Source organism: Halosimplex salinum (assembly GCF_003730195.1).
Taxonomy (GTDB): Archaea; Halobacteriota; Halobacteria; order Halobacteriales; family Haloarculaceae; genus Halosimplex; species Halosimplex salinum.
This window is the reverse complement of the sequence record NZ_QWGG01000001.1, coordinates 667,818-721,600: the sequence shown is the minus strand read 5'-3', so window position 1 is coordinate 721,600 and position 53,783 is coordinate 667,818. Positions and strand designations below refer to the sequence as shown.

The 53,783-nt window shown below is 68.7% G+C and carries 61 protein-coding genes (2 of these 61 cut by a window edge); 27 read left to right on the top strand and 34 right to left on the bottom strand.

The genetic code is table 11. The annotated features are described in order from the left end of the window. Nucleotides 1-392, bottom strand: partial view of an MSCRAMM family adhesin SdrC gene (locus D1409_RS03600; protein ID WP_235853488.1) — the 5' portion only. The gene continues 382 nt to the left of window position 1, outside the view; only the first 392 of its 774 coding nucleotides appear in the window; its start codon is at nucleotides 390-392; its stop codon lies beyond the left edge, outside the window. A 57-nt stretch (nucleotides 393-449) separates the two neighbouring features. Continuing rightward, a complete protein-coding gene (locus D1409_RS03595; RefSeq protein WP_123534100.1) occupies nucleotides 450-1,547 on the bottom strand; it encodes a Gfo/Idh/MocA family protein in 1,098 nt (365 codons plus the stop codon). Between the two features lie 141 nt (nucleotides 1,548-1,688). Here D1409_RS03595 and D1409_RS03590 point away from each other — a divergent pair, with 141 nt between their 5' ends. Then, entirely contained in the window at nucleotides 1,689-1,871 is a 183-nt protein-coding gene (locus tag D1409_RS03590; protein WP_123534098.1) for a DUF7331 family protein, read from the top strand. A gap of 12 nt (nucleotides 1,872-1,883) precedes the next feature. On the opposite strand, the gene dpsA is transcribed toward D1409_RS03590, so the two are convergent. Further along, entirely contained in the window at nucleotides 1,884-2,432 is a 549-nt protein-coding gene (gene dpsA / locus D1409_RS03585) for a DNA starvation/stationary phase protection protein DpsA (RefSeq protein ID WP_123534096.1), read from the bottom strand. Between the two features lie 169 nt (nucleotides 2,433-2,601). Next, the gene (locus D1409_RS03580; RefSeq protein WP_123534094.1) at nucleotides 2,602-2,988 is read right to left on the bottom strand and encodes a hypothetical protein; all 387 of its coding nucleotides are present in this window, start codon (nucleotides 2,986-2,988) and stop codon (nucleotides 2,602-2,604) included. A gap of 54 nt (nucleotides 2,989-3,042) precedes the next feature. Here D1409_RS03580 and D1409_RS03575 point away from each other — a divergent pair, with 54 nt between their 5' ends. From D1409_RS03575 to D1409_RS03565, 3 genes are all read left to right on the top strand, one after another. After that, nucleotides 3,043-3,516, top strand: a complete 474-nt coding sequence (locus D1409_RS03575; protein WP_123534093.1) for a YbaK/EbsC family protein — start codon at nucleotides 3,043-3,045, stop codon at nucleotides 3,514-3,516. Between the two features lie 114 nt (nucleotides 3,517-3,630). Then, nucleotides 3,631-5,733: an acetate--CoA ligase family protein gene (locus D1409_RS03570; protein WP_123534091.1), complete on the top strand. Its 2,103-nt coding sequence runs from the start codon at nucleotides 3,631-3,633 to the stop codon at nucleotides 5,731-5,733. Next, entirely contained in the window at nucleotides 5,730-6,794 is a 1,065-nt protein-coding gene (locus tag D1409_RS03565) for a phosphotransacetylase family protein (protein WP_123534089.1), read from the top strand. Before D1409_RS03570 ends, D1409_RS03565 begins: the two co-directional genes overlap by 4 nt. Before the next feature lie 247 nt (nucleotides 6,795-7,041). Here the strand turns inward: D1409_RS03565 and bioD are convergent, their stop codons facing one another. The 9 genes from bioD to D1409_RS03520 form a co-directional block, all read right to left on the bottom strand. Next, the gene (bioD, locus tag D1409_RS03560) at nucleotides 7,042-7,737 is read right to left on the bottom strand and encodes a dethiobiotin synthase (protein WP_123534088.1); all 696 of its coding nucleotides are present in this window, start codon (nucleotides 7,735-7,737) and stop codon (nucleotides 7,042-7,044) included. Then, a complete protein-coding gene (locus D1409_RS03555; RefSeq protein WP_123534086.1) occupies nucleotides 7,734-8,951 on the bottom strand; it encodes an aminotransferase class I/II-fold pyridoxal phosphate-dependent enzyme in 1,218 nt (405 codons plus the stop codon). Before D1409_RS03555 ends, bioD begins: the two co-directional genes overlap by 4 nt. Before the next feature lie 76 nt (nucleotides 8,952-9,027). Continuing rightward, the gene (locus tag D1409_RS03550; protein WP_123534084.1) at nucleotides 9,028-9,627 is read right to left on the bottom strand and encodes a hypothetical protein; all 600 of its coding nucleotides are present in this window, start codon (nucleotides 9,625-9,627) and stop codon (nucleotides 9,028-9,030) included. Between the two features lie 87 nt (nucleotides 9,628-9,714). Next, a complete protein-coding gene (locus D1409_RS03545) occupies nucleotides 9,715-10,830 on the bottom strand; it encodes a saccharopine dehydrogenase family protein (RefSeq protein WP_123534082.1) in 1,116 nt (371 codons plus the stop codon). A 30-nt stretch (nucleotides 10,831-10,860) separates the two neighbouring features. Beyond that, on the bottom strand, nucleotides 10,861-12,027 hold the full coding sequence (gene bioB, locus D1409_RS03540; RefSeq protein WP_123534080.1) for a biotin synthase BioB: 1,167 nt from the start codon (nucleotides 12,025-12,027) through the stop codon (nucleotides 10,861-10,863). A 72-nt stretch (nucleotides 12,028-12,099) separates the two neighbouring features. After that, nucleotides 12,100-12,345 (bottom strand): hypothetical protein, encoded by a 246-nt coding sequence (locus tag D1409_RS03535; protein ID WP_123534078.1) that lies wholly within the window; start codon nucleotides 12,343-12,345, stop codon nucleotides 12,100-12,102. 103 nt (nucleotides 12,346-12,448) lie between these two features. After that, entirely contained in the window at nucleotides 12,449-13,153 is a 705-nt protein-coding gene (locus D1409_RS03530) for a protein sorting system archaetidylserine synthase (protein WP_164471555.1), read from the bottom strand. 98 nt (nucleotides 13,154-13,251) lie between these two features. Then, complete coding sequence (locus tag D1409_RS03525; protein ID WP_449404900.1) at nucleotides 13,252-13,587, bottom strand: DUF7344 domain-containing protein; 336 nt, start codon at nucleotides 13,585-13,587, stop codon at nucleotides 13,252-13,254. A gap of 78 nt (nucleotides 13,588-13,665) precedes the next feature. Further along, nucleotides 13,666-14,331: a helix-turn-helix domain-containing protein gene (locus tag D1409_RS03520; protein WP_123534072.1), complete on the bottom strand. Its 666-nt coding sequence runs from the start codon at nucleotides 14,329-14,331 to the stop codon at nucleotides 13,666-13,668. Nucleotides 14,332-14,456: 125 nt separating this feature from the next. Here D1409_RS03520 and thrC point away from each other — a divergent pair, with 125 nt between their 5' ends. Beyond that, nucleotides 14,457-15,692 (top strand): threonine synthase, encoded by a 1,236-nt coding sequence (thrC, locus tag D1409_RS03515; protein WP_123534069.1) that lies wholly within the window; start codon nucleotides 14,457-14,459, stop codon nucleotides 15,690-15,692. Nucleotides 15,693-15,731: 39 nt separating this feature from the next. Here thrC and D1409_RS03510 read toward each other — a convergent pair whose 3' ends face one another. Then, nucleotides 15,732-16,406 carry a metal-dependent hydrolase gene (locus D1409_RS03510; RefSeq protein WP_123534067.1) on the bottom strand — a complete coding sequence of 225 codons (675 nt, stop codon included), beginning with the start codon at nucleotides 16,404-16,406 and terminating at the stop codon, nucleotides 15,732-15,734. Nucleotides 16,407-16,553: 147 nt separating this feature from the next. Between D1409_RS03510 and D1409_RS03505 the strand changes: the two genes are divergently transcribed. Further along, the gene (locus D1409_RS03505; protein ID WP_123534065.1) at nucleotides 16,554-17,633 is read left to right on the top strand and encodes a hemolysin family protein; all 1,080 of its coding nucleotides are present in this window, start codon (nucleotides 16,554-16,556) and stop codon (nucleotides 17,631-17,633) included. A 15-nt stretch (nucleotides 17,634-17,648) separates the two neighbouring features. Here D1409_RS03505 and trxA read toward each other — a convergent pair whose 3' ends face one another. Next, the gene (trxA, locus tag D1409_RS03500) at nucleotides 17,649-18,080 is read right to left on the bottom strand and encodes a thioredoxin (protein WP_123534063.1); all 432 of its coding nucleotides are present in this window, start codon (nucleotides 18,078-18,080) and stop codon (nucleotides 17,649-17,651) included. A 134-nt stretch (nucleotides 18,081-18,214) separates the two neighbouring features. Between trxA and D1409_RS03495 the strand changes: the two genes are divergently transcribed. Then, on the top strand, nucleotides 18,215-18,514 hold the full coding sequence (locus tag D1409_RS03495; protein WP_123534061.1) for a PRC-barrel domain-containing protein: 300 nt from the start codon (nucleotides 18,215-18,217) through the stop codon (nucleotides 18,512-18,514). Between the two features lie 144 nt (nucleotides 18,515-18,658). Here the strand turns inward: D1409_RS03495 and D1409_RS03490 are convergent, their stop codons facing one another. Then, entirely contained in the window at nucleotides 18,659-19,057 is a 399-nt protein-coding gene (locus D1409_RS03490) for an OsmC family protein (protein WP_123534059.1), read from the bottom strand. 132 nt (nucleotides 19,058-19,189) lie between these two features. On the opposite strand from D1409_RS03490, the gene D1409_RS03485 reads away from it, so the two are divergent. After that, nucleotides 19,190-20,686: a sensor histidine kinase gene (locus D1409_RS03485; RefSeq protein WP_123534057.1), complete on the top strand. Its 1,497-nt coding sequence runs from the start codon at nucleotides 19,190-19,192 to the stop codon at nucleotides 20,684-20,686. Here the strand turns inward: D1409_RS03485 and D1409_RS03480 are convergent. The 3 genes from D1409_RS03480 to D1409_RS03470 form a co-directional block, all read right to left on the bottom strand. Continuing rightward, nucleotides 20,680-21,405 (bottom strand): metal-dependent hydrolase, encoded by a 726-nt coding sequence (locus tag D1409_RS03480; RefSeq protein ID WP_123534055.1) that lies wholly within the window; start codon nucleotides 21,403-21,405, stop codon nucleotides 20,680-20,682. The genes D1409_RS03485 and D1409_RS03480 overlap by 7 nt on opposite strands. A 219-nt stretch (nucleotides 21,406-21,624) precedes the next feature. Further along, nucleotides 21,625-21,969 carry a hypothetical protein gene (locus D1409_RS03475; protein WP_123534053.1) on the bottom strand — a complete coding sequence of 115 codons (345 nt, stop codon included), beginning with the start codon at nucleotides 21,967-21,969 and terminating at the stop codon, nucleotides 21,625-21,627. A gap of 70 nt (nucleotides 21,970-22,039) precedes the next feature. Then, complete coding sequence (locus D1409_RS03470) at nucleotides 22,040-23,971, bottom strand: ABC transporter ATP-binding protein (RefSeq protein ID WP_123534051.1); 1,932 nt, start codon at nucleotides 23,969-23,971, stop codon at nucleotides 22,040-22,042. Between the two features lie 139 nt (nucleotides 23,972-24,110). On the opposite strand from D1409_RS03470, the gene D1409_RS03465 reads away from it, so the two are divergent. Beyond that, entirely contained in the window at nucleotides 24,111-25,259 is a 1,149-nt protein-coding gene (locus D1409_RS03465) for a S1C family serine protease (protein WP_123534049.1), read from the top strand. Nucleotides 25,260-25,309: 50 nt separating this feature from the next. Here the strand turns inward: D1409_RS03465 and D1409_RS03460 are convergent, their stop codons facing one another. Together D1409_RS03460 and priS are read right to left on the bottom strand one after the other, a co-directional pair. Continuing rightward, nucleotides 25,310-26,269, bottom strand: a complete 960-nt coding sequence (locus D1409_RS03460; RefSeq protein WP_123534822.1) for a DNA replication complex subunit Gins51 — start codon at nucleotides 26,267-26,269, stop codon at nucleotides 25,310-25,312. Further along, complete coding sequence (priS, locus tag D1409_RS03455; protein WP_123534047.1) at nucleotides 26,269-27,429, bottom strand: DNA primase small subunit PriS; 1,161 nt, start codon at nucleotides 27,427-27,429, stop codon at nucleotides 26,269-26,271. Before priS ends, D1409_RS03460 begins: the two co-directional genes overlap by 1 nt. Nucleotides 27,430-27,532: 103 nt before the next feature. Here priS and D1409_RS03450 point away from each other — a divergent pair, with 103 nt between their 5' ends. Continuing rightward, entirely contained in the window at nucleotides 27,533-28,222 is a 690-nt protein-coding gene (locus tag D1409_RS03450) for a ZIP family metal transporter (RefSeq protein ID WP_123534045.1), read from the top strand. A gap of 53 nt (nucleotides 28,223-28,275) precedes the next feature. Here the strand turns inward: D1409_RS03450 and D1409_RS03445 are convergent, their stop codons facing one another. After that, nucleotides 28,276-28,761: a GNAT family N-acetyltransferase gene (locus D1409_RS03445; RefSeq protein ID WP_123534043.1), complete on the bottom strand. Its 486-nt coding sequence runs from the start codon at nucleotides 28,759-28,761 to the stop codon at nucleotides 28,276-28,278. Nucleotides 28,762-28,869: 108 nt separating this feature from the next. Between D1409_RS03445 and D1409_RS03440 the strand changes: the two genes are divergently transcribed. From D1409_RS03440 to D1409_RS03425, 4 genes are all read left to right on the top strand, one after another. Continuing rightward, nucleotides 28,870-29,913, top strand: coding sequence for a DUF502 domain-containing protein (locus D1409_RS03440; protein ID WP_123534041.1), 1,044 nt, complete (start codon nucleotides 28,870-28,872; stop codon nucleotides 29,911-29,913). Next, on the top strand, nucleotides 29,910-30,323 hold the full coding sequence (locus tag D1409_RS03435; protein ID WP_123534039.1) for an archease: 414 nt from the start codon (nucleotides 29,910-29,912) through the stop codon (nucleotides 30,321-30,323). Before D1409_RS03440 ends, D1409_RS03435 begins: the two co-directional genes overlap by 4 nt. Nucleotides 30,324-30,396: 73 nt before the next feature. Then, a complete protein-coding gene (locus tag D1409_RS03430; RefSeq protein ID WP_123534037.1) occupies nucleotides 30,397-31,491 on the top strand; it encodes a DoxX family protein in 1,095 nt (364 codons plus the stop codon). Between the two features lie 48 nt (nucleotides 31,492-31,539). Beyond that, nucleotides 31,540-34,434, top strand: a complete 2,895-nt coding sequence (locus D1409_RS03425) for an RtcB family protein (RefSeq protein ID WP_123534035.1) — start codon at nucleotides 31,540-31,542, stop codon at nucleotides 34,432-34,434. A 21-nt stretch (nucleotides 34,435-34,455) separates the two neighbouring features. On the opposite strand, the gene D1409_RS03420 is transcribed toward D1409_RS03425, so the two are convergent. After that, a complete protein-coding gene (locus D1409_RS03420; RefSeq protein WP_123534032.1) occupies nucleotides 34,456-35,022 on the bottom strand; it encodes a type IV pilin in 567 nt (188 codons plus the stop codon). A gap of 137 nt (nucleotides 35,023-35,159) precedes the next feature. Between D1409_RS03420 and D1409_RS03415 the strand changes: the two genes are divergently transcribed. Next, nucleotides 35,160-36,011 carry a translation initiation factor eIF-2B gene (locus D1409_RS03415; RefSeq protein ID WP_123534030.1) on the top strand — a complete coding sequence of 284 codons (852 nt, stop codon included), beginning with the start codon at nucleotides 35,160-35,162 and terminating at the stop codon, nucleotides 36,009-36,011. Between the two features lie 27 nt (nucleotides 36,012-36,038). Here the strand turns inward: D1409_RS03415 and D1409_RS03410 are convergent, their stop codons facing one another. Further along, complete coding sequence (locus tag D1409_RS03410) at nucleotides 36,039-36,785, bottom strand: proteasome assembly chaperone family protein (protein WP_123534028.1); 747 nt, start codon at nucleotides 36,783-36,785, stop codon at nucleotides 36,039-36,041. Nucleotides 36,786-36,903: 118 nt separating this feature from the next. Between D1409_RS03410 and D1409_RS03405 the strand changes: the two genes are divergently transcribed. Next, the gene (locus D1409_RS03405; RefSeq protein WP_123534026.1) at nucleotides 36,904-38,055 is read left to right on the top strand and encodes a mechanosensitive ion channel family protein; all 1,152 of its coding nucleotides are present in this window, start codon (nucleotides 36,904-36,906) and stop codon (nucleotides 38,053-38,055) included. Here the strand turns inward: D1409_RS03405 and D1409_RS03400 are convergent, their stop codons facing one another. After that, nucleotides 38,056-38,457: a universal stress protein gene (locus tag D1409_RS03400; RefSeq protein ID WP_123534024.1), complete on the bottom strand. Its 402-nt coding sequence runs from the start codon at nucleotides 38,455-38,457 to the stop codon at nucleotides 38,056-38,058. 62 nt (nucleotides 38,458-38,519) lie between these two features. Next, nucleotides 38,520-39,875: a bifunctional metallophosphatase/5'-nucleotidase gene (locus tag D1409_RS03395; protein ID WP_123534022.1), complete on the bottom strand. Its 1,356-nt coding sequence runs from the start codon at nucleotides 39,873-39,875 to the stop codon at nucleotides 38,520-38,522. A gap of 115 nt (nucleotides 39,876-39,990) precedes the next feature. Between D1409_RS03395 and D1409_RS03390 the strand changes: the two genes are divergently transcribed. The 5 genes from D1409_RS03390 (at nucleotide 39,991) to D1409_RS03365 (ending at nucleotide 42,434) form a co-directional block, all read left to right on the top strand. Next, nucleotides 39,991-40,230 (top strand): DUF5816 domain-containing protein, encoded by a 240-nt coding sequence (locus D1409_RS03390; RefSeq protein ID WP_123534020.1) that lies wholly within the window; start codon nucleotides 39,991-39,993, stop codon nucleotides 40,228-40,230. Nucleotides 40,231-40,486: 256 nt separating this feature from the next. After that, a complete protein-coding gene (locus tag D1409_RS03380) occupies nucleotides 40,487-40,795 on the top strand; it encodes a DUF7116 family protein (protein ID WP_123534018.1) in 309 nt (102 codons plus the stop codon). Nucleotides 40,796-40,883: 88 nt separating this feature from the next. Further along, complete coding sequence (locus D1409_RS03375; RefSeq protein WP_123534016.1) at nucleotides 40,884-41,513, top strand: hypothetical protein; 630 nt, start codon at nucleotides 40,884-40,886, stop codon at nucleotides 41,511-41,513. Then, nucleotides 41,510-42,166 (top strand): hypothetical protein, encoded by a 657-nt coding sequence (locus D1409_RS03370; protein WP_123534014.1) that lies wholly within the window; start codon nucleotides 41,510-41,512, stop codon nucleotides 42,164-42,166. The genes D1409_RS03375 and D1409_RS03370 overlap by 4 nt, the downstream gene beginning before the upstream one ends. 67 nt (nucleotides 42,167-42,233) lie before the next feature. Further along, complete coding sequence (locus D1409_RS03365; protein WP_123534012.1) at nucleotides 42,234-42,434, top strand: dodecin; 201 nt, start codon at nucleotides 42,234-42,236, stop codon at nucleotides 42,432-42,434. On the opposite strand, the gene D1409_RS03360 is transcribed toward D1409_RS03365, so the two are convergent. From D1409_RS03360 to D1409_RS24295, 6 genes are all read right to left on the bottom strand, one after another. After that, complete coding sequence (locus D1409_RS03360; RefSeq protein WP_123534010.1) at nucleotides 42,431-42,802, bottom strand: HesB/IscA family protein; 372 nt, start codon at nucleotides 42,800-42,802, stop codon at nucleotides 42,431-42,433. The two genes, D1409_RS03365 and D1409_RS03360, sit on opposite strands and share 4 nt — an antisense overlap. A 73-nt stretch (nucleotides 42,803-42,875) precedes the next feature. Further along, the gene (locus tag D1409_RS03355) at nucleotides 42,876-43,379 is read right to left on the bottom strand and encodes a GNAT family N-acetyltransferase (protein ID WP_123534008.1); all 504 of its coding nucleotides are present in this window, start codon (nucleotides 43,377-43,379) and stop codon (nucleotides 42,876-42,878) included. A 78-nt stretch (nucleotides 43,380-43,457) separates the two neighbouring features. Continuing rightward, nucleotides 43,458-44,753 (bottom strand): histidinol dehydrogenase, encoded by a 1,296-nt coding sequence (hisD, locus tag D1409_RS03350; protein ID WP_123534006.1) that lies wholly within the window; start codon nucleotides 44,751-44,753, stop codon nucleotides 43,458-43,460. Nucleotides 44,754-44,810: 57 nt separating this feature from the next. Then, nucleotides 44,811-45,989 carry an ArsR/SmtB family transcription factor gene (locus D1409_RS03345; protein WP_123534004.1) on the bottom strand — a complete coding sequence of 393 codons (1,179 nt, stop codon included), beginning with the start codon at nucleotides 45,987-45,989 and terminating at the stop codon, nucleotides 44,811-44,813. 93 nt (nucleotides 45,990-46,082) lie between these two features. Then, complete coding sequence (locus D1409_RS25145) at nucleotides 46,083-47,135, bottom strand: J domain-containing protein (protein WP_206424960.1); 1,053 nt, start codon at nucleotides 47,133-47,135, stop codon at nucleotides 46,083-46,085. Between the two features lie 126 nt (nucleotides 47,136-47,261). Beyond that, nucleotides 47,262-47,453: a hypothetical protein gene (locus tag D1409_RS24295; protein WP_164471554.1), complete on the bottom strand. Its 192-nt coding sequence runs from the start codon at nucleotides 47,451-47,453 to the stop codon at nucleotides 47,262-47,264. Between the two features lie 180 nt (nucleotides 47,454-47,633). On the opposite strand from D1409_RS24295, the gene D1409_RS24290 reads away from it, so the two are divergent. Next, nucleotides 47,634-47,789: a TIGR00366 family protein gene (locus D1409_RS24290; RefSeq protein WP_164471512.1), complete on the top strand. Its 156-nt coding sequence runs from the start codon at nucleotides 47,634-47,636 to the stop codon at nucleotides 47,787-47,789. Between the two features lie 74 nt (nucleotides 47,790-47,863). Continuing rightward, complete coding sequence (locus D1409_RS03335) at nucleotides 47,864-48,703, top strand: CPBP family intramembrane glutamic endopeptidase (protein ID WP_123534002.1); 840 nt, start codon at nucleotides 47,864-47,866, stop codon at nucleotides 48,701-48,703. Between the two features lie 10 nt (nucleotides 48,704-48,713). Here D1409_RS03335 and D1409_RS03330 read toward each other — a convergent pair whose 3' ends face one another. Continuing rightward, nucleotides 48,714-49,109, bottom strand: coding sequence for a hypothetical protein (locus D1409_RS03330; protein WP_123534000.1), 396 nt, complete (start codon nucleotides 49,107-49,109; stop codon nucleotides 48,714-48,716). Nucleotides 49,110-49,762: 653 nt separating this feature from the next. Between D1409_RS03330 and D1409_RS03325 the strand changes: the two genes are divergently transcribed. After that, nucleotides 49,763-51,379 carry a GMC family oxidoreductase gene (locus tag D1409_RS03325; protein WP_123533998.1) on the top strand — a complete coding sequence of 539 codons (1,617 nt, stop codon included), beginning with the start codon at nucleotides 49,763-49,765 and terminating at the stop codon, nucleotides 51,377-51,379. A 24-nt stretch (nucleotides 51,380-51,403) separates the two neighbouring features. Here the strand turns inward: D1409_RS03325 and D1409_RS03320 are convergent, their stop codons facing one another. Next, nucleotides 51,404-51,859: a transporter gene (locus tag D1409_RS03320; RefSeq protein WP_123533996.1), complete on the bottom strand. Its 456-nt coding sequence runs from the start codon at nucleotides 51,857-51,859 to the stop codon at nucleotides 51,404-51,406. A gap of 153 nt (nucleotides 51,860-52,012) precedes the next feature. On the opposite strand from D1409_RS03320, the gene hisC reads away from it, so the two are divergent. The 3 genes in view from hisC to D1409_RS03305 are tightly spaced (at most 13 nt apart) and all read left to right on the top strand, a layout consistent with a single transcriptional unit that may run on beyond the window. Then, nucleotides 52,013-53,095 carry a histidinol-phosphate transaminase gene (gene hisC, locus D1409_RS03315; RefSeq protein ID WP_123533994.1) on the top strand — a complete coding sequence of 361 codons (1,083 nt, stop codon included), beginning with the start codon at nucleotides 52,013-52,015 and terminating at the stop codon, nucleotides 53,093-53,095. Then, nucleotides 53,095-53,631 (top strand): adenylate kinase family protein, encoded by a 537-nt coding sequence (locus D1409_RS03310; protein WP_123533992.1) that lies wholly within the window; start codon nucleotides 53,095-53,097, stop codon nucleotides 53,629-53,631. The genes hisC and D1409_RS03310 overlap by 1 nt, the downstream gene beginning before the upstream one ends. A 13-nt stretch (nucleotides 53,632-53,644) precedes the next feature. Then, nucleotides 53,645-53,783, top strand: the start of a protein-coding gene (locus D1409_RS03305) for a CDP-alcohol phosphatidyltransferase family protein (protein WP_123533990.1). It continues 470 nt past the right edge of the window; only the first 139 of its 609 coding nucleotides appear in the window; its start codon is at nucleotides 53,645-53,647; its stop codon lies off the right edge, out of view.

The window sequence follows — 53,783 nt, the reverse complement described above, 5'->3', positions numbered from 1 at the left end:
TCGAGCAGGTCCGCGGCCTCGTCGTCGTTCGGACGGCCCTCGACGGCGTCCTGGAGTCCGACGAGCGCCTCGTCAAGCCGGGAAAGCGTCGACTCGCTCGCCGAGCGGGCGCGGTCGCGGAGTTCCTCGGTCCCCTCGCGGGCCTCGTCGGCGCCTTCCGCGAGCCTGAGCGCCCGCTGGAGGAGACGGAGCGCGCGGATGTTCGTCTCCAGGACGAGGATGAATCCGGGGATCGCCACCTCGCTGGTGAAGCGGCGGAGGTCTCGGGGCGTCGGGAGTCGCGGACCGTCCTCGGGGGCCCGGGGCTCCAGTTCGGACTCGAGCTCTCGGAGCGTCCTGACGAGGTCGGCCACCAGTCGGGAGATGTCCTCGTCGGAGCGGTCGTCGGCCATGTCTCGTCCTTCGCGCGCGGACGGAAAAACGTTCACTACTGACAGGAGGTCGGCCGGTCAGTCCTCGATGTCGGGGAACGACTGCGGGAGCGGCGCGGGCCGACCGGGGTCCGAGTCGATCGTCGCGAACGCGCTCTCTTCCGAGGAGGTGCGCACCGCGTCCATCACTTCGAGGACGTGGCCGGCGAGCGCGCCGCTCGTCCGGTGTTCCCAGTCGCCGCGGACCGCGTAGGCCAGGTCGGCGAGACCCGCGCCGCGCCCGTCGGTGTACTCGTGGGTCAGCGGGATCGTCTCCCAGGACTCGTCGTCGTGGCTCCGCACGCGGACGGGGCCCTCGAAGTGGTTCGGGTCCGGCAGGCTGAGCGTCCCCTCGGTGCCGTAGATCTCGAACGCCGGGGTCGGGAGCGTCGACGCCTCGACGTCGAAGCTCATCAGCAGGTTCGCCGTCGCGCCGTTCGCGAAGTCGACGATACCGGCCTCGTGGGTCGGCACCTGCACGTCGATCTCCTCGCCCTTCCGGGGGTCGCTCTCGATCGTTCGGGTGTCGTGCGGCCGGGAGACGGAACCGGCCACCCGCTCGGCGCTCCCGAGGAGGAAGACGAGCGCGGTGACGTAGTACGGCCCCATATCGAACAGCGGACCGCCGCCCTCCTGGTAGTAGATGTCCGGGTTCGGATGCCAGAGCTCGTGACCGGGCGACGTCCAGTGGGCCGTCGCGCCCACCGGGTCGCCGATCCGACCGGAGTCGATCACCTCGCGCGCGGTCTGGAGCCCCGCCCCGAGGAACGTGTCCGGGGCCGAGCCGACGAGCAGGCCCGCATCGTCGGCCGCGGCGCGGATCGCGTCGGCCTCGGCGACGGTCGTGGCGAACGGTTTCTCGGTGTAGACGTGGTTGCCCGCTTCGAGCGCGTCCGTGATGACCGCCGCGTGGACGCTGGGCGGCGTCAGGTTGACCACCGCGTCGACGGACTCGTCGGCGAGCAGTTCGTCGACTTCCATCGCCTCGATACCGTGTTCCTCGGCCGTCGCCCGCGCACGCTCCATGTCCAGGTCCGCACACGCGACCAGATCGAAGGCGTCGAAGACGGCGTCGGCGTCGAGGTAGCGATCACTGATGTTGCCGCACCCGACGATACCGACAGACAGCGAGTTCATGCTGTGGTCTACGCGAGTTGCCTCTTCAATCCCCGGGACTCGGATAGACGTGCCGCGAGACGGACCGACGTGTTCGACCGCGCTGGCGAACGCCGGGAACGACCGCAACCCTTATTCCTTTAGGTTCGCCTAAACCCGGGTATGGAAGCAACGGACGAGTCGGGAACCCGCGCGGAAGCGCAGGACGGGGCGGACGCGGCCCCGGACGCAGCGTGTCCGAACATCTCGGCGTACTCGACGACGGAGACCCGAACGGTGTTCACCGAATCGGACAACGGCGACGGGTGGATCGCGACCGATCTGACGGTCGAGATCAGAGAATAGGCGTTCTTCGCGTTAGTTCTGCATCGCGGCGTCGGTGACCAGCGTGTCGTCCTCGAGGTAGTGTTCGATGTGGTGGGCGTCCTCTTCGGTCTGGACGAGGATCTCGCGGAGGAGCTCCGCCGTCGCGTGGTCGCCCAGGTCGGTCGCGAGTTCGACGTGCTCGCGGAGGCTCTCGATGATCTCGCCGTACATCTCGAGGTCGTTCTCCAGCGACGTGCGGATGTCGTACACGTCGTCGCCCTCGAACTCGACGGTCGCCATCTCGGCCTGGTTTACCGGGTTCGACACGGGCGTCCCGCCGAGCGCCTGCAGGCGCTCCGCGATGATGTCGGTCGCCTCTTCGGCCTCCATGGCGGCGTCGCCGAGGAACAGGTGGAGGTCGCGGAACTCCGCGCCCTCGACGTTCCAGTGATGCTTCTTGAGCTGGTGGTACAGCATGTACGTCGACGCCAGGTCCGTGTTCAGCGCGTCGACGATCTGTTCGGCCTTCCCCTTTTCGAGGCGGAGGGCGTTCTCGTCGACTGTACCGGCTTCCTGAAGGACGCGCTTCTGGGTGCTCATTACACGCTACACTTCGTCCGCTCGACCCTTAAAGATTCCTACTCGAAAAGAATATTTTTGGATAGCCAAAAATTGATTTTCTAATACGCCATTCGTTTCGCGCTGGTGACGGATAGACGCCTGGCCGAACGAGTTCGGTGGCTGGAGCGCGGTCGGGACGAAACACGGCCTACGGGCGGGACAAAACGAGGGCAGCGTCGGCGTCGAGACGGGCGACCTCGACGCCCGCGTCGGTGTCCGCCGCGCGGGCCTGCCGGTCGTGCACCGCGAGCAGCGCCGCGCGTTCGGTCTCGTCGATGCCCATGTCCTCGACGAACTCGTCCCACACGTGCTCGGGGAGCGCGAGGTAGTACACGGCCTCGGTCCGGCCGACCAGCGGGTCCTGATGGAAGTAGTTGCGCCACTCGTAGACGATGTCCTCGACGCCCGGGAGGGCGCGCACGTTCGACTGGTGGGTCCGCACGAGGTCGGTGAGTCGCTCCACGGACAGGTCGTGATCCGCTGCCACGGTGTCGACGACCGCGTCGTCGAACGCCGCGAGTTCGTCCCTCGTCATTCGTCCGAACGGACGGGGCCAGCGCATTTATAATCCGGCACCGTACCGGAGTCCATGCATCCGCGGGCCGCGGAGTTCACCGAGCTGGCGAGCGAGCGCGGGGTCGACGTGGACGTCCACGAGTTCCCCGAAGGGACGAAGACGGCCGCCGACGCCGCCGAGGCTATCGGCTGCGACGTGGCACAGATCGCGAGTTCGATCGCGATGGTCGCCGACGAACTCGTGGTCGTCGTCACCAGCGGCGCGAACAGAGTGAGCGAGTCCAGACTCGCCGCCCTGCGCGGTGTCTCGGCCGACGAGGTCGGGATGGCCGACGCCGACGAGATCAAGGCGACCCTCGGCTGGGCTATCGGGGGCGTCCCGCCCTTTTGCCACGAGACGAGCGTGCCGGTCTACCTCGACGAACGGCTCCGGGAGTTCGAGACGGTGTGGGCCGCCGCGGGCACGCCGGAAGCGGTGTTCCCCGTCGCTCCCGACCGCATCGAGGAACTCGCCGACGCGACCCCTGCGGTCGTGGCCGAGGACTGAGACGTCCGCCGCAGGGAGTCACCCGAACCGACACCGCGGTCGACCCCGCCGCGTTCCTGCGGTTTGAGAAGCCGGGCCAGCTTATAAAGCCGGTCGGGGCGAACGGACGAGTAGATGGGCCAGTTAGCAACACTCTTCAGCCCCGATCGGATCGCCGTCGTGGGCGCGACGGATCGCGAGGGATCTGTCGGCCGGGCGATCACGGCGAACCTCCTCGACGGCTTCGAGGGGGACGTCGTCGCCGTCAACCCCACGAAAGACGAGGTGCTGGGTCTGGAGTCACACGACAGCGTCGGGGCGGTCCCCGACGTGGACGCGGCGGTCGTCGTCGTCCCGCCGTCCATCGTCATCGACGCCATCCGGGAGGCCGCCGAGGCCGGCGTCCAGAACGTCGTGGTCATCACGGCGGGCTTCGGCGAGTCCGGGAGCGAGGGCGCCTCTCGCGAGCGGGAACTCCGCGAGATCGCCGCCGAGCACGACCTCAACCTCGTCGGTCCCAACAGCCTCGGTATCGTGAACACCGGCGTCGGCATGAACGCGACGTTCGGCCCCGAGAGCCCGCAGGAGGGGTCGATCTCCTTCATGAGCCAGTCGGGCGCGTTCGTCACCGCCGTCGTCGACTGGGCCAACGACCGCAACCTCGGCTTCCACAACGTCGTCTCGCTGGGCAACAAGGCCGTCCTCGACGAGAGCGACTTCGTCGCCGAGTGGGGCGAGGACCCCGACACCGACGTCATCCTGGGCTACCTCGAGGACGTCGTCGACGGCCGAGCGTTCGTCGAGGCCGCCCGCGAGGTCAGCCGGGAGACGCCCATCGTGGTCGTCAAGTCCGGCCGAACGGAGGCGGGGGCGTCGGCCGCGGCCTCGCACACGGGCGCCATCGCGGGTTCCGAGCGGGCCTACGAGGCGGCGCTCGACCAGGCCGGCGTCCTCCGCGTCGAGTCCGTCCAGGACCTCTTCGACTTCGGGAGCATCCTCGCCGGACAGCCGCTCCCCGAGCAGGACGGCGTCGCCATCGTCACCAACGCCGGCGGCCCGGGCGTGATGACGACGGACGCCGTCGGCGACTCGGACCTCTCGCTGGCCTCGTTCACCGACGAGACGGTCGAGGCGTTCCGGGCGGCGCTCCCCGACGAGGCGAACGTCTACAACCCGGTGGACATTATCGGGGACGCGCCCGTCGAGCGCTTCGAGGACGCGCTGGACGTCGCGCTCGCGGACCCGAACGTCGGCGCCGCCGTCGTCGTCGCCTGCCCGACGGCGACGCTCTCGTACGACGCGCTCGCCGAGGCGGTCGTCGACCTGCAGGCCGAGTACGAGATGCCCGTCGCCGCGACGCTGATGGGCGGGTCCTCCGCCCGCAGCGCGAACGACACGCTCTCGACCGCCGGCATCCCGACGTTCTTCGACCCCGCGCGAGCGGTCCGAAGCCTCGACGCGCTCCGCGAGTACCGCGAGATCAGTCGCCGCGAGTACACCGAACCGGAGACGTTCGACGTGGACCGCGACGCCGCCCGCGGGATCCTCGAAGCCGCGGACCGCCGGAACTCGAACCGCCTCGGCGTCGAGGCGATGGGCCTGCTCGACGCCTACGGTATCCCGACGCCGGACGCCGAGATCGTCGACAGTCGCGCCGACGCGGTGGAGGCGGCGGACCGGATCGCAGGTGACGGCGAGGTTGTCATGAAGATCGTCAGCCCGGACATCCTCCACAAGTCCGACATCGGCGGGGTCGCGGTCGGCGTGTCGCCGGAGGACGTCGCCGACACCTACGAGGACCTCGTGACCCGGGCGCGCAACTACCAGCCCGACGCGACGGTCCTCGGCGTGCAGGTCCAGGAGATGCTCGACATGGACAGCGCCGTCGAGACCATCGCCGGGATGAACCGCGACCCCGGCTTCGGCCCGCTCGTCCTCTTCGGCCTCGGCGGCATCTTCGTCGAGGTGCTGGAGGACACGACCGTCCGCGTCGCGCCGGTCAGCGAACCGTCGGCCCGTGAGATGCTCACCGAGATCGACGCCGCGCCGCTGTTGCGGGGCGCTCGCGGCCGCGACCCCGTCGACGAAGACGGCGTCGTGGAGACGATCCAGCGACTCTCACAGCTCGTCACCGACTTCCCGGCTATCGTCGAGTTAGACATCAACCCGCTCGTCGCGACGCCCGACGGCGTCCAGGCCGTCGACGTCCGACTCACCATCGACCAGGAGGAACTATGAAACCCATATTCGTCACGTCCACCGGAGAAGGCACCGGCAAGACAGCCATCGCGATCGCCGTCGCGAAACTCGCGCAGGAGAACGACCTCGACGTCGGCTACTTCAAACCGAAGGGGACCCGACTGCAGAGCCCCGTCGGCAAGACCCGCGACGAGGACCCGCTCCTGGCGAAGGAGATCCTCGGCATCGACGACGATCTGTCGGAACTCGAGCCGGTGGTGTACTCGCCTGCGTTCGTCGAGGAGGCCATCCGCGGCGACCGCGGTGCGGAGGTCCAGCAGCGGGTTCGCGAGCACTTCGAGGCGCTGGCCGAGCGGTACGACCTCGTCGTCGTCGAGGGCGGCGGTCGCCTGACGACCGGGGGCATCGTCGACCTGACCGACCCGGACGTTGCGGAACTGCTCGACGCGCGGACGGTCCTCGTCGCCGGCTACTCGAACCCCGCCGACGTGGACGAGGTGCTCGCCGCCGCCCGGCAGTTCGACGGCCACCTCGCGGGCGTGGTGTTCAACGCCGTCGCCGACGGGAACTTCGACTCGCTGAACACCGACGTGGTCCCGTTCCTGGAGTCGCGTGACATCCCCGTCCTGGGCGTGGTCCCGCGGGTGCAGGAACTCGCGGGCATCACGGTCGGCGACCTGGCCGACGCGCTGGGCGCCGACGTGCTGAACCCCGAGTCGGACACCGACGGCTTCGTCGAGCGCTTCGCCGTCGGCGCGATGGGGAGCGACGCGGCGCTCCGGCACTTCCGCAGGCTCCGCAACGCCGCCATGGTCACCGGCGGCGACCGCTCGGAGATCCAGGCGGCCGCCCTCGAGGCGCCCGGGATCGAGTGTATCGTCCTCACCGGCGGACTCAGGCCGTCCGGCGCCATCCTCGGGAACGCGGCACAGGCCGGCGTGCCGGTCCTCCTCGTCCAGTCGGACACGAAAGTCACCGTCGACCGGATCGAGGACATACTGAGCACCGGACGCACCCGCGACGCCGCGACCGTCGACCGGATGGTCGAACTCCTCTCCGACCACGCAGACGTCGAGGCGCTCCTCGCGGACTCCGAGTGAATCGCGGACGCGAAACGGTGCTTCCGCGATTCTGGACGGACAGAGCCACGATTTCGGACGACGTTAACGCCGCCCTACGGCCAATATTTACGACTGATACCGCTCGAACGATAGCTCACACTTAATACTACCGGAACCTTCGTTTCCGATGGAGCCAGCCGGCTCCGTAGTGTCACACACTGGGGCATCCCGCCCCACCGTTCCCCTTCGCACGGCGTGAGTCGCCGGAACCCCTCCACAGCGCCCGTTAGTCGCCCGGGAACACGCGCGCCGGAAGTTTTTCACGGACGCCGTCGACGGCCTCGACCGGTTCGGCGAGCGACAGCGTCGGGAGCGTCCATACGGGGAGGTCCGTCATCGCCGCGAGCGTCTCCGGGTTCGTCCGCTCCGCGGTCGAGGCCCCCTCGTACTGGTTCAGGAGGACGCCGTGGACGCGACAGCCCCGCCGTTCGAGCGCCTCGACCGTCAACGCGGAGTGGTTGAGCGTGCCTAATCCCGAGCGAGCGACGACGAGCGCGGGAACGTCCAGATCCGCGACGAGGTCGACGACCTCGGTATCGTCGGTCAACGGCACGCGGAGGCCACCGATCCCCTCGACGACGCCGACGGCAGCGTCCGCGAGTTCGCGCTTACAGCCCGCGAGGATATCGTCGTACGAGAGGTCGACGCCCTCGCGGTCGGCGGCGACAGCGGGTGCGAGCGGCGGTTCGAGGCGTTCGAGACAGGTCGCGGCGTCCCCGGTCCCGCAGGCGTCGGCGACGAAGCCGGCGTCGTCGTCCGGCGGATAGCCGGTCTGGGCGGGTTTGACGGCGCGAGCGTCGACGCCCGCCGCGCGGAGCCAGCCGACCAGTCCGGCGGTCACGACGGTCTTGCCGACGCCCGTGTCCGTTCCGACGACGGCGAAGTCGACGACCGATTCCCCATCGACGCTCGCGTCGCTCACAGCAGACCGACCTCCCGGCCAGCGGTCTCGAAGGCGTCGAGACACCGGTCCACCTCGGTCTCCGTGTGAGTCGCCATCGGTGCGACGCGGATACGGGCGGTCCCCTCGGGGACGGTCGGCGGCCGGATCGCCGGGGCGACGACACCCAGGTCGGCGAGTCGGTCGCCCAGTTCGAGCGCGTCGTCGCGGTCGCCGACCATCACCGGGAGGACCTGCGTCTCGCCGCGAACGTCGTAGCCCATCGCCTCGAGGCCCGCACGGAGGTCCTCGACGGTGTCCCAGAGGCGGTCGGCTCGTGATGTCTCGCGGGCGATCCGGAGCGATTCGCGCGCCGCGCCGACCGCGGGCGGCGCGAGCCCCGTCGAGAAGACGAACGAGCGGGCGGCGTTGAGGAGGTACTCGACGAGCGCCTCGTCGCCGGCGACGTAGCCGCCCTGGCTGGCGAGGGCCTTCGAGAGCGTCCCGAGTTGCACGTCGACGCGGTCGGCGAGGCCCTCGCGCTGGACGACCCCACCGCCGTCGCCGAACAGACCCGTCGCGTGGGCCTCGTCGACCATCACCCACGCGCCGAACTCCTCTGCGGCGTCGCAGATCCCGTCCAGCGGTGCGACGTCGCCGTCCATCGAGAACACGGTGTCGGTGACGACGAGCCAGTCCTCGTCGGTTTCGCTCCCGTCCCCCCTCGCGTCCGCGGCACGGGCGGCCATCCGCTCGCGGAGGTCCGCGGGGTCGGCGTGGTCGTAGATGACCGTCTCCTCGGCGCCGACCCGACAGCCGTCGACGATGCTCGCGTGGTTCAGTTCGTCGGAGAACACGACGTCGGGCGAGAGCGCTTCGATCGTCCCGACGTTCGCGGCGTAGCCCGACGAGAAGACGAGCGCGCGTTCGGTCCCCTTGCAGTCCGCCAGGTCGCGTTCGAGCGCGCGGTGGAGGCCCGTGTCGCCGGTCACGAGGCGAGAGGCGCCGGCGCCCGTCCCGACCGAGCGAGCGGCGAGTTCGGCCGCGCGCTGGACCCGACGGTCGTCGGCCAGGCCGAGATAGCTGTTCGAGGCGAACACCAGTCGCCCCTCGCCGTAGTCGGGCGCGCCGCCACGGGGGTCGTCGGCGAACCGGGTGCGGGCCGCGACGGACTCGGCGGGTCGGAGGTGGCGCCGCAAGCCGGCCCGCTCGCGCTCGGCGAGTCGCGCGTCGAGGTCGAAGCCGCGGTCTGTCATACCCGCAACCGGGAGCGGCCGGTCCCTCGTCCTTTCGGTCCGTCGGCGTCGCCTCGCCCCGTTCTGCCCCCGTCGGTCACTCGCCGACGTAGGAGACGAAGACCATCCCGTCGGTCTTCAGTTCGTACTCGATCTCGGTCTCCAGGTGGTTGTAGTCGAACGGGTCGGTGACGAGGTGGTACCCGCTGGGCGTCTCCCGGACGAGCGAGACGGTCGTGTGTTCCTGTAACTCCTCGCGCAGCGCGTCCATCTCGCCCGCTCCGGCGTCGTCGAGGTCGAAGACGAAGTTCGTCTCGTCGCGACAGGTGTCCGACTGGAGCGTCGACTCGAACTCGCTGTCGACCCGCCTGAACTTCGCGCGGACGCCCTCGTCGCCGTGGATGCGGGCTTCCAGCCAGTCGTCCATCGACCGGCGGAGCTCGAAGGTGGCTTTCAGCGCGTCCCGGGCGTTCGCCGTCAGGTAGAGCCGGAACCGCTCGTCGAAGCGGCGCGTCGCGTGGGCCAGTTCCGCCGCTTTGCGGTCCAGCTGGTCGTCGTCTTCGACGACCTTCCGGATCGCGGGCGCGGAGTTGCTCGACGTGCCCTCGTTCTCCTTGGCCCGCGCCAGCGCGACGAGAAGGTACACCCGGTCCCCGCCGAACTCGCAGTACTCGTGGAACGGCGCCAGTTCGTCCATGACACTCTTCGGTCGGGTCCCGACAAAAGCGTAGTCGAACCGTGCGAACGGGCCGCAGACGCGAGCCACCACGGAGCCGTCGCGGCGTCAGAAGGTCGGCATGATCTCGGCGGGGCCGTAGACGCCGTAGTCGCCCGCGCGGTTGCGCAGGACCGCGGCCTTCAGGTAGCCCAGCGCCGGGCCGTTGACGTTGGCCTCCATGCTCGTCGCGTCGTCCAACTGGAACGTGTTCGTGCCACGCTCGCCGTCGAAGGTGCGACCGGTGACGCGGACCGTCGTCGTCGTCGGCTTCTCGTCGGAGCGCACGTCGAGGACGCCGCCGACGGACACGTCCTCGGCGTCGCAGATCCCTGCTCGCTCCAGCAGCACGTCGTCGGCGTGCTCCATGTCGTGGAACTCGAGTTCGCCGTCGTGTTCCTCGATGAGTTCCTCGATCGCTTCCTCGCTCATCTCGCGAGCGGTCTCGATGTCGTAGCCGTCGAGGTGGGCGATGTCCTCGCGGACCGTGCCGCGGTTGTCCTCGTAGCCCGACTTGAGGCCGACGCCCCACCAGATCTCGACCTCCTCGACCTCGACGAACGACTGGGCGGCGAGCGCGGCCGCCCCCGTCAGGAAGCCGGGTGTCGCGCCCGCGCCGCAGACGAAGGTGATGCCGCTCTCTTCGAGGGTCTCCGAGCGGTCGTCGAGCATACCGATGACACGCGAACGCTTGAGCACGTCCACGAGGACGCCCTCGTAGTCCGCGGCGGCGAAGCGCTCGGCGACCCGCGGGACGAAGTCGTGTTCGAGGTTCGGGAGCGCGATCAGCACGGCGTCGATCCCGTCGCTCTCGGCGATCACGTCGTCGATTGGCGTTTCGGTGGGTCGGCCCTGTTCGCTGGCAACGATGCCGGCGTCCTCGCCGGCCTGTTTCACGCTGTCGGTCGTGGCTCCGCCTTCGACTGCCGTCGCTCCACCGTCGGAGGCGTAGTCGCTGGTCGGCGTCGCGGGCGTGTCGCCGTCCGCCGACTCGTCCGGGCCCGAGGCGATGTTCCCCTCGGTCGCGTCGAGGAGTTCGTCGACGTCGAGGCCGTCGTGGTCGACGGCGACGCCGTTGCGGTCACAGGCCGCGACCGGCGTGAGGCCGTCCTTGTGCCGCGCGACGTCGAGCGTTCGTCTGCCGATGCCTCCAGTGCCGAGTACCGCGAATGTCGTGTCGTCCATGCGTGTGTGGTGAGATTCGAAGCTGCGTCCTCAGTCGGAAACGTTGCTGGTCGCGCTGCCCGCGGCGGTCTCCGTTTCGCCGTCAGCGTCGGTCGCGCGGCTCACGGCTTCGCCGTTCGCTCCGTCCGAGGCCTCCCTTCGGTCGGCCTCGCGCGCTTTCACTGCCGCCGGGTCGAACTCGTTGGCCGCCGTGTTGGGCTCCAGTCCCGCCCGCTCGACGGTCTCGATGTCGTCGGCGGGGGACTGCCCCTCCGTCGTGAGGTAGTCGCCGGTGAGCATGCCGTCGGCGCCCGCTTCGAAGGGCAGGTGTTGCTCGTCTTCGGCCAGGTTCGCCTCGCGCCCGCCGGTGAGACGGACGCGCGCCTCGGGGTGGAGCAACCGGTAGACGGCGATGGTCTCGACGATCTCGTCGGTCGTGATCCGGGCGCCGTCGTCGAAGCGCTCGCCCAGCGGCGTCCCCGCGACGGGGTTGAGGATGTTCACCGGGAGCGAGGAGACGCCGATATCCTGCAGTGCGATGGCGGCGTCGACGCGGTCGGTCGGGCTCTCTCCCATGCCGAGGATGACGCCGGCACAGAGGTCCATCCCGGCCTCCTTGGCGACTTCGAGCGTCGCGACCCGGTCCTCGAAGGAGTGGCTGTCGACGATCTCCGGGAAGAAGTTCGGCGAGGTCTCGATGTTGTGATTGTAGTGGTTGAGCCCCTCGTCGGCGAGGATCGCGGCCTCCTCCTCGGTGAGGATGCCGAGCGAAGCGTCGACCTCCACGTCGGTCTCGTCGCGGACCAGTCTGATGGCCCGGAGGACCTCCTCCCACTCGTCGGGGCGGCGTTCCTTCGAGACGCCTTTCTCGGCGACGACGATGCCGAAGCGCTGGGCGCCGTCGCGCTCGGCGCGTCTGGCCGATTCGAGGATCGACTCCGGGTCGAGGAAGTCGTAGTTGTCGATGCCCGTGTCGAAGTGGACCGACTGGGCGCAGAAGCCGCAGTCCTCGGCGCAGTTGCCCGCCTTCGCGTTGACGATCGAGCAGGCGTCGACCGTGCCGTCGCCGAAGTGCGCGCGGACGGCGTCGGCCGCCGCGGCCAGTTCGTCGACCGGCTGTGCGATCAGCGCCAGCCCGTCGCGGCGGGTGAGCCGCTCGCCCGCCAGCACGCGCTCGACGGCGTCGTCTATCGTACGATTGCCGGTCTCGTAAACCACGATTGAACGCTCGGTTGACTGGTGCAAAAAAGTTCTGGGGAGCGCGCCGAGAGGCGTGCGGGGCCGCGTCGCTCACTCGCCCCTGTCGGCGTCGATACGACTGAAGACGGCGCCGAGCGTCGTCCCGAGGGCGACGAAGCCGAGATAGCCGACGAGCGGGTGGACCGAGAACAGCGCGTCCGCGAGGCCGGTCGCGAAGTCGAACCCCCCGCTCGTCAGCGCCGCGCCGGTCGCGTCGTACCAAGCGGCGCTCGCTGCGCCGCCCAGCGCTCCGACGAGTGGAGCCGACCGGTGCCAGATTCCGCGTGGTGCGGCCACACCGCATCGCTCACGCTGTCTCCAGGTAAGGGTGTCGACGGTTCGAAACGGCCACTCGGACGCCGGGTACGGCTGTCACCCCAGCGTACCGACGTGACGACCGCTACTCTCCCCAGTAGTACCGCGGTGCGAGGAACATGTACGCGAGCGCGGCGACCAGCAGGAACCGGGGGAGCGCCCGGGAGAGCGCCAGCGGCGCGACGACGGCGGCCGCCTGAACGACGCCGAGGACGCCGGCGTCACGCGCCCTGAGATTCGGATAGGGCACCGGTGCGACCATCGCGACCGAGAGCACGACGACGACGGCGAGGAGCCCAGGGACCCACGTCAGCCCGGACAGGTACGCGGCCGCGAGGATGGTCGCGCCGAGCGTGTTCTGGATGCCCGGGCGGTTCTCTCCCTCGCCCACGAACTGGCTGTAGAGGGCGGTTCTGAGTATCGAGAACACGACGAACAGCGAGCCGGCGGCGAGCGCCGCGGCGGCCTGGGCGGACGGGGCGCTGGTGAGGCCGTCGCCCAGCCATCCCCACTCGGCGGCGGCGATGCCGTAGACGAGGAGCGCGGGCGTCGCGCCGAAGGAGACGACGTCGGTCACGGAGTCGAGGAGGGGTCCGACCTCGGTGCCGCCGAACTGTCGGGCGACGATGCCGTCGAGCGCGTCGGCGATAGCGGCCAGCAGGACGAGTCGTGCGGCAAGTTGCGGGTTCGACAGCGCGACGACGCCGGCGACGAATCCGACGACCGCGTTGGCCAGCGTGACCACGTCGGCGGCGCCGATCCGCTCGCGCACCCGCAACCCCTCGTTCATACCACCGCTGTCGGCGACGGGGTACATCAATCACGGGGAACCGCGGTCGGGCGGACGACCCGTCCCGTAGCGCCGCGCTACCGCCCGCAAAGTGGCACCTACTCGACGGCGTCGAGTAGCTCCACGAGCGTCTCGATCCGGTCGCGCGGCGCGACTACGTCCGACTGCTGGTCGTAGAGGACCGCGCCTCCGTCGCCCAGTTTCGGCACGTGGGTGTGGTACAGCGCCATGTACACCTTCGAGACGTCCTCCGACGGGATGTCGCTCACCGGGGCGTCGTACTCCCGGCGGGCTACCTCGTCGGCCAGGTCCGCGAGCGGTAGCTCGTAGCGGTGGTCGGCGAACGTCCTGACCACGTACCGGCGGTACCGATGCCCTAGCAGCCGAAAAGCGTTCTCTACCTGCCCGTCTACCTCGGCCGGGTCCGTTGCCATGCTCTGAACGTGTCGCCCCGCCCGGGTCTGGCTTCGTACTGCCTGCGTCAGGGGTTTTTAAGGGAGGTGTCTGTGCCGCTACGCTTTCTCCGCTGAGACGGGCGTGACGCGGATCGTGTTGGCTATCAGCGCGTGGTGGCCACGGCGGAGTCGCTGGGAGACCGACTGTCGGGTGATCCCCAGTTCGGACGCCACCTCGTCGAGCGTCGCCTCCCGCGGTTCCTCGAAGTAGCCGAGTTCCCAGGCGGTGCTCAGCGCGGCCTGCTGTTTCTCCGTCAGTCCGTACTGGCCGCCGGTTCTGGGCTGGGATGTCTCGTACAGTTTCTTCAGTTCGAAGGAGATGTCGTAGCGTTCGGTGTATCGCTGGAACTGTTCGAGCGTGTCGGCCCCGTCGAACCGGATGCGGATGTCCCAGCGGCCGTGCTCGCCCTTCGCTTCGAGGATCGTCGCCCCCACCTGCGTGTAGGCGTAGACGATCGAGTCGACGTTCGCCGTCCACGTCGCGCGGTAGAGCGAGGCGGATTCGAAGTCGTCCAGTCGCTGCAGGTCTTCGACCGACGAGTCCTCGGCCGCGACGGACTCGAACTCGTCGAGGTCGACGCCCGACACCCAGAAGTACGGGGTCAACACCTCTTCGGAGGCGGCGACGCGGTCGATCTCGACGACGAGTTCGGGGAGCCGTTCGAGCGTCGGGTGGAGCGCGAAGTCCGCCGACGGGAAGTGGAACTCTGCGAAGAGACTCATGCCCGCGTCTGCGGGCTTTCGAGGGATAACCTCGTTTGCGCGGTGCTGGCGAGTTGCCTGCGTTTCCGCGCCGGAAACCCAGAAGGCATTTGTGACGGTCGGCCGGATCACGGAGCAAGCAGTTTATGACTCCCGTCGAGGCCCTGGCCTGCGAACGGTGCGGTCGGCGCTACGCCCCCGGCGACGTCGAGTACACCTGCCCGGCACACGACGGCGTCGCCGGCATCCTCGACGTGCGCTACGACTACGACGCCGTCCGCGACCGCCTCTCGGCCGCGCTCGACGGCCCGACGGACGACCTCTGGACCTACGAACCCCTGCTCCCGGTCGACGGCGACCCCGTCAGACTCGGCGCTGGCGGGACCGACCTCCTCGACGCGCCGGCGCTGGGCGACGCGCTCGGCGTCGAGGCGCGCGTCAAGAACGAGACGACCAACCCGACGGGCTCGAACAAGGACCGCGGGAGCGCCGTCGTCGTCTCCCGCGCCCGCCAGCAGGGCCACGACGTGGTCGCCTGCGCGTCGACCGGCAACGCTGCCGCATCGCTGGCGGGCTACGCCGCCCGCGCGGACCTCGCGTGTCGCATCTTCGTCCCCGCGGACCTGCCCGAGGCAAAGGCCGTCCAGCCGCGACTCTACGGCGCGACGGTGCTGGGCGTCGACGGCAACTACGCCGACGCCTACGAGCTCTGCCGGTCGGTGTCGGCCGAGCGCGGCTGGTACAACCGCAACGCCGCGATGAACCCCTACGCCGTCGAGGGCAAGCGAACGCTCGGGTTCGAACTCGCGGAACAGGCCCCCGACGCCGACTGGGTCGTCATGCCGATGGGCAACGGCTGTTCGCTCGCCGGAGCCTGGAAGGGGCTCAGCGAGTTCGAACGCCTCGGAGTGATAGACGACACGCCGCGCATGCTCGGCGTCCAGGCCGCGGGCGCGACCGCCATCTACGACCGGTTCGTCACCGAAGGCGGCGGCGACTCCGTCGAGGGAGAGGCCGCGGTTCGACCCGACTCGGGCGACACGACCGCAGACAGCATCGACGTGAGCGTCCCGCACAACGCGGGCAAGGCCTGCCGCGCCCTCGAAGCGAGCGGCGGCGACGCCGTCGTGGTCTCCGACGAGGAGATCCGGGCGGGCCAGCGCCTGCTCGGGGAGAGCGAGGGCGTGTTCGCCGAACCCGCGAGCGCCGCCGCCGTCGCCGGCGTCCGGGCCGCCCGCGAGCGCGGAACGATCGATTCCGGCGAGCGCGTGGTCGTCGTCGCGACCGGCACTGGTCTCAAGGACACGGCCAGCGCTCGCGACGCCGTGGACGACGTGGTGGCCGTCGACGCCGCGGGCGACGGACTGCCCGACGACCTCTGAGGGACAGTCCGCGGGCCGCGTCCCCGTTCGCTCGCTCGATTACTTCTGCGAGACGTCGTCCATCCAGAGGCGCGCGCCGGTCACGACGGTCCCGGTGACGAGGATTGCCAGTTGCCAGCCGTGGCGGACGACCGGGAACATGCGCTCGGGGTCCTCGACCGTGTCCGGGTCCGGGCCGCCGCCCTCCCCGCCCGGGTTCGGGTCGACGCCGGTGGAGATGTTGACCTCCTGCGAGGAGCCGCGACTGCGCGGCCCCGTCTGTTCGGTCTCGGGACTCAGGTCGACGTAGGACTGGACGATCCCCCGCTGGTCCGAGAGCTCGAAGCGGCCGTCGAGGACGTAGAACTGGTCGTGGAGCGGCCACAGCGGGTTGACGCCGTGGTCGACGAAGTCCAGTCCGATCCCGGCGAAGGCGAGCGCGACGACGCTGACCCAGCCGATCCGGATACCGCGAGGCCCCCAGCGGTCGCGGATCGCCGAACGGTCGCGGATCCGCGTATCCGCGTACAGCACCGCGCTCGCCAGCACCGGTATCAGGTACGTGTGCAGGACTGTCCGGTGGCCAGCGACGGTGACGAGCGCGATGAAGGAGTCGAGGTCCGGTGCGGCGACGACGGCGAGGACGACGAGGAGCGAACGGCGGTCGAAGACGGAGCCCAGCAGCGCGGCGGCGATCAGCCCGCCGAGGGCGAGGTGGACCAGCGTCGAAGGCATGCCCGTGCCTGTGCGAGCCAGTGGCATAATCTTTCAGGGCTCCGGGGTGGCCGACGAAATCGTCTCGAACGCCCGTTCAGCGCCGAATTCCGGCGGTTTCGGGCGTTTCGCCGGCGTTTTAATGCTCGAAGGAGAACCCCGTCCCGGATGAACGCCCTCGAGGTCTGGATCCGTCTGATCGCAGGTGTCGGGTTGATCCTCACCAACGGCTTCTTCGTCGCCATCGAGTTCGCACTGACGCGGGCGCGTCAGTTCACCGAGGAGGAGTTCGTCGGGGACGGGAGCGCGGCGCTCGAACGCGCGTGGGAGATGACCAACAATCTGGAGATCTACCTCACGACCTGTCAGGTCGGGATCACGGCGTCGAGTATCGCCGTCGGGATCGTCGCCGAGCCGGCGCTGGCGGCGCTCTTCCACCCGCTGTTCGACGGGACGCGACTCGCGACCGTGGGCGCCGGCGCCATCATCGCCTTCCTGATCATCAACCTCGTCCACCTCACCCACGGGGAGCAGACGCCGACGTACCTCGGCGTCGAGCGCTCCCGGATGGTCTGCCGGTACGGCGCGACCCCACTGTACTGGTTCAACTGGGCCATCTCGCCGTTGATCCGGCTGGGCGACGCGATTGCCAAGTGGACGCTTGGACTGTTCGGCATCGAGATGACCGGCGCGTGGCTCGAGACCGAGGAGGACGTGATCGAGTCCCGGGCCGACCTGCGCAACAAGATGGGGGCGGTCCTCGAGGAGGGCGACCTCACCGAGGAGCGCCGCGAGGAAGTGATGAACGCCCTCCAGATCGGCGAGCGGCCGGTCCGTGAGGTGATGGTCTCCGCAGCCGAGATCGTGGCGCTGTCGACGGCCGTCGACGCCGCCGAGAACTTCCGCCGCATGGAGGAGCACCCACACACGCGGTACCCGCTCGTCGGAGAAGAGCTGACGGACTTCCGTGGGATCGTCTACCTGCCGAGCCTCCTGCGGAACCGGCAACAGCTGACCGACGGCGATTCGATCGACTTCGCCGAGCTGGCGGCCCCGCCGGTGACGATGTCGCCGGACGCGGACGTAAGCGACGCTATCGACCAGTTCCAGGCCGAAAACCAGGAGCTCGCGCTCGTCATCGAGGACGGTGAAGTCGTCGGGATGGTCACCGTGACCGACCTGCTGGAGTCGGTCACCGGCGACATCGAAGACCCGATCGATACGGGCGAGGCGACCGTCGGCGACTGAACGGCACTCGCCCGGTCAGACGTGCTGGGCGATCAGGTCCCGCAGCGCGCCCTCGTCCTGGACGCCGACGCGGCGCTCGACCGACTCGCCGTCGACGAACAGGAACAGCGTCGGGACGCCCTGCACGCCGTACTCGCGGGCGAGGCCCTGCCGTGCGTCGACGTCGACTTTCGCGACGGCGGCGTCGGTCGACTCGGCGATGTCGGCGACGATCGGTTCGAGCATCTTGCACGGGCCACACCAGTCCGCGTGGAAGTCGACCAGGACGACGCCCTCGGCCACGACCTCTTCGAAGTGGTCCTGGCTCTCGACGTGGATCGGTTCGTCTCTGCCGCCCGCGCCGGCGTCGGACTCGTCGGCCGACTCGCCGGACACGAGTCGCTCCTTTTTCTCCTCGCGGATCCGCTCCAGTTCCTCGTCGGTCGGGTCGTCACTCGCTTCGCTCATCTCGTTCGTGTAGGTGCTTGAGCCGTTTAACCCCAGTGGCCGTCGTGTCCGTCGGACGCACGAACGACGACCGGCGGACGGCGGCGTCAGACGTAGAACAAGATTTTAAGCCCCCGCCACACGAGGTATCGGATATGAATCCCGAGACGGCGCCACAGGAGATCACGACGCTCGTGGGCCGCGAAGTGTACACGAAAAACGGTGTGTTCGTCGGCGAAGTCGAAGACCTGCGCCTCGACCTCGATGTCCAGCAGGTCACGGGCCTCGCGCTCCACCAGATCAACGGCGAACTGTTCGGCTCCGAGGTCAACCAGTCCCGCGGCGTCATCGTCCCGTACCGCTGGGTGCAGGCGGTCGGCGACATCGTGATCGTCAACGACGTCGTCGAACGCGTCCACGGCGACGAGGGCGACGAAGAAGAGCTCGCCGCCTGAGACCGAGGTCACTCTTTCTCTCCGCGCCGTCCACGTTTCGCGACGCCGACTGCGACTCTCGCCGTCTCGACGCGCCGCTCCGGGCGAGTCCCTCTCGAAAAGCGTTCGGCGACTACCGACCGACGTTCGACCGCCGAGTCCGACTCAGAACGCGTCGTCTTCGAGCGTGATGTCGGCGTGGAGGTCGTCGATCAGCGCCGAGTGGACGTGGCAGATCTCCTCGCCGAGTTCGACGATCTCCTGCCCGTCGTCGCCGAGAGCGGCCTCGACTTTCAGCGTCCAGTCGATCGACTCGAGGTCGTCGTCCTCGTCGAGGTCGGCCTCGACCTCGACCTCGACGCGGCCGACGTCGTCGTAGCCGTTCTTGCCGGCTGCGACGCGGAACGCCGGGATGTAACAGGAGGCGTAGTCCGCGGCCAGGACCTGGTTGGCCGTGGGGCCGTCCTCGGAGAGCGCGTCGACGACCAGCGACCACTCGCCGTCGATTTCGTTTTCGACCGTGTACCCTTCCTCACAGACGCTCGTGACTTCGATGTCTGACATACGTGAGCGGGTTCGACCGCCCCCTTCTAAAAGCTGCCCACACCGGTCGAGCGCCCGCGATATCGGTCTCGTGTCCACGAAACCGGGGAAAAGCTGAAAGCGGACGATTCCCATTGTCACTCACTGTCTCAGATGGGTGACCGAGTACTCGTCCTCTCGACGGACGAACGCGCCGCTCCAGCGCTCGCCTCGGCGTTGTCCGAGGGACGGGACAGGACCTCGGTACGAAGCGTCTCCACGCTCGACGACCTGTTCGAAGAACTCTGTTACGACGAGGTCCACTGTCTCGTGATCCCGGCCGACCCCGGGCCGGCGACGGCGCGACGCGTCGAACTGGGCGTTCGGTCGCTGTATCCCGACCTGCCGATAGTGCTGCTCGGCGACCACGACTCCACCGAAAGCGACGGCGACCACGACTCCACCGAAAGCGACGGCGACCACGACTCCGCCGGGAGCGACGGCGGCCCGAGCCACCGCGTCGACGCGACCGACCCGTCGGACAGTCGGGTCGTCGCGGCGGTCCGGGCGGCTCTCGACGGCGGTTCGGACTCGGCGGCGTCCCGTCCGCCCTCGCGCATGGAGACGCTCGTGATGTCGACCGTCGGCCAGTTTCCCATGCATATCTACGCCAAAGACGGAGCGGGGCGTCACGTCCTCGCGACGGGGGCGACGGTCGACCTGGCGGACGTGATCGGGCAGACGGACCTCACGTTCTCGGAGGGGCCACCGGACCACCACCGGAAGTCCCACCGGGACGACCGACGGGTGATCGAGGAGGGCGAACCGATCCTCGAGACGGAGGAGTACACGGCGAGCGACGACGACGAGTACGCGATCACCTCGAAGGTCCCGTGGTACGACGCCGACGGGGCGGTGATCGGGCTGGCGGGGATCACTCGCGACATCTCGACGCGCAAACAGCGCGAGCGGGAACTGCGACGGCAGAACGAACGCCTCGCCAGGGTCGCGCTCGTCGCGGCCCACCGGCTCAGGAACGAACTCCAGGTCGCGAACGGTCGCCTCGAGATGCTCCCGGAGGAGACGCCCGAACTCGACGTGGTGCAGGCCTCACACGGACGCCTCGCCTCGATCGTCGACGACATCGTCGACCTGGCGTCGCAGGAGCGCGCGGGCGGCGAAGCTGAGGTCGTCTGGCTCTCGACGCTGGCCCGCGAGGTCTGGGGGACGTACGACGCGCCCGACGCGCGACTGGTCGTCCGCGACGACTGCCGGATCGTCGCCGACCCCGAGTCCGTGCGGATCCTCTTCGAGATCCTGCTGTCGAACGCCATCGACCACGGCGGTGCGGACGTGACCGTCTCCGTCGCCGGAACCGACGACGGGTTCGCAGTCGCCGACGACGGTCCCGGGATCGACATGGACCCGCCCAATCGCGTGCTCGACGCCGGGATCGCCGCGTCCGAGGACAGCGACGGCTTCGGGCTCTACGTCGCCCAGCGGATCGCGACCGACCACGGCTGGGAACTGCGCGCGGAGAACGGTGCCGACGGCGGCGCCCGGTTCGTCGTCAACGGGATCGAGCGACCGGAGGCGGACGACCCGGTCGTCGACCCCGAGCGCCCGGACCGGTCGGAGACCGACGACCCGGACGGAGAGCCGACTCAGTAACCCTCGGTGAGGTCGAACGTCTCGTCGCCGTCGAGGACGTGGACCTCGGCGTCCGAGCCGGTTCCCGCCACTTCGTTCACGAACTGGTCGATATCGATCTCGACCGGCGGGAACGTGTCGTAGTGCATCGGGAACACGTGGTCGACGTCGAGCCAGTCGGCCGCGATGGCGCCCTGCATCGGTCCCATCGTGAAGTGGTCGCCCACCGGCAGCGCGGCGGCGTCGGGTTCGAGGAAGGGGCCGATCACGTCGCGCATCTCCGTCATGAGCGCGGTGTCGCCGGCGTGATAGAACGCCACGCTCTCTTCGTCCGAGATCTGCGTCGGCTTCGTGTTCGAGATGACGTAGCCAGCGGGCGGTCCGGCCGAGTACTCGTAGTCCGTCTGGATGCCGTTCGTGTGGTCGGCGCGGTGCATCGTCACGTACGCGTCGCCGAGTTCGACCGTCCCGCCGAGGTTGAACCCGACGGTGTCCTCGGCGCCGTACTCGTCCGCGACGTAGCCGACGAGTTCGGGCGTGCCCGCGACGGTCGCGTCGGTGAACGCCCCGACGTCCGCGATGTGGTCGGCGTGGCCGTGCGTCAGGAGGACGTAGTCGGGCGTGTCGACGTCCTCGGGCGACAGGTCCGTGTGCGGGTTGTCGAAGAACGGGTCGATCAGGATGTCGGTGCTCCCCACCGTGACGTGCCACGTCGAGTGGCCGTGCCAGGTAAGCTCCATGGGTCGTCTCGTGATACGTCGCAGACACACTTAATGCTACGAGACTCGGCAGGCCGTCGTCAGTTTCACACCACTACGAGCGCGACCGGGGGACACGTTCGGCTCGCGCCAGAGCTCGCTCGGCGTCCTGCCAGTCGACTTCGGTCTCCAGTGGATCGAACTCACAGCGCGCGACGCTCGTGACCCGGGAGCAGACCCCGCTCTGTTCGAAACAGACGGTCAGCCCTCGGAATCGCCGTCGGCACGGCGGTCACCCTGCTGGGCCTGCTGTCGCTGTCGCCGTCGTTTCTCGCGCTCTCGACGCTTCTTCCGCTGGCTCTCCTGTGCGCGATTGCTCGCGTAGCGGACCCACGCGTAGGCCTGCCTGTCGAGTTCCCGGAAGAGCAAGGCGATCGAGCCGACGACGGCCGCGACGACGAGCAGCGCGACGAGCAATGGCGAGGTGAGGTGGATCGAGAGATACGTCGCGACGAGGGCGACGAGCGCGGTCTCGAGTCCGACGCGGAGCGCGGGGCGTCGCCAGTCCGGCCGACCGGAGCCGTCCGTCGCGACCTTCGGAGCCATGCCCCTCCCTTTGAGGAACTCGGTGTTGTACTTTATCCCCTGAGAGACACGAGCGGAGTCGCCACCGCGTTCAGTCGTCCGCGCCGACGACGCCCCGGGCGTCGCCGTCGTCGGTCTGTGAGGCCCACAGTCCCGCGTACGCGCCGCTCTCCGCGACGAGTTCCTCGTGCGTGCCCGTCTCGATGACCTCGCCGTCCTCCATGACGACGATGCGGTCGGCGTCCTGGATGGTCGACAGGCGGTGGGCGATGATGAAGGCCGTCCGGTCGGCGGTCAGCGTCTCGAGGTTCCGCTGGATGAGCTCCTCCGTCTCCGTGTCCACGTCGGAGGTCGCCTCGTCGAGGACGATCACGTCGGGGTCGTTCAACAGCGTTCGCGCGATAGAGACGCGCTGGCGCTGGCCGCCCGAGAGTTTCACGCCGCGCTCGCCGACCATCGTGTCGTAGCCGTCGGGCAGGTCGGTGACGAAGCCGTGGGCGCCCGCGGCCTTCGCGGCCTCGCGGACCCGCTCGTCCACGTGAGCCGGGATGTCGCCGTAGTTCGCCAGCACCGACCGGAACAGTTCGTCGTCGCCGTAGGCGATGTTCTCCCGGATCGTGCCGGAGAACATGTAGGGGTCCTGTTCGACGACGCCGATCCGGTTGCGGAGCGTCTGGAGCGAGTACTCGCGCACGTCGGTGCCGTCGATGGTGACCGCGCCGGAGTCCACGTCGTAGAATCGCGGCGGGAGCTTGAGGAGCGTCGATTTCCCGGAGCCGCTGGTGCCCGCGAACCCGACCGTCTCACCCGCTTCGACGTCGAGGTCGACGCCGTCGAGGATCTGGTCGCCGCCCTCGGAGTAGCTGAAGTCGACGTCGTCGAAGCCGACCGCCCCGTCGACCGTCTCCGGGGCGTGGCCGTCCTCGACGGTCGTCACGTCGGCGGTGTAGCCGAGCACGCCGAACACCCGCTCGGCGCTGGACTTCGCCTTCTGGTAGTTGTTCGCGGTCTTGCCGATGCGGGTCATCGGGCCGTCGAGATACCGCAGGAACATGAAGAACGTGACGAACGTCCCGGCGGTGAGGCCGCCCGCGGTGACGGCGTCGGTCCCCCCGAGGACGAGGATGGTGACGAACATCGCGCCGACCAGCAGGCGCAGCGAGGCGAAGAAGGCCTTTCGGACGGTGATGGCGTCGATCTTCTCGTCGCGATAGCCGCCGGACTGCTCGGCGACCCGCTCGCGCTCCACGTCGTAGCGGTCGAAGGACTTGACGATGGCCGCGCCGCCGAGGTTGTTCGACAGCCGCGTGTTCATCCGCGCCACGAGCTCGCGGATCCGCTTGTACTTCGGTTCGATCCACATGATGAACTTCGCGGTGATCAGCGCGATGATCGGCACCGGGACGAGCACGAGCAGACCGAGCCGCGGCGCCGTGTAGATCATCCACCCGCCGACGAGCGCGAACACCATGACGGCGCGCGTTATCTCGCGGATCTCGGCGTTGAAGAAGTCCTCGAGCCGGTTGATGTCGCTGTTGAGGATCGACATCATCCCGCCGGTCTGGTGGTTGTTGAAGAAGTCCAGCGACAGGCGCTGCATGTGGTCGTACGTGTCGAGCCTGAGGTCGTGCTGGATGCGCTGGGCGGTCGTCTGGAAGAAGTAGCGCGACCCGAAGTGGCTGATCGACTGGACGACGTAGGCGCCCGCGGCGAGCGTACCGAGGTAGTAGAGCATGTTCAGGCGGCCCTGCCTGTCGTCGAGGGGCACCGGCTCGGACGGGACGACGTTGATCGCCGACAGGACGCTGTTCGCCGCGCCCGACGGGTTGACGGCGAGGTCGATGGCCGCCGCGATGAGCAGGGCCGGGAACAGTCGTGCGACGCGGTTGATCATCGTCGAGACCACGCCGAGTGCGAGCGGTGCCCAGTAGGGCACGGCGTAGCGGAACAGGCTGAGCATCGGGTGGCCGTCGACTTCCTCTCGGATCTCGTCGAAACTGCCGTGGGGGTCGGGACGTGCCATTCGGTCTCCCTCGCTTGACCGTTCGCCCTCAAAAACCCCGCTCAGGGGGAGAGATTTGCTGGATTCGGACGGGGGCGGCTCCCCGACGACACCGGAATCGCGTCCGCGGATTTATTCGGCTGGTGGCCTTCGAACCGGTATGGACAGTTCCGACTCGTCGCGGCGACGCTTCCTCGCGGCCTGCGGGACGGCGCTCGCGGCCGGCACCGCCGGGTGCTCCGGGTCGCTCTTCGGCGACGGCGAACAGAGCGACACGACGCCCGTCGACCCCGAACCGCGATCCCCGGAGGCAGACGGCGACGGCGACGCCGCGGGCGACTTCGACCAGTTCGACCAGTCGGCGGACGGCACGTACGCCGACGTGTACCGGTCGACCATCGACTCGATCGCACAGATACAGGTGTACACCGACCGGCCCGCCCCCTCCAGTGGGACGGGCTTCGTCTACAGCGACGGGCACGTGGTCACGAACCAGCACGTGGTCGAGGGCGCCGAGGCCGTCTTCCTCCGGTTCACCGACGGCGGGTGGCTCGAGGCCGAAGTGGAGGGGACCGACGTGTACAGCGACCTCGCGGTCCTCTCGGTCGACGGACTGCCCGAGAGCGCGACCCCGCTCCCGCTCCTCGAGTCCGACCCCACGGTCGGGACCGAAGTGGTCGCCATCGGCAACCCGTTCGGTCGCGTCGGCGCGCTCACCGCCGGCATCGTCAGCGGCGTGAATCGCACACTCCCCGGGCCGAACGAGTTCTCCATCCCCGACGCCGTCCAGACGGACGCACCCGTCAACCCCGGCAACTCCGGCGGCCCGTTGCTCACGCTCGACGGCGAAGTGGTCGGCGTCGTCAACTCCGGCGGCGGCGACAACATCGGCTTCGCCATCTCTGCCCCGCTCACCCGTCGGGTCGTCCCCGCGCTCTTAGAAGACGGCGAGTTCGAACACGCCTACATGGGCGTGCGACTCCAGACGCTCGGGCCGCTGATCGCCGAGGCCAACGACATCGACGGGCAGGTCGGCGTCTACATCGCCGTCGTCCGCGACGGCGGCCCCTCCGACGGCGTCCTGCAGGGCAACAGCGGCAGTACGACCGTTCGGGGGCAGAGCGTCGACACCGGCGGCGACCTCGTCGTCGCCATGGAGGACACCCCGATCCGGACGCGACAGGCGCTCGCGAGCTTCCTCGCGCTGGAGACCAGCCCCGGCGACACCATCGACGTGACCGTCCTCCGCGACGGCGAGGAACAGACCGTCGAGTTGACGCTCGGATCGCGCCCGGAACCGAATCGCTAGCCGTTCGAATTTCTGTCCGCTTGCAGAGAACAGTCGAAGAGAACAGCCGTTCAGTCGAGTCGCTCGGCGGCGTCCCGCTCGACGAGCGGGCCCGCGTTCGCCTCGGGCAGCGTCACCACGTCCTCGGCCGTGAGGTCGTAGGCGCGCTGGTCGACGCCGAATATCTCGCCGACGTCGCTCGTTATCTTCACCGTCGCGCGCTCGACCGACGGTTCGGCGTCCGCTCCGCCCTCGTCGTCCGCCGCCGACCCGTCGGCATCGGACGGCGGACCTGCGGGGGCGCCCGAGTCGGCGACGGCGGCCCCGCCGTCGGCTTTCGGCGACGGGTCGGCGCTCTCGTCCGGCGGGTGGTGCCGGTCGTCGTCCGACTCCGACGAGTCGGAATCGTCGGCCGCTCCGTCGCCCATCAGGTCGGCCGCGTCGACGCCCGACCCGTCCGACTGGTCGCCGGGCGCGGCCTCCGCTGCCGAACCGTCGGCCGCCGGCGTGGGCTCGGTCTCGTCGTCCTGGAAGTCGCTCGGGCCCAGCGGGGCGTCGGCCGAATCGGTCGATGCGTCCGGCGCTCCCGTCTCCTCGGCCGACGGCGCGTCGCTCGCGACGTCGGCGGCGGCCGCGGCGGGGTTCTCCCCCTCGACGACCGCTTCGACGCGGGCGCGGTTCGTCTCGATGGCCTCGACGAGCGTGTCGAACAGCGCGCGCTCCTCCTCGGTGAGCCCCTCGTCCTCGGTGGGCATGTCCGCGGCGGCGAGCGACGCCATCTTGACGATCTTGCCGACGCGGCGCTCGTAGATGGCCTCGATAGTCTGTTCGGCGGTGTTGATGTCGTCGGACAGCCGGTTGACCTCCGGCGCGTCCCACGGGTCGTCGGCCTCCTCCGCCGCGCGCTCGCGCTCCCGGTGGAGCTGCTGGATGTAGTCGCCGGCGTCCTGGTAGAACGACTCCCGTAGCTGCTGGAGGCTGTCGGTCTGTCGTTCTCGGCTCTGAACCGAGCGCAGTTCGTCGAGATCTATCATTCTGGTGCCTTCTCGGCGCGCCCTCTGGCCATGAGGAACGCGCCCAGATACTCCGGAACGGAAACCTCACCCGCCTGGAGATTAAAACTATCGCCCTTCAGTTCGACCGGCCCGGGGTCGGTTACGTCGACGTTGATCTCGTGCCCCACGAACGTCTCCGGGACGGCGTCCACGAGCGGGTCGAACGCGTCGAGGTCCGCCCGATCGATCCGCTGGACCTGGAGCGCGCTCCCGCCGTGGAGGCTCCCCGGGAGCCGGATGAGCCGGTTCACGTCTGTCGTCACCGGCTCGTCGATCGGCGCGTTCTGCTGTTCGACGACCTCCGAGACGAACGCGTCGAGTAGCGTCCGCAGTCCGACGCCGCCGAGTTCGATGTTGCCCGCCTCGAGCGCCTCGGCGTTGTTCTCCAGCGCGCCGTAGATGGTGTTCGCGCGCCCCTCGCCGATGCCGTCCATCTCCTGCAGGCGAGCCTTCGCCTCGTCGTCGTCCATCGCGAGGAGGTCGTCCACGAACGTGAGGAGGTGTTCGTGGACGCGCCGGCCCCACCCGCCCTCGGTCTCGAGGACCCGCGCCGTGACGCCGCCGCGCATCTCCGTCGTCTCGACGAGTTCCGGGTCGAGGCCGATGCCACGGACGTAGTCGACGATCTCGCGCCGCGAGTCGCTCTCGAGTTGCTGGACCGTCTCGTCGCGGACGTGGACGTGGTAGCCCCGACCGCCGGAGAAGACGACGGTGAGGTCGTCGAACCCGAAGTCGTCGTCGAGGAAATCGAGGAGGCGCTTCAGCGCGTCCTTGCACTTCGCGAGCATCTCGGCGTAGCTGTCCTCGCCGAGTGTCACCGAGGGGAGGTGGTCGGCGTCGAGGTCGAACACGAGGTCCGAGGAGCGCCACGTCTTCGCGCCCATCGAACTCGCGCCGGGGTCGTCGTAGCGCCCCGCCGAGAAGTAGACGTGTTTCGGTTTCTCGCGGGCGAGGAAGTCCTCGAGCGAGCCCATGTCGAGCAGCGAGCGGTGACGGACCATCGTCTCGCCGGGGGAGTCGGTCCAGGGGACGTACCCCCACTCGCGCTCGTTGGCCTCCGGCGGCGGCGTGAACTCCGTCCGGCGGTAGTGGTCGCCGAAGCGGCCCCGGAGATACGCCCGCGTCTGTTCCTGCACGGCTACCCGATTTCGAACGTGACGCTAAATCGGTTTCGCTCAGCGGTCGACACCCGGCCGGCCCCGTCGTTTTCCGCCACGGGCCCGAAGACCGAAGGGACCGATGGTCGTTCAGCCGCTCCTGTTCGGTATCGGGACCGCGATACCGCTCGTCCTCGGCGCCGCTATCGGCGTCTCTCTCTCACCGCCGCGACGGATCGTCGGCGCGCTGCTCGCGTTCGCCAGCGGCGCGCTCCTCACCGGACTCGCGTTCGAACTGTTCGAACCCGCGTTCCGGATCGCCGGCCCCGTCCTCGGTGGCGCGGCGCTGTTCGCGGGGACCGGCCTGTACGTCGCGGTGAAGCGCCGCGCCGACGCCGGCGAGGTCCCGAGCGGGTTCCCCTTGCTCGCCGCAGTCGTCTTCGACGGGACCGCGGAGAACCTCACGCTCGGCATCTCGATTCTGGGCGGGTCGACCGGCGGGTCGCTGGCCGTCCTCGTCGGCATCGCCGCGAACAACTTCCCAGAGGCCGTGGCCGGCGCCGAGGCCATGACCCGGAGCGGGCGGTCTCGGCCCTGGACGTTCGCCGTCTGGACGGCGAGCGCAGTCGGACTGGCCGCGGTGGTCGTCTTCGGCTACGTCGCGTTCTCCGGCGTCGGCGAGACGGTGTTGGCGCTCGTCCGCGCGGGAGGCGGCGGCGCCGTTCTCGCGTCGCTCGCCGTCGAGATCATGCCCGACGCCTACAGGGAGGGCGGCCCGACGGTCGCCTTCGCGACTGCAGCCGGACTGCTCGTCACGTTCCTGCTCGTCTGAGACGGCGTCGCGCCCGCTTCGAGGTCCCCTCCGGTTCCCCTCGGTCGGTCTCCCTATCCGCCGAGCAGGTTCGACAGCCGGTCGGCGAGCCCCTCCTCCTCGCCGAGTTTGAGGTAGTAGGCGTCGCCGCCGTCCTCGTAGTAGTTGTCGATGCGGCGCTCGATGGAGAAGCCGATGTGCTGGTAGAACCGCAGGGCATCGCGGTTGGTCGTCCGCGCGTGACAGGTAACGGAGCTGTAGTCCTCGGCGACGCGGGCGACCAGCGCTTCGCCGAACCCTTCGCCCTGATACGCGCTGTCGACGGCGAGAAAGAGGATGTAGCCGTCGCGGCGGACGGCGGCGAAGCCGACGAGTTTGCCGCGGTCAGACCGGTCGACGAAGAGATAGGCCGTCGAGCGCTCGTAGGCGTTCTCGAAGAACCCTCTGCGCTGGCGCAACACGCCTTCGTCGGCGCGGATGCGCTCTTTGAGTTGCCAGGCCTGCTCGACGTAGTCGGCGTCCCCCGGATCGACGACTCGTCGCTCGACGTTGACGCTCACTACCCCGTCCGTAGCGGGTAAGTCACTATAATTCCATCGGCGCGGCGCCGCACGACCGACCTACCAGCCCCGCAAGACTTTCGGCCAGTCGCGGTGAGAGGGATTTGTATGGTCGTACTCTCCGCTGGACCGGCTCCCGACGCCGGCGACCCGCGGACCGCTCTCTCTGCGAAGGTCCGGCAGGTGTTTCTCACCGGCGCGGCGCTGACCATCCCCCTGCTGGTCACCGTGATGATCCTCGCGTTCGTCGTGAACTTCATCCTGCGGGCCATCAGCCCCGTGGTCACCTTCCTCGGCACCGAGTTCGGCCTCGGGACCGACCTCCCCTCGTACGTGATGGAACTGCTGGCCGTGTTCACTCTCGTCGCCCTCATCTTCGCGGTCGGGCTGGTCGCGGAGAACCGCTCCGGCGACGGGTTCCAGCGCGTGTTCGACACCGCGATGTCCCGTATCCCGGGTATCGGCTCCGTCTACACCAGTTTCAACGAGATGACCGAACTTCTCCTGTCGAACGACACCCAGAGCTTCCGCGAAGTGAAACTCGTCGAGTTCCCCACTGAGGGGTCGTACTCCATCGCCTTCGTCACCGCCGACCCGCCGCCGACCATCGACGAGACGACCGGGCACGACGACGTGACGACGCTGTTCATGCCCCTGGCTCCGAATCCCGTGATGGGCGGATACGTCGTCCACGTCTCCGCTGACCGCGTGTACGACGTGGACATGACCGTGGAAGAGGGCGTCAGATCGCTGGTCACCAGCGGTGTCGCGACCGGCGATAGCGGCGCCGACGCCCCGGACGGAGAGCTGGTCGACTTCGACGCGATCCGGAAACAGGCCCGCGGCGGCGTCGAGGGGCTGGGCGCGTGGGGGACCCGGACCGTCGACGACCTGAGCGACTTCACCGGCGACGCGGCCGAGGACATCCGCAAGCAGGCCTACCGGGAGTTCGCCGCGATCCATCCCGACCTCGACGAGTCCGAAGTCGAGGACGAAAAAGCGGTCCGGCACTACATGCTCGACCAGACCGAACTCGGCGACACCGAATCCGGGGCGGAGGCCGAAGTGAACGCCGAAGCCGAACAGCCCGGCGAGGGATCGTCGGCCGCGGACGCCGCGACCGACGGCGACGCGGCGGGTGGTGACGCGTGAGCTTCGACCTCCGCGAGCACACCGCCGACGTGGCGGTCGAGGCGACCGGCGAGTCGCTCGGCGAGGTGTTCGGCGCGGTCGCGGACGGCATGGCCGCCGCGATGTGCGACGAGATCCCGGCGGAGGGCGGCGAGCGCTTCGAGACCACGGTCGCTGCCGAGAACCGCGAGGCGCTCCTGTTCGACTACCTCGACGAACTCATCTACGAACGGGACGTGCGCGGCGTCCTCCCGGTCGACAACGAGGCGGCCGTCGGCGAGGCTGAGGGCGAGTGGCGCGTGGACTGCTCCGCCCGCGGCATCCCGCTCGACAGCGTCGACGCCCGCGACCTGAAGGCGGTCACCTACTCCGAGATGGACCTCTCGGAGACCGACGACGGCTGGCACGCCTACGTCGTCTTCGACGTGTGAGACGGCCGGCGACACCCTCCGACCAGCCCCGGATACTGTGGCCTTTATCCCCGCACAGTCGCTAGGTTCCGCTATGAGTGAAACGGGGAGACGGGCGGTGCTGGGCAGTGTTTTCGGTGTGTTCTGGCTCGCAGCGGTCTCCGGTCGGGCGAGCGCACACGTCGATTACGTGACCGACCCACCGACCGCGACGCGCGACGCCATCGAGTTCGCCGTCGAAGTGCTCTCCGAGCCGCTGAACGCCGCGCTGGTCGGGGGCGGGACCCTGTCCGTCGTCGGGCTCCTGGTCGCGTTACTGGTCGTCAGACCGCAGATACCCGATATCGACGCGCTCCGGGCGGCGCTCGCGTCGTATCGCGAGTTCGTCCCGTGGATGTTGCGCCTGAGTCTGGGGCTCCCGCTGGTGGGCGCGGGGTTCGCGGGCTACTTCTTCAGTCCCGCCGTCCCCGTCGAAGCGCGGGTCCTCCAGGTCGCGCTCGGGTTCCTCCTCCTGTTCGGGCTCGGGACCCGCGTCGTCGCGGCGGCCGGCCTCGTGACCTATCTCGCGGCGCTCGCGTTCAACCCGGAACTGCTGCTGGCCGTCGAGTACGTCCCCGGCTTCCTCGCCATCATCCTCGTCGGGAGCGGCCGCCCCAGCGCGGACCACATGCTCGGCGAGGTCGCCGGAACGCAGGGGACGTACTACGGTCGTATCGACCCGATCCACGGCAGCGCCGAGCGGTTCTCGGCCCGCGTTGGACCGTACGAGCGCTACGTCCCGACCGTCCTCCGCGTCGGCATCGGGCTCGCCTTCGTGTACCTCGGTCTCGTCGAGAAGCTCGCGAACCCCTCGCGCGCCGTCCTCGTCGTCGAGAAGTACGACCTGACGAGCGTCGTCCCGGTGGACCCCGGCCTGTGGGTGCTCGGCGCCGGCCTGACGGAGATCGGCGTCGGACTGCTGCTGATCGCGGGGTACTACACCCGCGGTGCGGCAGCGGTCGCGTTCACCATGCTCGTGATGACGCTCTTCGGTCTCCCTGACGACCCCGTGCTCGCCCACATCACCCTGTTCGGCATGATCTCGGCCGTCTTCACCCTCGGTGCTGGGCCGCTCTCGCTGGACGCGTTCCTCTCCGCTGCGGGCAATCGCCTGCAGTCCGACCGGGAGTCGACGCAGGCGGCCGACTGACCGGACGACAGCGAAACCTATTCCGGCGCGCCGGGCGGACACTCGGGTATGACCACGTACGACGCGGACGGCATCACCCTGGAGAAAGTCAGGGACTACGTCTGGGAGATTCCACAGGAGGGCGGGATGAACCGACCGGCGCGCGTGCTCGCGAGCGAGGACCTGCTCGACGAGATCAGCGACGACAAGACGCTCCAGCAACTGAAGAACGCGACGCACCTCCCCGGCGTTCGTAAGTACGCCGTCTGTATGCCCGACGGCCACCAGGGGTACGGCTTCCCCGTCGGCGGCGTCGCCGGCATCGATACCGAAAACGGCTGTATTTCGCCCGGAGCGGTCGGCTACGACATCAACTGCTTGCCGGGTGGCACGGAGGTTCGGCTGTCGTTCGGACGGCGCACGGAACTCCGGAATCTAGAGGGGCGTTTCGAGGAGGAGCAAGCGATGGTCGCAGACGGTGACGATCTGGTCCCGTCTGATATCCGTCTGTTTACACAATCCGAGGAGAAGCCAGTGTACGAAGTCGAGACGGCGACTGGTCATCGCATCGAAGCGACGGGAGATCATCCGTTCCGTACGCCCGAAGGGATGACAGAGTTGGACGACCTCTCCACCGGAGACGAAGTCAGAGTCCAGCCTTTCGAAGGTATCGACCACGAGGAGCCTTCGGAGTTCACGGTACTGACGAAGGAAGATTTCGAAGACGAGAACCCGCAACTCGTCAGAGTCCTCGAAGACCGCGACGTGTTGCCGCTGTCCTCGACGGACGACGAGTTCAACCACCTGCTGAAGATACTCGGGTTCTTCCTCGGTGACGGTTCCTACGGCGGGCCTGGACAGGTCTGGTTCTACGCCGAGCCCGAGGACCTCAAAGCAGTCCGGAGCGACGTTCGGGAGGTCGGTTTCAAGCCGTCCAAGATTTACGAGCGCGACCGGAGTCACGAGGTCAACGGGAACGAGTTCGAGCGGACGGAGTACAGTTTCAAGACGACATCGAAAGCGTTCCGGCGACTGCTCGTAGCGCTCGGGGCACCGGAGGGCCCGAAAGTCGAATCCGGCTACTCGTCGCCCGAATTCCTCGACAGGCTCACCGACTGGCAGCGCGCACTGTTCTACAGTGCATACTTCGGTGCCGAGATGAACGAGCCGTCAGCTCAGCACGATAAAAACCTCTACTGCCCGAAGGTCTCACAAACGAGAACGGTCGGGACGGCAGAGGACGGCTTCCAGTTCTACGACGACATGCGTGAGTTCCTCGGCAGTCTCGGAATCGAGACGAACGAGATCGAACGGTTCGAAACCGACTCGAACAGCAAGCACGACACGGTTCGGCTTCGACTCGGCGTGAAGAACGATTCGAAGAATCTGCTACGATTCTTCAGTCAGGTTGGATACCGATACAATCAAAAGAAGCGGCGGCGCTCGGTGAAAGCGATCCAGTATCTCCGTACGAAGGAGCGAGAGATCGAACGCAGAGAGGAGATCGCGTCGGAGGCACAGACGCTCGCGGACGGCGGGAGTGAACCCGGCGATATCAAGGCGGAGTACGACATCAACGGCCGTTTCGTGGAGCGGAGCATCTGGGGCGGCCGTGACGGCAGGCCTCGTCCGGGGAAGGCGTTCCCCGGTTTCGAGGAATACTGCGAGCAGGTCGAAGTCGGGGACGATCTCGCGATACCCGACGAGGTCGTCGCTATTGACCCAGCTGGACGGAAAGAGGTGTACGACATCGGCGTCAGTCACGAGGCGCACAACTTCGTCGCGAACGGCTTCGTCGTCTCGAACTGCGGCGTCCGAATGATGAAGACGAATCTCACGTACGACGACGTGCAGGGCCGCGAGGAGGAACTCGTGGACGCCCTGTTCGCGAACGTCCCGTCGGGGCTGGGCGGGGGCGGCGTCCACGAGGGGACCGCCGACGACGTCGAGGCCATCCTCGACCGCGGGATGGAGTGGGCGCTGGAGAACGGCTACGCCGTCCCGGAGGACCTCGAACACTGCGAGGACGAGGGCGTCCGGCCGGACTCCGATCCCAGCCGGGTCTCACAGAAGGCCAAGGACCGCGGGAAGAACCAGATCGGGAGTCTGGGGAGCGGCAACCACTTCCTCGAAGTCCAGCGCGTGACGGACGTGTACCGCGACGACGTGGCCGCGGAGTTCGGCCTCTCCGAGGACCAGATCGTCGTCCTGATCCACTGCGGGTCGCGCGGGCTGGGCCACCAGGTGTGTACGGACTACCTCCGCGAGATCGAACAGACCCACGCGGGGCTGCTTCAGCAGTTGCCGGACAAGGAACTCGCGGCGGCGCCCGCCGGCTCACAGCTCGCCGAAGACTACTACGGCGCGATGTGCGCCGCCATCAACTTCGCGTGGGTGAACCGACAGCTGATCATGCACCAGGTCCGGCAGGTCTTCGAGAAGGTGTTCGACCGCTCGCACACCGAGATGGAGATGGACCTGCTGTACGACGTGGCCCACAACATCGCGAAGAAGGAGACCCACGAGGTCGAGGACGGGGAAGAACGCGAACTGTTCGTCCATCGGAAGGGGGCGACGCGGGCGTTCCCCGCCGGGCGACCCGAACTGCCGCCGGCCTACAGCGACGTGGGCCAGCCGATCATCATCCCGGGGAGCATGGGCGCGGGGAGCTACGTCCTCCGGGGCGGCGAGCAGTCGCTCTCGGAGACGTTCGGGTCGACGGCCCACGGCGCGGGCCGACTGATGAGTCGGACGCAGGCCAAACAGGAGTTCTGGGGCGGCGACGTGCAGGACGACCTGCGCGAGCAGGACCACGTCTACGTGAAGGCCCAGAGCGGCGCCACGGTCGCCGAGGAGGCGCCCGGCGTCTACAAGGACGTGGACGAAGTCGTCCGGGTCTCGGACGCACTGGGCATCGGCGACCGCGTCGCCCGGACGTTCCCGGTGTGTAACATCAAGGGGTAGCCGGACCCGTCCGAACCGGTCTCAGCCGCCGGAGCCTTCCCACTTGTCCAGCACCGTCTCGTTGCCGACCGGCGGCGTGTGGAGGACGAACACCTTGTCCCGCGGCGAGACGGGGCGCCCGAAGGCGTTGCGGCGGCTCAGCTGTATCGTCGAGCCGGGTTCGACCACCGTCGAGTTCTCGGTGTTGGCGATCTCCGCCCAGCCGGCCCTCGTGTCGCCGCTCCTGAGCGTGAGGTTCCCGGCGGTCAACGACTCGCCGCGGTCGTGTGAGACGATGAGGACCGACGAGGTATCGACGTAGTCGAAGGTGAAGTTGGCGTCGGGACCAGCGCTCTCGGAGCCGGGATCGACGAGCACGAACAGCCCGACCGACGCCGTGACCAGGATCGTTATCGCGACGAGGATGGCGACGCCGGCGAACTCGGAGACGCCGCGGTCCGGGTGTTCGTGGGTCGGGCGCTTCATCCGGTCGTGGGTCGAGGGGCCCGACCGGTCGTGTGTCGGGGAGTCCGACCGGTCGTGTGTCGGGGAGTCCGACCGGTCGTGGCCCTCGTCTTCGCACCGTGCGCGCCGGCCGACACCTGCCATCGTATGCTCGGAGATACTGCGATCCGGCGGTAAACCAGCTTCGGCGAGAGTATCAGATTCGATAGCTCACGGGTCGGGCCGTCGTCCGCGGAGCGGGAGGGGGAAAGCATTTGAGACCGAGTTGCGACGACGCTAGTATGATAGACGAGACGGTCGAGGAGATCGCGGACATGCAGACGCACAGTTCGTCCGTCGTCGCGGTAAAAGCGGCCGAAGCGTTGCTCGCACTGACCGACCGCGAGTACCCGACCGTCGAGGAGTACGTCCGAACGCTGGAGCGGAACAGTCACGCGCTCCGACGAGCGAACCCCTCACACGCCTCCCTGCAGACCACCCAGCGGGAGATCATCTCGTCGGTCGAGGAGGCAGACGCCGACTCCGTCGACGCGGCGATCACAGAGACCCGCGACGTGGTCGAGTCCGTCGTCAATCGCGTCGAGTCGGCCAAGGAGCGCGCCGCCGAACGCGCGGTCGAGTACCTCCACGAGGGGACGACCGTGCTGACCCACGACTACTCCTCGACCGTGCTGGAGGCCATCGAGCGGGCGGTGGACGACGGCGCGTCGCTCGAAGTGTACTGCACGGAAGCGCGCCCCCGGTATCTCGGTCGAAAGATGGTGCGGACGCTGGCGGACCTCGACGGCGTCGACGCGCACCTCCTCGTCGACGGGGCCGCCGGGCACTTCCTCCCGGAGTGCGACCAGGTCGTCGTCGGGATGGACTGCATCGTCGAGGACACGCTGTACAACCGCATCGGCACCTACCCGCTGGCGGCCACCGCGAGCGACGCCGGCGTGCCCGTCCGCGTCGTCGGCGCCGAGGCGAAGGTCGTCACCGGCGGGTTCGCCTTCGAGAACGAACACCGCTCGGCCAGCGAGGTCATCCGCGAGCCCGCTGACGGCTTCGCCGTCGAGAACCCCGCGTACGACGCCACGCCGACCCGACTCGTCGACGCCGCCATCACCGACGAACGCGTCCACGAGTTCTGACGGCGGTCCGACGCCGCCCGCCGGGAGTCACATGTACATCCTGTCTTCCGGCGTCTCCACGTCGCGAGCCTGTGCCATGCGTTCGGCCAGGTCCCGGTAGTGGCGCTCGATGTCGGCCGCGAACGACTCCATCGGGCCGGTGTCGACGCCGAGGTCGTACACGTCGTCGACCGTCTCGACGAGTCGCAGCGCCGCTTCGGCGTCGGGCGCCTGTGGGTGAGCAGGGGTCGCGTAGACGCACGCCCGAACCGACGTGTCGATCCCGCGAGCGAGCAGGCTCGCCTTCACGCCGTCTGTGAACCCGCTCGACATCGGCGGGACGTCGGCGTCGGAGAGCCGCGCCTGCTGGTAGTCCTCGGTCGCGACGTAGAACGTCCGGTGGTCGGTCTCGACGTGCGGAACCTGGACGCCGGAGAGGACCGCGATGTCGTCGACGGCGCTCTCCCCGGTCCAGTCCAGGAGCGCGTCGCTGAACGACTGTGCGGCCGTCACCGGGACGAACAGCTCGCTCATGAGGACGACCAGTGGCTCGGAGTCGTTCGAGAACAGCCGGATCGGGTGGCGGGGCGTCCCCTCGTCGAAGGGGGTGATCGTCGGCAGATCCGGCGTCGTGACGTGCCCATGGGGCTCGAGGTCGAGTTGCTGGACGAGATAGTCGACGGCGGTCAGTCCGGCGAGACCGAACTCGGAGAATCCGGCGACCAGCACGTCCGCGTCGGTCTCGACCGTCTCGTGGATCTCGAAGTCGGGGTCTGCGCTCGCGTGTTCGTCCATAGACCAGATAGGGCGACAGGACTGAAGTGGTTTTCCGCCGCTGTCGGTCGAGGCCGGCCCCGTTCGAGACTGCGGGATCGGTGACAATCCTTTTGCCGGGCCCCGTGTAGCTGTCTGCATGGTCGTCCCGGCGCCGGCACCGCTGGCACTCCTCGGGCAAGCGACGACGACGACGAGCGGCGACCCGGGGTCGACGTGGGTGCCGTCGGGCGTTCGGATGCTGTTCAACGAGCTCCCGACCCCCGTGGTCCAGATCCTGCAGGTGATCGTCGTCATCGTGCTCGCCTACGCCGTCTCGCAGCTGCTCGTCCAGTTGCTCGGTCGGCGGATCGCTCGACGGTTCCGCCGACCGAGCCTCACTCGCACCGCCCTGCGTGGAGTGCGAGCGACGGTCTTCATCTTCGCGATCCTGACGATCATGGGGATCTACGACTACAGCCTCAGCGACCTCACCCTCTCCGTCGCCGTGTTCACCGCCGTGGTGGGTGTCATCATCGCGCCGATCGTCGGGAGCATCATCAGCGGCGTCTTCCTGCTCGCCGACCAGCCCTACGAGATCGGGGACATGATCGAACTCTCCGAACGGAACCGGCGCGGCTTCGTCGAGGACATCACGCTCCGGTACACGAAGATATTCACGCTCGACAATACGTTCCTGGTCATCCCGAACGGGACGATGCGCGAGCGCGACGTCGTCAACTACTCCGCCGAGGACACCCGAACGCGCCAGACGCTGGACGTGCTGGTCACGTACGAGAGCGACGTGTCCCGGGCCCGGGAACTCGTCGAGGACGCCGCCCGCGACGTGGACGGGATCGTCAGCGGCGGCCCCGCGATCCGGGTCGGCGCCGCGCGATACCCCGCGGGACCGACCTGTTACATCGACGAGTTCGGCGACCACGGGATCAACCTGCGACTGCGCTACTGGGTCGAGGAGCCCTACTGGCTCCTGCGTATCCGGTCTCGCATCCAGACGACCCTCGAAGCGGTGCTCGACGACGAACCAGTCGAGATCGCGTACCCCCACCAGCACCACGTGTTCGACGAAACGAGCGGCGAGATGCAGGTCGCAGTCGGCGAGCGCCCGCGGGGCGCCGATCCCAGAAGTGACCGCTCCGCGCCGCCGGAAGGGGAGTCGAGAGGTCCTCCCGGCGCTCACGAGGACGAACCAGTCGACGGCGGACCGCGCGGAGACGGGGATCGGACCTCCGGGGCGGGCGACCGGCCGGTCGACGACGACCGAGAGGGAGACGGCGAAGAGCGGCCCTGATCAGCGTTCGGCGGTGATAACGTCGCAGTCCAGTTCGTCGCGGAGAAACGTCTCGACGTCGGGGTCGTCGACCAGTCGGCGGATCATCTGGCGCCAGCGGCCGGCCTGTTTCTTCCCGATCACGACGATGTCCGCGTCCTCGGCGACGATCTCGTCGAGCAGCGTCTCCTCGACGAGCAGTCCGTTTCGGACGACGTAGCGTGTGTCCGAGAGCGGGCCGAACTCGCCTTCGACGGCGTCTTTCAGGTCGCGTCGCGTGGCCTGGTCCTTGTCCTGGTACTGGTTGACGTGGACGACGGTCAACTGCGCGTCGCGCTCGTCGGCGATGTCGATGGCGCGCGCCAGCGTGGCGCGGGAGTGCTCCGAGAGCGGATATCGTACTGGGACGACGACCTGCGTCATCAGCTACCGATTCTCGGGGGGCCCGCCTGAACCTTTCTATTGGTCGGACGAGAGGAATCGAGTCACTCCCGCGCGGCGAAATCCGGGAGTCGCCCCTCGAGAGCGGCGTCGATGCCGCACTCGCGGGCGTACTCGACGACGACGTCGTACTGCAGGCCGTACGTCTCGACCGCGTGGTCCTCCGTAAGCGTCGGGAACTCCAGATCGGTGAGCAGGAGGTAGTTCGGCACCGCGAGGGTGTACTCTCCCTCGGGGTCGACCGCCTCTCCGTCGACGTACGGCTCGTAGCCGCCGTCTTCGGCGTCGACGCGCATGCCGCTGACGTGACCGTACCAGTAGTCTTTGAGCCCGTCGATGCGCTGTCCGTCGGCCTCGTCGACGACGGCACGCAGTTCCGCGCCGGTGAGCGAGACGACGACCACCGGTTCCTCGAACGGGCTGACGCTGATCAGGTCGGCCACGGTCACCTCGCCCGACAGCGGCGGCCCCTCGCGGACCCCGCCGCCGTTCTGGAGCGCCACGTCGGCGCCGGTCTTCCACCGGTAGGCGTCGGCGACGAAGTTACCCAGTCGCCACTCGCCCCCGAGTCGCCGCTCGCGGTCGCGCGAGAGGGGATCCGATACGTGCGCGACGACTTCGTCTAACCCCTCGTCCGCGATGCGGTCCGTCAGCGCCGCGACGACAGCGGGCTCCGGTTCGCTCTCCTGGGCGTCGTGGAGCGTCACCTCGCCCGACCCGAGATCGACTTCGTAGACGTACTCACCGGTCGCGCCGGGGCGAGTGAACGGCGTCCCGTCGACGTCGGTCGCGTGCTGGTGGTGCGAGTGCCCGGCGAGTACGGCGTCGACGTCAGTCTCGGCGGCGATAGCTCGCGAGTCGTCGTCGGACGTGTGTGCCAGCGCGACGACGTGGTCGACGCCGTCGTCGCGGAGGCGCCGACTCTCACGGTCGACCGCGCCGACGGGGTCCTCGAAGTCGAGCGCGTCGGTCCCGGGCGTCATGTCGGGCGTCGCGGGGTCGAGCACGCCGACGACGCCGACCGTCGCGTCGTCGACGGCGACGGTCGTGCTGGGTTCGATCCCGTTGCTCGCGCCGAACGACTCGCCGTCGAGCGACACGTTCGCGAGCACCCACTGCTGGGGCGAGTCCTCGACGGTTCCCCGGAGCGCGTCGAACCCGTGGTCGAAGTCGTGGTTACCGACGGTGTCGACGTGCGGGTCGACCGCGTCGAAGAAGTCGAGCGACTGGCGACCGTCGGTGACCAGCGAGAGCACGCCCGGACCCGTGTTGTCGCCCGACCCCGCGACGAGCGTGTCGGCGTCGCGCCGGTCGGCGACGAGACCGGCGACGCGCGCGACCCGTTCGGGGGTGTCGTAGGCGTTCTCCAGGTCCGAATAGTGGAGGACTCGGGGCGGCATCTGTCGGATCGGAACGACCACGGTCGCATAGCGTCTTCGGTCGCGGACGGAGCGCCGCGGTCCCACGTGGTCCGGTGACGGAAGGGTTTAGGGGCGCCTCGCCGACAGGACAGGTATGGAGACGAAGACCGGCCCCGACGCCGAGACGCTGTACGTCGACACGGACGACGCCGAGCGCGGGTCCGACGGCCCCTTCTACGTCGTCTACCGGACCCCGGACCGGGAGCGCCGGTGGGGGTTCTACTGCGGGAACTGCGAGTCGTTCCTGACGGCGATGGACTCAATGGGACGGATCAAGTGCAACGACTGCAGCAACTTCAAGAAGCCCGACGAATGGGACTCCGCCCACGAGTAACCGAGAGTATCGACCGACACCGCCCCCGCCGTCCGCACCATCCGAACCATACCCGCCATCCACCCCGTCCGCACCATCCGAACCATACCCGCCATCCACCCCGTCCACACCGTCTTCTCCTCTGCCGGCCCACGACGAATCTCGCCCAGTAAACCGCGGTAGGAGTGCGCTACCGGCGTATGAGTGGCGTTCATGACCGTCCAGTTCGGTGAACCGTAGGAAAGCTTATGCCGAGGGGCGTGGTACGGATAGACGAATGAGGGCTGTTACCAAGCACCTCGACGAGAAGGCCCGGTCGATTTTCGCGGACCTCGGATACACGATGACCGACAGCGGCGGCGAGTACCTCGCCGAGCGGAAGTGGCGGGTCGTGCACGTCACACCGGCCGAAGAGTTCGACGAGACGCCGGACTCCGGGGAGTACCGGTGTTTCGTCACGTGGGCCGACGACGTACCCGAACTCGAACAGCGGATCGAAGCCGCCGCGCCGGACTACGAGTGGGCGATAATGGGCGTCGACGACGACGGCGACTACGAGGTCGCCTGTCGCCCCGAGACGGCCTGACGGCCACGCGTTCTCTCATCGTTCTGTCTCGTTCGCCCTCCCGGAGCCGATAGCGTTTCAGTGGTGGAGTCGTTTTGATGGGAGTAGTATGGCACAGCGGGATCTCGGCGCACTGCTGACGGACACCAAGACCAACGCGGTCGCGGCGTGGATCGTGGTCGGTGTGCTCTGGCTGGTGATCGGAGAGAGCCTCCTGACGGACGACTATCTGTGGGCGGCCTTCGCCGCGATGATCGGCATCGTGGTCGCACTACCGGCGTTCGTCCGGCGCAGTCCGAGGGCGATGCCGCCGTGGGAGATCGTCCTGCTCGCGGGACTCCCGGTCGTCGGGCGCGCCGTCGCCCGGTTTCAGGTGACCAGCGACGTCGCAACGTACCTCTCTATCGCCGCGTTCGCCCTTCTCGTGGCCGTCAATCTGCACCTCTTCACCGACGTCGAGATGAGCGTCGGCTTCGCCGTCCTGTTCGTCGTCGTCACCACCCTCGCGGCGGCCGGCCTGTGGGCGCTGGCCCGCTGGGGGTCGGACCTCTATCTCGGGACAGAGCTCCTGCTCGCGCCCGGCGCCGACGGGACCGTCGACCGCGGAGCGATAGAGCACGCGCTCATGGTCGAGTTCGTCGCCTCCGGGATCGCCGGTCTCGTCGCTGGCGTCCTGTTCGAGGGATACATTCACCGTCGGATGACGCCCGAGACTCGACTGGAGGAGGAGTTCGCATGAGGATCCGAGACCACCTCGGTATCAGCGAACGACGACAGCGCCAGATCACGTGGGCGATGGAGGCCGTGATGTTCGGCGTCCTGCTCGTCGGCGTCTGGAAACGCAACATCCCGATCGTCGTCAACGCCGGCGTCGCGCTCGGCATCGCCCAGCTCGTCCCGGTACTCGAACGCGACTACGGCATCCCGCTGGACGCGGGGCTGACCCTGTGGATCACGAGCGCCGTCTTCCTGCACGCCTTCGGCACGATCGGCGTCCCGGGCGGAGAGAGCTTCTACAGGACTATCTGGTGGTGGGACCACATGACCCACGCGCTGTCCTCGTCGGTCGTGGCCGGCGTCGGCTACGCCACCGTCCGGGCCATCGACGAACACTCCGACCAGACCCACCTGCCGCCCCGCTTCATCTTCGTCTTCATCCTCATGTTCGTCCTCGCGTACGGCGTCTTCTGGGAGATTATCGAGTTCACCCTGGCCGAAGTCGCCGCCATGCTCGGGACCGGCACCGTGCTGACCCAGTACGGGCTCACCGACTCGCTGATGGACCTGGTGTTCAACACCCTCGGCGCCGTCGTCGTCGCGACCTGGGGCACCGCTCACCTCAACGGCGTGAGCGAGTACATCGAGGACCGACTCGAGCGGCGAACGGCCTGAGAGCGGCGACGATAGGCTGTCACTCGGCGGACTCTTTTGTGTGCGGCGCTCGTACACTCCGCTCGCGATGGTATTCAAGAAAATCACGCTGATCGGGACCAGTACCGAGAGTTTCGACGAGGCCGTCGACGACGCCGTCGAGCGCGCCGAGGAGACGCTCCAGAACGTCTACTGGGTGGAAGTCGAGGAGATGGGCGTCGAGATAGCGAGCGTCCAGAACAGGGAGTACCAGGCGGAGGTCGAGGTGGCGTTCGAGCTCGAGGACTAGGTGCGGAAGCTCTCGCCGCAGCCGCACTCGCTGACCACGTTGGGGTTCTGGACGTGGAACCCCTCGCCCTGCAGTCCGCCCTCGAAGTCGAGCACCGAGCCCTCGACGTAGTCGATGCTCGCCGGGTCGACGATCACTCTGAGCCCGTGGTGTTCGTACACCGTGTCGTCCTCGTCGGGCTCGAACTCGAAGCGCATCCCGTAGGAGAGCCCGGCACAGCCGCCCTGCTGGACGAACAGCCGCAGTCCGGCCACGTCCGTGTCCATGTCCTCGTCTTCGAGCAGCGAGAGCGCCTCCGCGGCGGCCGCCTCCGTCACCGCGATCTCCTCCCCGCCCGGCTCGGGTCCGCTCTCCGTCGTGGAACTCATGCTCATAACTTCTGTGCCGAACGTGTTAACCCTGTTGGCGAGCGACCGGACCGCACGACGGCGACGGGACCCCTCAGAGTCGCTTCTGGAAGATGTACTGGGCGGCCGTGACGCCCTTCAATTCGGTCTCCGTCTCGTCGACCTGCTCGAACCCCGTGGATTCGTAGAAGGCGACGGCGCGCTCGTTCTCGACGAACACTTCGGCCTCGTAGGCGCTCACGTCCCGGTCGTACAGCGCCTGTTCGACCTCCGCGAGGAGGTTCCGGGCGATCCCTTCCCGCCAGTGGTCGGGGTGGACGTAGAGGCGATACAGCTGGTGGACCCGGCGGGGTGGGTGCGGTCCGACGTGGGCGTACCCGACGACCTCGTCGTCGACGACCGCGACGAAGAAGTCCTGTGCGGTGTGCTCGACGCCGGACACGATAGCGTCGTCCTCGTACCACTCGTCCATCATCTCGTCGACCACGTCCTCGCCGAGGATGTCGTCGTAGGCCGCGTGCCAGGCCGCTGCCGCGACGTCCTGGATCCCGGAGACGTCGACCGTGTCCGCCGGCCGGTAGAGTGCGTCGGCTGTCATGCCAGACCGAACGGAGGGTTCGCAGAAAGACCTGACGACCCGCGTCGGTGAGAGAGCGACCGAGCCGGGCGTCGGCCGTTACTCCGTGTCGGCGGCGCCGTCGCCGTCTTCGAAGCGGGCGTCGACGCTGTGTGCGTGGGCTTCGAGTCCCTCGGCGTCGGCGAGGGTCGTGACCGTCTCGCGCAGGTCGCCGAGCGCGTCGCGGGAGAGGCGCTGGACCGTCGTCGAGCGGAGGAACGTGTCGACCGAGAGCCCGCCGGTGACTCGGGCTTTCCCGTTCGTCGGGAGGACGTGGTTGGTCCCCGTGGCGTAGTCGCCCGCCGCGACGGGGCTGTAGGGGCCGAGGAAGGCGCTCCCGGCGCTGGGGATCCGGTCGAGCAGGGAGTCGGCGTCGTCGGCCTGGATCGACAGGTGTTCGGGCGCGTACTCCTCGGCGAACAGGACGGCCTCGCTCATCGAGCGAGCGAGGAAGACGCCGCTCGCGTCGCTGTCGAGGGCCGCGCGGATCGTCTCCTCGCGCTCGCGTCCGGTCGCGTGGTCGTCGACCGCGGCCGCGATGGCGTCGGCGGTCGCTTCGTCGTCGCTCACGGCGACGACGGAACTCGTCTCGCCGTGTTCGGCCTGCGCGACCAGGTCCGCGGCGACCAGCGAGGGGTCGGCCGTCTCGTCGGCGACGACGAGCACTTCGCTCGGCCCGGCGAGGAAGTCGATCTCGACGTCGCCGCGGACCTCCGCCTTCGCGGCGGTGACCCACTGGTTGCCGGGGCCGACGACCTTCTGGACGGCGTTTATCGTCTCGGTGCCGTAGGCGAGCGCGGCGACGGCCTGCGCGCCGCCGACCTGGTAGACGGCGTCCGCGCCGGCGACGTGGATGGCCGCCAGCGTCACAGGGTTGATCTCCTCGGCGGGCGGCGTCGCGACGGCGACGTGGTCGACGCCGGCGACGACGGCGGGGATGACGCCCATCAGGACGCTCGAGGGGTAGGCGGCCGTCCCCCCGGGTGCGTAGACGCCGACGGTCTCGAGCGGCCGGAAGCGTCGGCCGAGCGTCCGGCCCTCGAAGTCGTCCGTCCAGTCTTCCGGGCGCTGGCGCTCGTGGAAGGCTCGAACGTTCTCCGCCGCGTCCTCGATGGCATGGCGGGTCTCGTCGTCGATCTCCTCGTAGGCGCGCTCGACCTGGTCGGTCACGTCGAGGTTGCCGACCTCGACCCCGTCGATCTCGCTCGAGAGTTCGCGGATCGCCACGTCTCCCTCGGAGCGGACGCGGTCGACGATCGCCCGGGCGTCGTCGCGCACCGCCTCCACGCCCGCGTCGCGGTCGAACAGCGCGGCACGCTCCGCCGGGTCCAGCGCGTCCACACGTCGCACGTTCATGGGTCGCTCTTACCGCGACTGACCCATACGACTTGCTATCGCGGCCGACACGAACGCCTACCCCTGGACGTACCACCAGGCGGTGACGACGAGTATCATGAACAGCCCACCGAGGAAGAACGCGACCGCGGGGTCGGCCAGGAGTCCGTCCCCGCCGCTCTCCGAGAGCTGTCGGGCGCCCTCCACGGTCTGGGCCGGAACCTCGGTCGCGCCGTCGACAGTCCCCGACTCCATCCCGCTCGGTGCCGGAGTGTCGGACGGCGCTTCCGTGGGGGCCGGGGTGGCGGTCGGCTCCTCCGTGGGTATCGGCGTGTCCGCGGCCACCGCAGTCGGGGTCTGCGTCGCCTGCGGCGTCGGCGTGGGCTGTTGCGTCGCGGTCGGCGACGGGGTTCCTGCCGGCGTCGGCGACGGCGTTCCCTCCGGTGTCGGTGCCGGAGTTCCGGCCGGCGTCGGCGACGGGGTCCCCGCGGCAGTGGGTGTCGCAGACGGGTCAGCCGTCACCGTCGGCGTGGCGTCGGGCGTCGGTGACGGCTCGGCCGTCGGCGTCGCGGTACCGTCGCTCTCGCCGCCCATGATCCCCACGTCGTCCTCGGGCGTCGGAGTCTCCGTCGTCTCCTGAGAGATATCAACACCGTCGCCACCGTCTCCGCCGCCACTGCCGTCTCCCCCGCCACCGCCGTCGCCCCCACCGGCACCGGCGTCGGCGTCTCCACCGTCGGCGTCCTGCGGTTCGGCGCCGCCGCCACCGTCGGCCGCACTGCTCCCGAACGAGACGCCGTACTCCCCCAGGTCCAGACCGGACTCGCCGAAGATCCGCCGGACGGCGAGGCTCGCGACCGCCAGCAGGCCGACGGAACCCAGGAGCCGCGTCAGCGCGGTCTTGAGTCGCGACCGGTGGTGCTCGCGACCGGCGAACAGGACGAGCGCCTCGCTGGCGGGCGCGTAGATAGTCATCTCCGTGCCCTTCTCGGAGTACCCCTCGCCGGCCGACTGGATCAGCTCCGCGTCCTCCAGTCGCTCGACGTGATAGTGGACGTTCTGGAGAGAGGTTCCGACCTCGTCGCGGATCTCCGGCGGCGTCTTCGGCTCCTCGTACAGCGTCGCGAGTATCTTCCGGGACGTGTCCGACGAGAGCGCGGAGAGCGCCTCCTCCGTCGCCTCGTCGTCGAGGTCGAGGACCCGCGGCTCGTCGGGCGTCCGCGTCGGCTCCGACTTGAACGGCAGCAAACGACCCATTACCCGATCCGTATTGGCCGAGCCTAATGGGTTTTCCCGTAGGACAAACGCCGGTTTGAAGCAGAAGACCCCTCCAGAGCGCGCGAGCGACCGCTATCGGTAGATCGTCGAGAGTATGTGCAACGTCGACAGAACGACCGCGAGGCCGATCTCACCCACCAGGACGAACAGGAGCGGGAGCGACTGCTCGGCGGGCGGGAGGACGACGGCGTACACGTACCACCCGGTCCCGACCGCCAGCGAGAGGAACAGCAGGTGGATCAGGATCCACGGACCGAGTGCCCGAACGACCGCGAGGAACCGGTCGACTATCGGCTCGGACCGACTTGCCGACGACGTCTCCGCCCCCGCGGCGTCCCAGAAACTGGTTCGCGCGTACGGTCCGCTCGCCGCCTCACCGCTTCTGTCCCCGCTCCGCGTCCGCCGCCTGTCCCGACGACGCCGCTTCGCCCCCGCTCGTGCTTCAGATGGCCGGTCGCCGGAGGGACCGTCCGACGACGAGGAGTGGTCGTCGCCCGTGGACTCGGTCTTCGACTCCGAAGTGCGCGAATCGCCCACGGAACCGGTCGACGCCGACGAACTCGCGGTCGAAGCGTCCGCGGTCTGTGACGCCGTCGTCGACCCCGCCGCCCCGGGACCGTTCGCCTCGTCATCCACCGACGTGGCTCCGGTGGACTCGGCGGCGCTCCGACCGGACGAATCTCGCTCGGAAGTCGCTGTCGACGACTGTGTTCGATTCCCGGTCCTCGAGGCCGTCGACCGGTCCGAGCCAGTCGTCGAGGCCCGGCCCGCGCCCCGGGAACGGTCACTCCGAGCCCGAGACTCCGTCGTCGTCGAACTGTCCGATCCCGCCGGAGCGCCGGTTTCACTCCGCGCGCCGGGCGCGTCGCTGGCGTCGTTCCACAGCGACGAGTCCGCGTGCGAACTGACGTAGGTGTCGTGGCCCAGTCGGTCGTACCGGGCTCGTTCCGTCGCGTCGACGAGGGTCTCCTTCGCGGCCGTGATCCGCTTGAACTGGTCCGCGGCGTCCGGCGCGGCGCTCACGTCCGGGTGGTGGTCTTTGACGCGCTCACGATACGCGGAGCGAATCTCGTCGTCGGCGGCGTCGGGCCCCACCCCGAGGACGCCGTAGAACGTCCTGCTCATACACCCCGGTCTCTCTATCGCACTGACGTTTCGGCCTCGCCTACAAGTAAGTTACTACCACTGAAAGAGGCCTCCCCCGGACGGACCTGCCGGCGGGGCCGGTCTCGACCCCGAGAGCCGCCCGAGCTACGACTCCGGCCGCGGTCCGCCGTCGGTGACGGCTCGCTTCGCAGTCGACCCCGTGCGAGCACTGGTCTGCAGGTCCGGGTGGCAATCCCCACAGACCCAGCTGACCGTCCGGTGGGTCATCGTCTCGGTTCGCTCTCGTCGCCGCCAGACGTGGAACACGTCTTCGCCGCAGTGGTCGCATTCTACCATCGTACGTCGACGTGTGCGGAGCGTTCACATATACCTTACCCTGAACGTGGGGTGTACGCTTCCGGGCTGTTGGGTAGCCCTTAAACGTCCTAACAGTAGTCGCCGAGCGCGAGTAGGACGGGCGTACGTGTCCGTAAAGCGCTGTTACTTTTACTATCAAAGAAATAATATTTTCGGCGTATGTCCGCGCCTGCCACGAGCGGTTCGTTCGTCGAGCGCCTGCCGCTCCTCGCCATCACCGAGATAAAGGCGCGGGAGATGTTCGGCTACACTATCGCGATGTTGCTGGCGCTGGTCCCGTTCCTCGCGGTCGTCCTCTACCTGCTCCCGTACTGAGGGGCGGGCGGAGGACCGGGTCCGGTCGGCGGTCGAGGGAACCGCTTTTCATCCCGTCGGGCTAACGCACCCCTATGTCAACGAGAGAACGGTCGCCGCTTCGAACGGCGGTCGCGCTGGTCTCCGCGGTGGGTCTCGGCGCCGGTGGTCTCCTCCTCGGGTTCGTCCTGACGGGCGTCACGCTGGGCGTGCTGGTCGCCGGACTGGGCATCGACCTCCCGGTGACCGCCCAGATCGTCCTCAGCCTCGTGTTCGTCCAGGGCGTGGGCTGTATGGGCGTCGCCCTCGCGTATCTCCGATTGCGACCGGTCGTCGGCCCGAAGATACGGTCGATCCTCGGATTCGAAGGCGTTCCCGGTCCGTTCGACATCGACGTCGACGTGCCGACCCTGCGGCAGGTGGCTATCGTCGTCGGCGGGTACGTGCTCGCCCTCGGCGCCGCCTTCGCCGGTTCGGTCCTCGTCACACTCCTGCAGGTCGACACCGGGACGAACCAGGCCGCCGAGATCGGTCTCGAGAACCCCGAAGTCCTCCTCATCCTCATCCCCGCCTCGATCCTGATCATCGGACCCGGCGAGGAGTTGCTCTTCCGCGGCGTCGTGCAGGGGCGCGTTCGCGAAGTGTTCGGCCCGGTAGTCGGCGTCCTCATCCCGAGCGCCGTCTTCGCCGCCCTCCACTGGTTCGCGCTGACCGGCGGCTCGGCGACCGGCAACCTCGTCGCGCTCGGCGTGCTCGTCGGCCCCGCCCTCGTCTTCGGCGCGAGCTACGAACTCACCGACAACATCGTCGTTCCCGCGCTGATCCACGGCATCTACAACGCGACCCTGTTCTCCCTGCTGTACGTCGTCGTCGCGTTCAGCGACCAGTTGCCGGACCCGCAGAACTCGACGGCTGCGGTGCTGGCGCTGCTCTGAGACGGGGCGCTCACACCGACGAGAGCACACCGAAGACGAGCGGATACACGCCGAGGACGACGGCGCTGACCACCCCCATCAGCGTCCCCGCGCTGTCCTCGTCGTCCCCGATGCGTCCGGTGTACGTCGCGTAGGCCGAGTACAGCCCGATAGGCGTGAGCAACAGCGTCGCGATCCGGCCGTACGGGCTGGCCTGCTCGACGACGAACGAGAGGGCGAACCCGAGGACCGCGAACAGCACGGCGGTGAGGAAGAAGAACACGACCGCTTCGAAGTAGGGGTCCGGTTCCGCGTCAACGTCCTCTCGAGGCGGCGGATCGTAGTGACGGAGCGTGACGACGGCGGCCGCAACAGCGCCGAGAAGTGAGATAGCCGCGACGGCGACGGTTTCCGGGTCGATAGCCATTGGCACGCGGTTCGGACGTGGGTCTCTTAACGGTGTGTTACTCGGCACCGGAAGGGCGGTCGCGGAGCTACTCGGTGTCGAATGTCGCCCGGGACACTAACGACCGACATCATCCCTGGCGGCGTGCCGGGTCAGCCGGGAAACCCTCGTGCCGGGCGGGTGGCGCGTTAGCGCCACCGGTTGCCGAAGCGGGCGAAGCCCGCAGAGGCGGGGGACGCGTCAGCGTCCCCGTTTGACGAGGCGGTGGTAGCCGCCGAGTCGGGTGGCGCGTTAGCGCCACCGGTTGCCGAAGCGGGCGAAGCCCGCTGAGGCGGGAGGCGCCGTCAGGCGCCTCCGAATGCCGAGATGGCGTGAACCGCTCGGCGGTGGGACTCCGTCAGGAGTCCCGGACTGCGTGGGCGCTTACGGCGCCACTCGTGTGTCGCGTGCCCGGGTTCTCCGCGCTGTCATCGCTCCCATCCGGGTACGCTCGGGCGGGGACTAAAGGCACGCACTCGAAGTAGTCGCCGCGGACGATTAAGTACTCCGCACCGCCGCTCTCCGCCGTAACGGCTCGGCCGGCATGACAACGCCTAAGTTTAGGTTTGCCTAATCCCGGGTGTGACGACACAGGGGTACCGGACGGTCGGCCGTCCCGAACGGGGGCGACGGCCGTGAGCGCGACCGACACCGACGACGCAGTCGACCGAACGCCCAGCGAGCGAGTCGACGTGTGCGTCGTCGGAGCGGGACCGGCGGGCGCGCTCGTCGCCGCGCGACTCGCCGAGCACGGTCACGACGTGGTCGTCCTCGAAGCGGGGCCGCGATTCGACCCGGCAGAGCGTCGCGAGCGCATGGAGCGGTCGATACGACCGGCTCACGGCCCGCTCTCGGTGTGGGAGATGGGCGGCGAGCGCGACGCCTTCAGCGCGAGCGGCGACCTGTTCTACCCGCTGAACGCGATGCGGGTGAAGGGCGTCGGCGGGTCGACGCTCCACTGGCAGGGAATGGTGATGCGCCTCCACGAGTCGGACTTCGAGCGCCGCTCGCGCGACGGCGTCGGCGCCGACTGGCCGATCGATTACGAGGACCTGCGGCCGTACTACGCCGAGGCGGAGTCGGCGCTCGGCGTCGCCGGCGCGTCGGACAATCCGTTCGCGCCGCCGCGGGAGGAGCCCCATCCGCTCCCGGCCTTCCCGCCCTCCTACAGCGACTCGCTGTTCGACGAGGCCTGCGAGGAACTGGGGATCGCGACTCACTCGGTGCCGAACGCCCGCAACTCCGAACCCTACGACGGCCGCGGCGAGTGCCTCGGCTACGGCACCTGCCAGCCGGTCTGCCCCTCCGGCGCGAAGTACAGCGCCGATCACACTGTGGAGGCCGCCGAGGCGGCCGGTGCCCGCGTGCTCGACCGGGTCCCCGTCCAGCGCCTCGAAACCGACCGACCGGGTGACCGCGTGACAGCGGCCGTGTACGCCGCGCCGGACGGGACGGAACACCGGCAGGACGCACGACAGTTCGTCCTCGCCGCAGGGGGCATCGAGATCCCGAGACTGTTGCTCCTCTCGCGCTCTGGCGCCCACCCCGACGGGCTCGCGAACTCCAGCGGCCTCGTCGGGCGGTACTTCATGGAACACCTCTTCGCCGGGGTCGGCGGGACGCTCGACGAGCCGACGCGCCAGAACCACGTCGGCTTCAACACCACCGAGTCCCACCAGTACTACGACAACGACTTCGACGGTGTGGGCCCGATCAAACTGGAGTTCCTGAACTACGCGGGCCCCTCGCCGGTCGAGCAGGCGCTCGGCTCCGACGAGTGGGGCGACGACCTGCTCGACACGCTCCGCGAGAGCTACGGGACGCACGTCGCGATGGGCGGGCTCGTCGGCCAGATTCCGCGCGCGGCCAACCGGATCGCACTCGACCCGTCGACGACCGACGACCACGGCAACCCCGTCCCGGACGTGCAGTGGTCGCTCGACGACCGGACCCGACGGACGCTCTCCAGAGCCAACGAGATCCAGACTCGGGTACTGGAGGAGTTAGGGGCCGACGTGGAGTGGACGGTCGGCCCGGAGAACACGGGACCGGCCGCACACCACATGGGGACGACGCGGATGGGGACCGACCCCGAGTCGAGCGTCGTGAACTCCCGCCTGCGGACCCACGACGTGGCGAACCTCTCGGTGGCGTCCTCCAGCGTGTTCGTGACGAGCGGGGCGATGAACCCGACGCTCACGATCGCGGCGCTGGCGCTCAAAGCAGCCGACCACGTCGATTCGGACCTCTGATTCTGGGCGGCGGAACGCGCCGGTTTAGCTGAATCCCGAGGCGAGCAGTCCACCGACGACGAGTAGCAGGGCGGCGACGACGGAGCCGGCGAGGAAGAACGGCCGGGCGTCCCGGGCGGGCTGGCGGACCTTCATCTGGTCGAAGCCGCCGGCGAGCTTGCTCGACCCGATCTCGACGAGCGCCGCGAGCGCGAGCCAGAGCGCGACCATACTGAGGACGAGGTGGCCGCGGGGCGACCCGGTCAACGACTCGACGGTGTAGAGCTGCCCGGCCATGTGTCCCCCAGAGGCGAAGAGGACGAGCGCGCTCGTCCGCGAGACCCATCGCAGGCGTTCGATCACGGCCCGTAGCGGTTCGGCGTTGGCGGTGCCGTCCCGGGCGGTCGGGAGGACGCCGAGCGTGACGAAGACGACGCTACCGGCCCACACCCCGCCGAACACCAGGTGGAGCGTGTACATCGCCGTATCCAGCGCAGACATGTCCGACCGGGAGGACGCGACTCCCTTCAAGCTACCCACTTCCCGCCGGAGCGGCGGTCGCGAGCGGTCGTGGACGGCCGCGAGTGCGCCGTCCCTGTCACGGCCTCACGCCGTGTGAGCACCCTTAAGACCCGCCGCGCGTTTCCCCTTGGTATGGAACCACGGGACCTCTCCGACCACACCGTCTACCGCGCCGGGAGAGGGATAGAGGAGGTCGCTCGCGACCGGGGACTCGACCCCGACGACCTCGTCAAACTCTCCTCGAACGAGAACCCCTTCGGCGCCAGCCCGAAGGCCGTCGACGCCGTTCGAGACCACGCCGACCGCGTCTACAGCTACCCGAAGACCTCGCACACCGACCTCACGGCCAAGATCGCCGACCGCCACGGGGTCGACGACGAGCAGATCTGGCTGACGCCGAGCGGCGACACCGCGCTCGACTACCTCGCTCGCGCGTTCATCGACCCCGGCCAGCGCGTCCTCGTCCCGAAACCCGGCTTCGCCTACTACCCGATGTCGGCCCGCTACCACCACGGCGAGGTCGACGAGTACCGGATGGAGAAGAGCGAGAACTTCGCACAGACGCCCGAGACGGTGCTCTCGGCCTACGACGGCCACCGCATCGTCTACGTCACCAGCCCGCACAACCCGACCGGATCCGAGATGTCGCTCGAAGACGTTCGCACCGTCGCCGAGGAGACGGACGAACAGACGCTCGTCGTCTACGACGAGGCGTACATCCACTTCACGGACTCGCCGTCGGCGGTCGACCTCGTCGCGGAGCGCGACGACGTGGCCGTCGTCCGGACGTTCTCGAAAGCCTACGGTCTCGCGGGGATGCGCCTCGGCTACGCCGTCACGCCCACGGAGTGGGCCGACGCCTACGCCAGCGTCAACACGCCCTTCGGCGTCACCGAACTCACCTGCCGGGCCGGACTCGCCGCGCTCGACGACGACGACCACGTCGAGCAGACCGTCGAGACGGCGAAGTGGGCCCGCGAGTACATGCACGAAACCCTCGACGCGAAGACGTGGGAGAGCGGCGGCAACTTCGTCCTCGTCGAGGTGGGCGACGCGAGCGCCGTCGCCGACGCCGCCCAGCGACAGGGCGTCATCGTCCGCGACTGCTCCAGTTTCGGCCTCCCGGAGTGCATCCGCATCTCCTGCGGGACGAAGCCGCAGACCCGGCGCGCCGTCGAGACGCTCAACGAAGTGCTCGCGGAGGTTTCGGCCTGATGCGCGTCGCCGTGACCGGCACCCCCGGAACGGGCAAGTCGACCGCCGTCGAGCGGCTAGAATCCGAGAGCGACGCGCTCGACGAGTTCGACGTGATCCACCTCAACGACGCCATCCACGAGGAGGACCTGATCGTCGAGCACGACGACGACCGCGACTCCGCCGTCGCCGACCTGGACGCCGTCGCCGAGTACCTCGACGACCGCGCGGACGAGCGCGACGACGTGCTCTTCGAGTCCCACCTCGCTCACCGCTTCGACGCCGACCGCGTGGTCGTCTTCCGCTGTCACCCCGAGGAGCTGACGCGCCGACTCACCGAGCGGGGCGAACCCGAGGAGAAGGCCGCGGAGAACGCCGAGTCGGAGGCGCTCGACCTGATCCTCTCGGAAGCCGTCCGAGAGCACGGCGAGGAGAACGTCTACGAGGTCGACGCGACGGATCTGGACCCCTCGGAGACGGCGGCCGCTATCGAGGCGGTCGTCGCCGGGGAGCGCGAGCCACAGGCCGGTACAGTTTCGTTCATGGACTATCTATGAGTACGTCCACAGGATGACCCTGGACAGGTTCCGCCCCGCGGTCAAGGGCGCCGTCAGGCCGTCGGTTTCCCTCGCCAAACGTGTCGGGCTGACGCCCAACGGCGTGAGCGTCATCGCGTTCGCGCTCGCCGTCGTCGGCGCCGCCGCGTTCG

Excerpts from the sequence above, each read along its gene's own strand:
- hisD (WP_123534006.1), bottom strand. The coding sequence starts at position 44,753 with ATGAACGTGCGACGTGTGGACGCGCTGGACCCGGCGGAGCGTGCCGCG.
- D1409_RS03365 (WP_123534012.1), top strand. The coding sequence starts at position 42,234 with ATGGTATTCAAGAAAATCACGCTGATCGGGACCAGTACCGAGAGTTTC.
- D1409_RS03355 (WP_123534008.1), bottom strand. The coding sequence starts at position 43,379 with ATGACAGCCGACGCACTCTACCGGCCGGCGGACACGGTCGACGTCTCC.
- D1409_RS03595 (WP_123534100.1), bottom strand. The coding sequence starts at position 1,547 with ATGAACTCGCTGTCTGTCGGTATCGTCGGGTGCGGCAACATCAGTGAT.
- D1409_RS03480 (WP_123534055.1), bottom strand. The coding sequence starts at position 21,405 with ATGGAGCTTACCTGGCACGGCCACTCGACGTGGCACGTCACGGTGGGG.
- D1409_RS24295 (WP_164471554.1), bottom strand. The coding sequence starts at position 47,453 with ATGGTAGAATGCGACCACTGCGGCGAAGACGTGTTCCACGTCTGGCGG.
- D1409_RS03405 (WP_123534026.1), top strand. The coding sequence starts at position 36,904 with ATGGTCGTCCCGGCGCCGGCACCGCTGGCACTCCTCGGGCAAGCGACG.
- D1409_RS24290 (WP_164471512.1), top strand. The coding sequence starts at position 47,634 with ATGTCCGCGCCTGCCACGAGCGGTTCGTTCGTCGAGCGCCTGCCGCTC.
- D1409_RS03410 (WP_123534028.1), bottom strand. The coding sequence starts at position 36,785 with ATGGACGAACACGCGAGCGCAGACCCCGACTTCGAGATCCACGAGACG.
- D1409_RS03590 (WP_123534098.1), top strand. The coding sequence starts at position 1,689 with ATGGAAGCAACGGACGAGTCGGGAACCCGCGCGGAAGCGCAGGACGGG.
- D1409_RS03360 (WP_123534010.1), bottom strand. The coding sequence starts at position 42,802 with ATGAGTTCCACGACGGAGAGCGGACCCGAGCCGGGCGGGGAGGAGATC.
- D1409_RS03525 (WP_449404900.1), bottom strand. The coding sequence starts at position 13,587 with ATGGCAACGGACCCGGCCGAGGTAGACGGGCAGGTAGAGAACGCTTTT.
- D1409_RS03495 (WP_123534061.1), top strand. The coding sequence starts at position 18,215 with ATGAATCCCGAGACGGCGCCACAGGAGATCACGACGCTCGTGGGCCGC.
- D1409_RS03530 (WP_164471555.1), bottom strand. The coding sequence starts at position 13,153 with ATGAACGAGGGGTTGCGGGTGCGCGAGCGGATCGGCGCCGCCGACGTG.
- D1409_RS03485 (WP_123534057.1), top strand. The coding sequence starts at position 19,190 with ATGGGTGACCGAGTACTCGTCCTCTCGACGGACGAACGCGCCGCTCCA.
- D1409_RS03345 (WP_123534004.1), bottom strand. The coding sequence starts at position 45,989 with ATGGGTCGTTTGCTGCCGTTCAAGTCGGAGCCGACGCGGACGCCCGAC.
- D1409_RS03550 (WP_123534084.1), bottom strand. The coding sequence starts at position 9,627 with ATGGACGAACTGGCGCCGTTCCACGAGTACTGCGAGTTCGGCGGGGAC.
- D1409_RS03490 (WP_123534059.1), bottom strand. The coding sequence starts at position 19,057 with ATGTCAGACATCGAAGTCACGAGCGTCTGTGAGGAAGGGTACACGGTC.
- thrC (WP_123534069.1), top strand. The coding sequence starts at position 14,457 with ATGACTCCCGTCGAGGCCCTGGCCTGCGAACGGTGCGGTCGGCGCTAC.
- D1409_RS03380 (WP_123534018.1), top strand. The coding sequence starts at position 40,487 with ATGAGGGCTGTTACCAAGCACCTCGACGAGAAGGCCCGGTCGATTTTC.
- D1409_RS03580 (WP_123534094.1), bottom strand. The coding sequence starts at position 2,988 with ATGACGAGGGACGAACTCGCGGCGTTCGACGACGCGGTCGTCGACACC.
- D1409_RS25145 (WP_206424960.1), bottom strand. The coding sequence starts at position 47,135 with ATGAGCAGGACGTTCTACGGCGTCCTCGGGGTGGGGCCCGACGCCGCC.
- D1409_RS03415 (WP_123534030.1), top strand. The coding sequence starts at position 35,160 with ATGATAGACGAGACGGTCGAGGAGATCGCGGACATGCAGACGCACAGT.
- D1409_RS03565 (WP_123534089.1), top strand. The coding sequence starts at position 5,730 with ATGAAACCCATATTCGTCACGTCCACCGGAGAAGGCACCGGCAAGACA.
- D1409_RS03440 (WP_123534041.1), top strand. The coding sequence starts at position 28,870 with ATGGTCGTACTCTCCGCTGGACCGGCTCCCGACGCCGGCGACCCGCGG.
- D1409_RS03545 (WP_123534082.1), bottom strand. The coding sequence starts at position 10,830 with ATGGACGACACGACATTCGCGGTACTCGGCACTGGAGGCATCGGCAGA.
- D1409_RS03555 (WP_123534086.1), bottom strand. The coding sequence starts at position 8,951 with ATGACAGACCGCGGCTTCGACCTCGACGCGCGACTCGCCGAGCGCGAG.
- D1409_RS03390 (WP_123534020.1), top strand. The coding sequence starts at position 39,991 with ATGGAGACGAAGACCGGCCCCGACGCCGAGACGCTGTACGTCGACACG.
- D1409_RS03395 (WP_123534022.1), bottom strand. The coding sequence starts at position 39,875 with ATGCCGCCCCGAGTCCTCCACTATTCGGACCTGGAGAACGCCTACGAC.
- D1409_RS03475 (WP_123534053.1), bottom strand. The coding sequence starts at position 21,969 with ATGGCTCCGAAGGTCGCGACGGACGGCTCCGGTCGGCCGGACTGGCGA.
- D1409_RS03450 (WP_123534045.1), top strand. The coding sequence starts at position 27,533 with ATGGTCGTTCAGCCGCTCCTGTTCGGTATCGGGACCGCGATACCGCTC.
- D1409_RS03375 (WP_123534016.1), top strand. The coding sequence starts at position 40,884 with ATGGCACAGCGGGATCTCGGCGCACTGCTGACGGACACCAAGACCAAC.
- D1409_RS03430 (WP_123534037.1), top strand. The coding sequence starts at position 30,397 with ATGAGTGAAACGGGGAGACGGGCGGTGCTGGGCAGTGTTTTCGGTGTG.
- D1409_RS03420 (WP_123534032.1), bottom strand. The coding sequence starts at position 35,022 with ATGGCAGGTGTCGGCCGGCGCGCACGGTGCGAAGACGAGGGCCACGAC.
- D1409_RS03425 (WP_123534035.1), top strand. The coding sequence starts at position 31,540 with ATGACCACGTACGACGCGGACGGCATCACCCTGGAGAAAGTCAGGGAC.
- D1409_RS03520 (WP_123534072.1), bottom strand. The coding sequence starts at position 14,331 with ATGAGTCTCTTCGCAGAGTTCCACTTCCCGTCGGCGGACTTCGCGCTC.
- D1409_RS03575 (WP_123534093.1), top strand. The coding sequence starts at position 3,043 with ATGCATCCGCGGGCCGCGGAGTTCACCGAGCTGGCGAGCGAGCGCGGG.
- D1409_RS03335 (WP_123534002.1), top strand. The coding sequence starts at position 47,864 with ATGTCAACGAGAGAACGGTCGCCGCTTCGAACGGCGGTCGCGCTGGTC.
- D1409_RS03330 (WP_123534000.1), bottom strand. The coding sequence starts at position 49,109 with ATGGCTATCGACCCGGAAACCGTCGCCGTCGCGGCTATCTCACTTCTC.
- D1409_RS03570 (WP_123534091.1), top strand. The coding sequence starts at position 3,631 with ATGGGCCAGTTAGCAACACTCTTCAGCCCCGATCGGATCGCCGTCGTG.
- D1409_RS03505 (WP_123534065.1), top strand. The coding sequence starts at position 16,554 with ATGAACGCCCTCGAGGTCTGGATCCGTCTGATCGCAGGTGTCGGGTTG.
- D1409_RS03400 (WP_123534024.1), bottom strand. The coding sequence starts at position 38,457 with ATGACGCAGGTCGTCGTCCCAGTACGATATCCGCTCTCGGAGCACTCC.
- D1409_RS03310 (WP_123533992.1), top strand. The coding sequence starts at position 53,095 with ATGCGCGTCGCCGTGACCGGCACCCCCGGAACGGGCAAGTCGACCGCC.
- D1409_RS03320 (WP_123533996.1), bottom strand. The coding sequence starts at position 51,859 with ATGTCTGCGCTGGATACGGCGATGTACACGCTCCACCTGGTGTTCGGC.
- dpsA (WP_123534096.1), bottom strand. The coding sequence starts at position 2,432 with ATGAGCACCCAGAAGCGCGTCCTTCAGGAAGCCGGTACAGTCGACGAG.
- D1409_RS03470 (WP_123534051.1), bottom strand. The coding sequence starts at position 23,971 with ATGGCACGTCCCGACCCCCACGGCAGTTTCGACGAGATCCGAGAGGAA.
- hisC (WP_123533994.1), top strand. The coding sequence starts at position 52,013 with ATGGAACCACGGGACCTCTCCGACCACACCGTCTACCGCGCCGGGAGA.
- D1409_RS03465 (WP_123534049.1), top strand. The coding sequence starts at position 24,111 with ATGGACAGTTCCGACTCGTCGCGGCGACGCTTCCTCGCGGCCTGCGGG.
- trxA (WP_123534063.1), bottom strand. The coding sequence starts at position 18,080 with ATGAGCGAAGCGAGTGACGACCCGACCGACGAGGAACTGGAGCGGATC.
- D1409_RS03370 (WP_123534014.1), top strand. The coding sequence starts at position 41,510 with ATGAGGATCCGAGACCACCTCGGTATCAGCGAACGACGACAGCGCCAG.
- D1409_RS03510 (WP_123534067.1), bottom strand. The coding sequence starts at position 16,406 with ATGCCTTCGACGCTGGTCCACCTCGCCCTCGGCGGGCTGATCGCCGCC.